54 protein-coding genes and 9 tRNA genes (1 of these 63 running past the window's edge) are annotated in these 57671 nt (G+C 45.1%); 44 read left to right on the forward strand and 19 right to left on the reverse strand.

The window, feature by feature from the left end; all coding sequences use genetic code 11:
• The first annotated feature begins 136 nt into the window (after positions 1–136).
• Positions 137–385: a response regulator gene (locus DFP81_RS18630; RefSeq protein WP_181903117.1), complete on the forward strand. Its 249-nt coding sequence runs from the start codon at positions 137–139 to the stop codon at positions 383–385.
• Here DFP81_RS18630 and DFP81_RS15380 read toward each other — a convergent pair.
• Both DFP81_RS15380 and DFP81_RS15385 read right to left on the reverse strand, forming a co-directional pair.
• Entirely contained in the window at positions 382–3465 is a 3084-nt protein-coding gene (locus DFP81_RS15380) for a response regulator (protein ID WP_115898792.1), read from the reverse strand. The genes DFP81_RS18630 and DFP81_RS15380 overlap by 4 nt on opposite strands.
• 196 nt (positions 3466–3661) lie before the next feature.
• Entirely contained in the window at positions 3662–5017 is a 1356-nt protein-coding gene (locus DFP81_RS15385) for a GGDEF domain-containing protein (RefSeq protein ID WP_115898793.1), read from the reverse strand.
• Positions 5018–5201: 184 nt separating this feature from the next.
• Between DFP81_RS15385 and DFP81_RS15390 the strand changes: the two genes are divergently transcribed.
• The 3 genes from DFP81_RS15390 (at position 5202) to ppnN (ending at position 8672) form a co-directional block, all read left to right on the forward strand.
• Positions 5202–5867: a glutathione S-transferase gene (locus DFP81_RS15390; RefSeq protein WP_115898794.1), complete on the forward strand. Its 666-nt coding sequence runs from the start codon at positions 5202–5204 to the stop codon at positions 5865–5867.
• A 180-nt stretch (positions 5868–6047) separates the two neighbouring features.
• Positions 6048–7196: a cell division protein ZapE gene (gene zapE / locus DFP81_RS15395; protein ID WP_115898795.1), complete on the forward strand. Its 1149-nt coding sequence runs from the start codon at positions 6048–6050 to the stop codon at positions 7194–7196.
• A gap of 102 nt (positions 7197–7298) precedes the next feature.
• A complete protein-coding gene (ppnN, locus tag DFP81_RS15400) occupies positions 7299–8672 on the forward strand; it encodes a nucleotide 5'-monophosphate nucleosidase PpnN (RefSeq protein ID WP_181903118.1) in 1374 nt (457 codons plus the stop codon).
• A 69-nt stretch (positions 8673–8741) separates the two neighbouring features.
• On the opposite strand, the gene glsB is transcribed toward ppnN, so the two are convergent.
• The 4 genes from glsB to DFP81_RS15420 all read right to left on the reverse strand — a co-directional run bounded on the left by glsB (position 8742) and on the right by DFP81_RS15420 (position 12932).
• Positions 8742–9653, reverse strand: coding sequence for a glutaminase B (gene glsB / locus DFP81_RS15405; RefSeq protein WP_115898796.1), 912 nt, complete (start codon positions 9651–9653; stop codon positions 8742–8744).
• A 144-nt stretch (positions 9654–9797) separates the two neighbouring features.
• On the reverse strand, positions 9798–10625 hold the full coding sequence (gene nudC / locus DFP81_RS15410) for an NAD(+) diphosphatase (RefSeq protein ID WP_115898797.1): 828 nt from the start codon (positions 10623–10625) through the stop codon (positions 9798–9800).
• Between the two features lie 73 nt (positions 10626–10698).
• Positions 10699–11724, reverse strand: coding sequence for an L-threonine 3-dehydrogenase (tdh, locus tag DFP81_RS15415; RefSeq protein WP_115898798.1), 1026 nt, complete (start codon positions 11722–11724; stop codon positions 10699–10701).
• An 11-nt stretch (positions 11725–11735) separates the two neighbouring features.
• Complete coding sequence (locus DFP81_RS15420; RefSeq protein ID WP_115898799.1) at positions 11736–12932, reverse strand: glycine C-acetyltransferase; 1197 nt, start codon at positions 12930–12932, stop codon at positions 11736–11738.
• A gap of 175 nt (positions 12933–13107) precedes the next feature.
• Here DFP81_RS15420 and DFP81_RS15425 point away from each other — a divergent pair, with 175 nt between their 5' ends.
• The 9 genes from DFP81_RS15425 (at position 13108) to DFP81_RS15465 (ending at position 15015) form a co-directional block, all read left to right on the forward strand.
• On the forward strand, positions 13108–14169 hold the full coding sequence (locus DFP81_RS15425; RefSeq protein WP_115898856.1) for a polysaccharide deacetylase family protein: 1062 nt from the start codon (positions 13108–13110) through the stop codon (positions 14167–14169).
• 63 nt (positions 14170–14232) lie between these two features.
• Positions 14233–14323: transfer RNA gene (locus DFP81_RS15430), tRNA-Ser, on the forward strand.
• A 46-nt stretch (positions 14324–14369) separates the two neighbouring features.
• Positions 14370–14445 (forward strand) — tRNA-Asn (locus DFP81_RS15435).
• A 3-nt stretch (positions 14446–14448) separates the two neighbouring features.
• A tRNA-Pro gene (locus DFP81_RS15440) sits at positions 14449–14525 on the forward strand.
• A gap of 25 nt (positions 14526–14550) precedes the next feature.
• Positions 14551–14626, forward strand: a tRNA-His gene (locus DFP81_RS15445).
• Between the two features lie 14 nt (positions 14627–14640).
• A tRNA-Lys gene (locus DFP81_RS15450) sits at positions 14641–14716 on the forward strand.
• A gap of 37 nt (positions 14717–14753) precedes the next feature.
• A tRNA-Asn gene (locus tag DFP81_RS15455) sits at positions 14754–14829 on the forward strand.
• A gap of 2 nt (positions 14830–14831) precedes the next feature.
• Positions 14832–14908: transfer RNA gene (locus DFP81_RS15460), tRNA-Pro, on the forward strand.
• A 31-nt stretch (positions 14909–14939) separates the two neighbouring features.
• Positions 14940–15015 (forward strand) — tRNA-Lys (locus DFP81_RS15465).
• A gap of 1374 nt (positions 15016–16389) precedes the next feature.
• Here DFP81_RS15465 and DFP81_RS15475 read toward each other — a convergent pair.
• The 7 genes from DFP81_RS15475 to DFP81_RS15500 form a co-directional block, all read right to left on the reverse strand.
• A tRNA-Tyr gene (locus tag DFP81_RS15475) sits at positions 16390–16473 on the reverse strand.
• 54 nt (positions 16474–16527) lie between these two features.
• Positions 16528–17487 carry a ProQ/FINO family protein gene (locus DFP81_RS15480; protein WP_115898801.1) on the reverse strand — a complete coding sequence of 320 codons (960 nt, stop codon included), beginning with the start codon at positions 17485–17487 and terminating at the stop codon, positions 16528–16530.
• A 15-nt stretch (positions 17488–17502) separates the two neighbouring features.
• A complete protein-coding gene (locus DFP81_RS18260; protein WP_181903119.1) occupies positions 17503–17655 on the reverse strand; it encodes a hypothetical protein in 153 nt (50 codons plus the stop codon).
• Positions 17656–17669: 14 nt separating this feature from the next.
• Complete coding sequence (locus DFP81_RS15485; protein ID WP_115898802.1) at positions 17670–18146, reverse strand: hypothetical protein; 477 nt, start codon at positions 18144–18146, stop codon at positions 17670–17672.
• On the reverse strand, positions 18143–18373 hold the full coding sequence (locus tag DFP81_RS15490; RefSeq protein ID WP_115898803.1) for a cell division protein ZapB: 231 nt from the start codon (positions 18371–18373) through the stop codon (positions 18143–18145). Before DFP81_RS15490 ends, DFP81_RS15485 begins: the two co-directional genes overlap by 4 nt.
• A 56-nt stretch (positions 18374–18429) precedes the next feature.
• Positions 18430–19620 carry a flagellar assembly protein T N-terminal domain-containing protein gene (locus DFP81_RS15495; protein ID WP_115898804.1) on the reverse strand — a complete coding sequence of 397 codons (1191 nt, stop codon included), beginning with the start codon at positions 19618–19620 and terminating at the stop codon, positions 18430–18432.
• Positions 19620–20237 (reverse strand): LPP20 family lipoprotein, encoded by a 618-nt coding sequence (locus DFP81_RS15500; RefSeq protein WP_115898805.1) that lies wholly within the window; start codon positions 20235–20237, stop codon positions 19620–19622. Before DFP81_RS15500 ends, DFP81_RS15495 begins: the two co-directional genes overlap by 1 nt.
• 346 nt (positions 20238–20583) lie before the next feature.
• Between DFP81_RS15500 and dinB the strand changes: the two genes are divergently transcribed.
• From dinB to DFP81_RS15560, 12 genes are all read left to right on the forward strand, one after another.
• Positions 20584–21645 (forward strand): DNA polymerase IV, encoded by a 1062-nt coding sequence (gene dinB / locus DFP81_RS15505; RefSeq protein ID WP_115898806.1) that lies wholly within the window; start codon positions 20584–20586, stop codon positions 21643–21645.
• 193 nt (positions 21646–21838) lie between these two features.
• On the forward strand, positions 21839–22819 hold the full coding sequence (locus DFP81_RS15510; protein WP_115898807.1) for a hypothetical protein: 981 nt from the start codon (positions 21839–21841) through the stop codon (positions 22817–22819).
• 174 nt (positions 22820–22993) lie between these two features.
• Positions 22994–23662 carry an alpha/beta hydrolase gene (locus DFP81_RS15515; protein ID WP_115898808.1) on the forward strand — a complete coding sequence of 223 codons (669 nt, stop codon included), beginning with the start codon at positions 22994–22996 and terminating at the stop codon, positions 23660–23662.
• A 172-nt stretch (positions 23663–23834) separates the two neighbouring features.
• Positions 23835–24632, forward strand: a complete 798-nt coding sequence (locus DFP81_RS15520; RefSeq protein WP_115898809.1) for an inositol monophosphatase family protein — start codon at positions 23835–23837, stop codon at positions 24630–24632.
• 82 nt (positions 24633–24714) lie between these two features.
• Positions 24715–25179: a DUF2489 domain-containing protein gene (locus DFP81_RS15525; protein ID WP_115898810.1), complete on the forward strand. Its 465-nt coding sequence runs from the start codon at positions 24715–24717 to the stop codon at positions 25177–25179.
• Between the two features lie 83 nt (positions 25180–25262).
• Positions 25263–25547, forward strand: a complete 285-nt coding sequence (locus DFP81_RS15530) for a hypothetical protein (RefSeq protein WP_245959189.1) — start codon at positions 25263–25265, stop codon at positions 25545–25547.
• Between the two features lie 41 nt (positions 25548–25588).
• On the forward strand, positions 25589–26419 hold the full coding sequence (locus DFP81_RS15535) for a mechanosensitive ion channel family protein (protein WP_115898812.1): 831 nt from the start codon (positions 25589–25591) through the stop codon (positions 26417–26419).
• A gap of 95 nt (positions 26420–26514) precedes the next feature.
• The gene (gene greB, locus DFP81_RS15540; protein WP_115898813.1) at positions 26515–27024 is read left to right on the forward strand and encodes a transcription elongation factor GreB; all 510 of its coding nucleotides are present in this window, start codon (positions 26515–26517) and stop codon (positions 27022–27024) included.
• Positions 27025–27152: 128 nt separating this feature from the next.
• Positions 27153–28151, forward strand: coding sequence for an ABC transporter substrate-binding protein (locus DFP81_RS15545; RefSeq protein ID WP_115898814.1), 999 nt, complete (start codon positions 27153–27155; stop codon positions 28149–28151).
• A 4-nt stretch (positions 28152–28155) separates the two neighbouring features.
• Positions 28156–29208: a FecCD family ABC transporter permease gene (locus DFP81_RS15550; protein WP_245959190.1), complete on the forward strand. Its 1053-nt coding sequence runs from the start codon at positions 28156–28158 to the stop codon at positions 29206–29208.
• On the forward strand, positions 29205–29960 hold the full coding sequence (locus DFP81_RS15555; protein ID WP_115898815.1) for an ABC transporter ATP-binding protein: 756 nt from the start codon (positions 29205–29207) through the stop codon (positions 29958–29960). Before DFP81_RS15550 ends, DFP81_RS15555 begins: the two co-directional genes overlap by 4 nt.
• A 74-nt stretch (positions 29961–30034) precedes the next feature.
• Positions 30035–30898 (forward strand): DUF72 domain-containing protein, encoded by an 864-nt coding sequence (locus DFP81_RS15560; protein WP_115898816.1) that lies wholly within the window; start codon positions 30035–30037, stop codon positions 30896–30898.
• A 72-nt stretch (positions 30899–30970) separates the two neighbouring features.
• On the opposite strand, the gene cuyA is transcribed toward DFP81_RS15560, so the two are convergent.
• Entirely contained in the window at positions 30971–31981 is a 1011-nt protein-coding gene (gene cuyA, locus DFP81_RS15565) for a D-cysteate sulfo-lyase (protein ID WP_115898817.1), read from the reverse strand.
• Positions 31982–32131: 150 nt separating this feature from the next.
• Between cuyA and DFP81_RS15570 the strand changes: the two genes are divergently transcribed.
• The 5 genes from DFP81_RS15570 to DFP81_RS15590 all read left to right on the forward strand — a co-directional run bounded on the left by DFP81_RS15570 (position 32132) and on the right by DFP81_RS15590 (position 37488).
• A complete protein-coding gene (locus DFP81_RS15570) occupies positions 32132–33037 on the forward strand; it encodes a LysR family transcriptional regulator (protein WP_115898818.1) in 906 nt (301 codons plus the stop codon).
• Positions 33038–33730: 693 nt separating this feature from the next.
• Entirely contained in the window at positions 33731–35044 is a 1314-nt protein-coding gene (hisD, locus tag DFP81_RS15575) for a histidinol dehydrogenase (RefSeq protein ID WP_115898819.1), read from the forward strand.
• Positions 35045–35054: 10 nt separating this feature from the next.
• Positions 35055–36248: a DegT/DnrJ/EryC1/StrS family aminotransferase gene (locus DFP81_RS15580; protein WP_115898820.1), complete on the forward strand. Its 1194-nt coding sequence runs from the start codon at positions 35055–35057 to the stop codon at positions 36246–36248.
• Positions 36245–36976: a cysteate racemase gene (gene cuyB / locus DFP81_RS15585; protein ID WP_115898821.1), complete on the forward strand. Its 732-nt coding sequence runs from the start codon at positions 36245–36247 to the stop codon at positions 36974–36976. The genes DFP81_RS15580 and cuyB overlap by 4 nt, the downstream gene beginning before the upstream one ends.
• Positions 36977–37179: 203 nt before the next feature.
• Positions 37180–37488 carry a YqfO family protein gene (locus DFP81_RS15590; protein WP_115898822.1) on the forward strand — a complete coding sequence of 103 codons (309 nt, stop codon included), beginning with the start codon at positions 37180–37182 and terminating at the stop codon, positions 37486–37488.
• On the opposite strand, the gene DFP81_RS15595 is transcribed toward DFP81_RS15590, so the two are convergent.
• The 3 genes from DFP81_RS15595 to DFP81_RS15605 form a co-directional block, all read right to left on the reverse strand.
• Positions 37469–38014 (reverse strand): NUDIX hydrolase, encoded by a 546-nt coding sequence (locus DFP81_RS15595; RefSeq protein ID WP_115898823.1) that lies wholly within the window; start codon positions 38012–38014, stop codon positions 37469–37471. The two genes, DFP81_RS15590 and DFP81_RS15595, sit on opposite strands and share 20 nt — an antisense overlap.
• A gap of 10 nt (positions 38015–38024) precedes the next feature.
• Positions 38025–39281, reverse strand: coding sequence for an HlyC/CorC family transporter (locus DFP81_RS15600; protein ID WP_115898824.1), 1257 nt, complete (start codon positions 39279–39281; stop codon positions 38025–38027).
• 82 nt (positions 39282–39363) lie between these two features.
• Entirely contained in the window at positions 39364–40131 is a 768-nt protein-coding gene (locus DFP81_RS15605; RefSeq protein ID WP_115898825.1) for a cytochrome C assembly family protein, read from the reverse strand.
• Between the two features lie 130 nt (positions 40132–40261).
• On the opposite strand from DFP81_RS15605, the gene ffh reads away from it, so the two are divergent.
• The 10 genes from ffh to DFP81_RS15655 all read left to right on the forward strand — a co-directional run bounded on the left by ffh (position 40262) and on the right by DFP81_RS15655 (position 49525).
• The gene (ffh, locus tag DFP81_RS15610) at positions 40262–41644 is read left to right on the forward strand and encodes a signal recognition particle protein (RefSeq protein ID WP_115898826.1); all 1383 of its coding nucleotides are present in this window, start codon (positions 40262–40264) and stop codon (positions 41642–41644) included.
• A gap of 177 nt (positions 41645–41821) precedes the next feature.
• Positions 41822–42070: a 30S ribosomal protein S16 gene (gene rpsP / locus DFP81_RS15615; protein ID WP_012071436.1), complete on the forward strand. Its 249-nt coding sequence runs from the start codon at positions 41822–41824 to the stop codon at positions 42068–42070.
• A 15-nt stretch (positions 42071–42085) separates the two neighbouring features.
• Positions 42086–42631, forward strand: coding sequence for a ribosome maturation factor RimM (gene rimM, locus DFP81_RS15620; protein WP_115898827.1), 546 nt, complete (start codon positions 42086–42088; stop codon positions 42629–42631).
• Positions 42632–42652: 21 nt separating this feature from the next.
• Positions 42653–43405, forward strand: a complete 753-nt coding sequence (trmD, locus tag DFP81_RS15625) for a tRNA (guanosine(37)-N1)-methyltransferase TrmD (RefSeq protein WP_115898828.1) — start codon at positions 42653–42655, stop codon at positions 43403–43405.
• Positions 43406–43473: 68 nt separating this feature from the next.
• Positions 43474–43836 (forward strand): 50S ribosomal protein L19, encoded by a 363-nt coding sequence (gene rplS / locus DFP81_RS15630; protein WP_115898829.1) that lies wholly within the window; start codon positions 43474–43476, stop codon positions 43834–43836.
• Between the two features lie 104 nt (positions 43837–43940).
• Entirely contained in the window at positions 43941–44660 is a 720-nt protein-coding gene (locus DFP81_RS15635) for a thioredoxin fold domain-containing protein (RefSeq protein ID WP_115898830.1), read from the forward strand.
• A 146-nt stretch (positions 44661–44806) separates the two neighbouring features.
• Positions 44807–46108, forward strand: a complete 1302-nt coding sequence (locus DFP81_RS15640) for a homoserine dehydrogenase (RefSeq protein ID WP_115898831.1) — start codon at positions 44807–44809, stop codon at positions 46106–46108.
• 12 nt (positions 46109–46120) lie between these two features.
• Positions 46121–47506: a threonine synthase gene (thrC, locus tag DFP81_RS15645; RefSeq protein ID WP_115898832.1), complete on the forward strand. Its 1386-nt coding sequence runs from the start codon at positions 46121–46123 to the stop codon at positions 47504–47506.
• 88 nt (positions 47507–47594) lie between these two features.
• Positions 47595–48320, forward strand: a complete 726-nt coding sequence (locus DFP81_RS15650) for a 16S rRNA (uracil(1498)-N(3))-methyltransferase (protein WP_115898833.1) — start codon at positions 47595–47597, stop codon at positions 48318–48320.
• A gap of 92 nt (positions 48321–48412) precedes the next feature.
• A complete protein-coding gene (locus DFP81_RS15655) occupies positions 48413–49525 on the forward strand; it encodes a GGDEF domain-containing protein (RefSeq protein ID WP_115898834.1) in 1113 nt (370 codons plus the stop codon).
• A gap of 54 nt (positions 49526–49579) precedes the next feature.
• Here DFP81_RS15655 and DFP81_RS15660 read toward each other — a convergent pair whose 3' ends face one another.
• Positions 49580–50812, reverse strand: a complete 1233-nt coding sequence (locus DFP81_RS15660) for a sugar MFS transporter (RefSeq protein WP_115898858.1) — start codon at positions 50810–50812, stop codon at positions 49580–49582.
• A 267-nt stretch (positions 50813–51079) separates the two neighbouring features.
• Positions 51080–53464 carry a methyl-accepting chemotaxis protein gene (locus tag DFP81_RS15665; protein WP_115898835.1) on the reverse strand — a complete coding sequence of 795 codons (2385 nt, stop codon included), beginning with the start codon at positions 53462–53464 and terminating at the stop codon, positions 51080–51082.
• Positions 53465–53648: 184 nt separating this feature from the next.
• Here DFP81_RS15665 and recJ point away from each other — a divergent pair, with 184 nt between their 5' ends.
• The 4 genes from recJ to DFP81_RS15685 form a co-directional block, all read left to right on the forward strand.
• Positions 53649–55373: a single-stranded-DNA-specific exonuclease RecJ gene (gene recJ / locus DFP81_RS15670; RefSeq protein WP_115898836.1), complete on the forward strand. Its 1725-nt coding sequence runs from the start codon at positions 53649–53651 to the stop codon at positions 55371–55373.
• Positions 55374–55489: 116 nt separating this feature from the next.
• Positions 55490–56332, forward strand: a complete 843-nt coding sequence (folD, locus tag DFP81_RS15675; RefSeq protein ID WP_115898837.1) for a bifunctional methylenetetrahydrofolate dehydrogenase/methenyltetrahydrofolate cyclohydrolase FolD — start codon at positions 55490–55492, stop codon at positions 56330–56332.
• Positions 56333–56522: 190 nt separating this feature from the next.
• A complete protein-coding gene (locus DFP81_RS15680; RefSeq protein ID WP_115898838.1) occupies positions 56523–57113 on the forward strand; it encodes a UPF0149 family protein in 591 nt (196 codons plus the stop codon).
• Between the two features lie 84 nt (positions 57114–57197).
• On the forward strand, positions 57198–57671 hold the 5' end (the start) of the coding sequence (locus DFP81_RS15685; RefSeq protein ID WP_115898839.1) for an aminopeptidase P N-terminal domain-containing protein. It continues 840 nt past the right edge of the window; the window shows 474 of its 1314 coding nt (coding positions 1–474); its start codon is at positions 57198–57200; its stop codon lies beyond the right edge, outside the window.

Genomic DNA, 57671 nt, shown 5'->3' on the forward strand with positions numbered 1-57671 from the left:
TACAAATAGGCTTGAATCTGGTATCGTTGTCCTTCGATCAACTGCTTATAGCTCATGGTAATACTCTAATTGTTTGGCGACGTTAGAATACCACCCATGGGCAGTTGATCTCTCGCCACCTACTCAACCATGAGTGGTGCACTTATTATCTGAATTTGCGCCTGATATCTCAGGCTTTGATATTTGCAAACGGATAAAAAATAACGGAAATACAAAAGATATCCCAATTATTTTTATTTCGGGTTATAAAGATTTAATATTTGAAATGCAAGCATATGAAGCAGGAGGCGTTGATTATATTAATAAACCTATTAGTGTCATTCGTCTGTTAATGAGAATAAATGTGAATCTTAATATCAAGCTGCCCATCCCGAAAATCGGCTAAGGCTCATGTTTAATGCGCTTTAAGGTGCTGATGTCTTGAGAGAGCTCCGCTAATAAAGGTTCGATTGAGACATCTTTTTCTCTAAGCTGACTTTCTACTTTTTCACAGCTTGCGAATAAGTGCATTGCGCCAAGATTACCACTGACGCCTTTTAGTTTGTGCACATAGGCTTCTTTCTTTTTTTGGCTAAGCTCATCGCTGTTAATTGTTATCTCTTCGTACTCAGATAAGAAAGAAAGCAGCACCCTATGATAAGCCTCACTGCCTAACCACTTATACACAGTATTGGCTAGATCAAAGCGCTCTAGTGAATGCAGCTCTTCTAATGTTATTGCGTCTTCAACAGGCGTTGAAGGGGCATTAAGAGGCTTGGTTTGGGACGCTGCTAGTTCTGCTCGAGGCGTGACCTGCTTGGTTTCTGTTGGCCAGAACTCCATGACCACTTTCATCAACTTATGCATGTCAATTGGCTTAGGAACGTGTGTATTCATTCCTACTTTACTGGATTTATAAAACTCTTGTTCTGTTACTCCAGCGGATAAGGCAATGATAGGAAGTTGCTCTGGGGAGAAGCTTTCTCTGATAATCTTGGTGGCTTCCAATCCATCCATGATGGGCATTTGTACGTCCATAAAGATCATGTCGAATGCTTGTTGGTGAACCGCCGCCACGGCTTCTTGACCATTGCTGGCTAACACAAGGTGGATGTTAATGCTTTTGAATATTTCGGAGATAACACTCTGATTGGTCAAGTTATCTTCCACCAGCAGTATGCTTGGCGCGCCATCTTGCTCTACTCGAGCAATGATCTCGGCTTCCAAGGACTTAACCAAATTGCTGTCATCGCTTTCGATAAATTGAATGTTTGGAACCAATTTCAAGTTTTGTAGCAGTTCTAAAAAGCTCGAAATGGTAACGGGTTTTTTGATGAAATAGGCGTCTATATTAGCTTCTTTGTACCTTGTTGAGTGCGCTTCGTTAGAAGACATTAAGACTAGTTTTGTGTTGGCAAGCTGCTCCTTGGAAAAGTGCTGAATAACGCTTTGTACATCATCTCGACTGACCGGATTTTCGAGGTCGAATATAATGAAATCCAGTTCGGCAGGTAGCGTCTCTATTAGCTTATTTAGTTCGGCTTGGCTGGATATGGCTGTGGCATTACAACCCCAATGTTGGAACAGCTTGTTAATAAAGTCGGAGCTGTGGTTCATTTTATTGATGATCCATACATTTAACGCTTGGATATCGATTTGTTCATTGTTGAAAACACTGCTTTTATTGACAATATCCAAGGTCAAGGAGAAACGGAATTCAGAGCCTTTGCCAAGCTGGCTCGAAATTTCTAGCTCAGATCCCATGGACCTTAGTAGCTCTTTGGAAATGGACAGCCCGAGCCCTGTGCCGCCATTTTCTTTTGATACCGTGTTATCCGCTTGGGTAAACTTTTCTCCTAGCGTAGCAACCAGAGCATCCGACATGCCGACGCCTTTATCAATGACGGCGCAGCTTAAGGTTAAGGTGTTGTTCGTATTTAGCTTTGACTTTACGATCAAGGATATGGGTTTGTTATTGCTAAACTTAATCGCATTGCTGAGTAGGTTGTTGATCACTTGCTCGATTCGATACTCATCGCCAGTGCAATAGTAAAAGAACAGGCTAGGTTCCATATCAAGTAATAGTGATGTGCCTTGTAAGTTGGCAGAACCATTAAAAGTAGCAATACTGCGCTCTATGGTAATGGCTGGTCTAAATTCCGTTTCAGCAAGTACCGATTTGCCACTTTCAATTTTACTCAGATCCAATATGTCATTAATGATTCTTCGTAATCCATCGGAAGAGTCTTTAATGATGTTAAGGCGTTTGACTACTTTTTCATCAAGGTCTTCTTTTAGAAGCAGTTCTAGCAAGCCTGATATGGCGGTCATTGGAGTTCTGATCTCATGGCTCATATTGGCTAAAAATTGAGATTTAAATTCTCTAGACTGTTCTGATATTTTAAGCTGTTTGCTGAGCTCATTATTTAATCGGATTACTTTTTTATTCGCGATATGGATGATTAACAGCAGTAACATGCCTGATATTAATGCGATGAGGCCGATCAGAAAGGAATCTAAGAGGTTGCTTTTAAATAACTGTTCCAAATGGCTTTTTTGCACCGCAACAAGTAACTCAAGTTGTTCTCCTGATCTGACTTGCGGCGCATAATCAATGGAGCCAATTTCATGATAGGGAAACTCAGCAGGGGTCGATTTTAGCTTTTGAAAGCCTTCTCTTTTTTGATAAAAACCGTCCACGACTGTGCGCTTTTGGTCCAAGGCTTGATCACCTAGGATATCGAGAAAAGTTGAGTGAGGCTGGGTGTTGGAGTAGCGTAAATTACCCTGTGCAGTAAACAAATCCACGCTAAGGCCGGGCAAATTTAAACTGCCTAAAGTATTAAATACCGTCGACAAATTAAAGTTGATAACAATAATGCCGCGAAATTGATTGTTTTCATCTTTTATCGGCGTGGCTAATCTAATGGTGGGTTGGTAGGGGGTTACAATCCGGCCGTTCTCTATATTTAGGTCTAGCTTAGATAAATAAATGTACCCACTTTCTAGTTTCTTAGCTTCGGTGAAATAGTAACGTGCTGATTTATCTTGTAATTTATTTTCCTCGACAACAACTATTTTATCTGGGGCATTGCTGTTCTGTATCCGATTCATTCGGTACCTTTCGAAACCGTGGCGATCAATCCAGCGGACTTGGGTCACGGATTGGTTCATCGCAAATGAATTTCTGAAAATGCTGTCTAGGTCGCTATAGTCTTTTTGGTTTGTGCTTTTTGCTTTGAAGATATTTTGTTGCACGCCTTGAAAAGTGACGTGTATCGTCGTGTCGACACTGTCCCAATAAAATTTGTTTAGAATGCTGTCAGCACGGCTATAAACCCGATTCACTTCTGAAGCCAGATTAGAATTTGAAAAACTCTGTCTACGCTCAAAGTCCAAATACATGAGCCCAGCAGAGACGGCCAGCACGAAGGGCAGAATCAGTATGGCGATAAATTTTGGCTTGAGGTTCTTTTGAGTTTTCATAAACGGGTAGCTAGCCTAATGTTTGAGTCGCATTTGATATTGATAAAAGGCACATAAAGTAGATGTGCCTTAATGGAAGGGTTATGTCGTGTGCTAATTGTCTTAGGCGTTAGCCTTTGTAATATAGTGTAATGAATTGTACAGCAAAAACAAAACAGAGCATAAAACGTGAGCAGTTATTGGTACCTTCCTTAGACTAATTCGCCACGGTTAAACGATTGCGCCCATTTTCCTTAGATTGATAGAGAGCGTCATCGGTACGTGACATAAGCTGATCCTCGGTCTCTCCAAGGCGATATTCTGCCACTCCCATACTCACCGTGAAAGCAGGCAGTTCTGGTTGGCGAAACTGCGCTATTGTCGCCCTGAGTTGTTCGGCCGCTTGAGTGGCTTCTGCTAGGGTTTTATTCGGCAGTAGTAGGGTGAACTCTTCCCCGCCCATACGAAACAACATTTCAGATTTCTGTAAGTTTGCTTGCAGCAGTTGTGATAGGGCGATTAAAACCTGGTCACCGGTTTGATGGCCATAGGTGTCGTTGACCTGTTTAAAGTGATCGACATCCAAAGAAATAAGACTAAATACCTTGTCATTCGATGAGAGGGTCATCAATAAATGTATTTGTTCTGACCACTTATGGCGATTAAAGGCATTGGTCAACTTGTCTTTGGTTGCCAGTTCTAATAGCTGTTGTTCTACCTCTTTACGAGTCGACATTTCATCGGATAAGCGCACGATCATTTTTTTTAAGTCGAGTTCCAGTTCTCCTAATTCATCTTGTGGTGCTTGATTGTGGTCTGAAGGCCTGACAATCGGGGAGCCTTGTTCGAGCGAGGTGTGTAGCTCTTCCACCTGTTGGTGAATGCTGTGGATGCGTTGACGGATGACTTGAATGACATAGAAAGCCAGTAGGGTACTGAGAATAAAAGCACAGACACCGAGTGCGGTTTCAATCATCATAAAGCTTTCTTGGTGTTGCTCAGTGTAACGTGTGGCCGCCGCCATTAATTGATTAATACGGTTCAGAATAGAGATCACATTAGCGTCTAAATTTTCTGCCAATAGCTCTAACTCTTGCCATTCGGCTTGAGGAGGATTATCTGCAACTAATATCTTGTCGAGGCGCTGCTTAAATTGATTGTTAATGTCATCAAAGTGATAAATTTCATCCAAAATGAGTTGGTATTCTTCTGGCTGAAACTTGATTAAATGATTATTTAGATTGGCTTTTATCAGCTGTGAGGCACGCCTTACAAGGTGTGTAAGCTGCTGGTGACGATCAGTGAAATTGTCAATTGAGTCTGCTTCTTGATCTTCTAATTGTAGAGAAATACGGAAGCGTTCAATGGATAGATGTTGTTTAAGTTGCAACATCTCCACTTGTGTCATTATGTCGCTCAAAGGAACATCGACTTGGGACACTTCCCTTAGTTCACCATTAATTACTCGTAATTGGTATATAGAATAACTAATTACTATGAGTAAAAAGCCTAACGAGACAGCTAACACGCTGCCAATTTTTCGGTTTAATGAGGCATTAATCCATGCAAACATACACTCTATCCATAAGGTTGATTTGATCCTTGCCCTACTTTCATGAAGGAAGGCAGGTAATGCAAGAAATGAAATGATGGATTTTTGTAACTCATCCAAAATACGATTACGAACGTACTTCTCCTAACGTTCCCTATTGCTACTTTATGCATAAGGGTTAATAGGCTGCCATTAAGGAGAAGGTATGATTACGCTGCATCATTTGGAAAAATCCCGTTCACAACGTATTTTGTGGCTGCTAGAGGAGTTAGGGCTAGAGTACCGAGTGATCTTATACGAGAGAGACCCAAAGACCATGGCGGCGCCAGAATCGTTAGCGGATCAACACCCTTTGGCTAAGGCGCCTATTTTGACCGATGGGACATTAACCGTGGCGGAGTCCGGAGCGATTATTGAATACTTGATCGACCAATATGATAGTGAGGCACGTTTGCGGCCGACACAGGGACAAGCGCTATTAGATTATCGCTACTGGCTGCATTTTGCTGAGGGTTCTTTGATGCCTTTGTTGGTGATGAAGTTGGTTTTGACAAAAATGGCCAACAGCCCAATGCCTTTTTTTATCAAGCCAGTGGCTAAGTCAATTAGTGCAAAGCTGCAATCTGCTTTTGTTCTGCCAAGACTCCTACCTCAGTTGGCGTTTATTGAGCAAACGCTTGCTCATCAAGTTTGGTTTACAGGGGCATCATTAAGCGGTGCTGATATACAAATGAGCTTTCCATTGATGGCCGCCAGTGCGCGTCTAGATTTATCTCAGTATCCTAATATTGCCCGCTTTATTGAACAGGTAGAGGCGTCCCCCAGTTTTCAGCAAGCGGCAGATAAGGTGGGTGGCTTTGCAACACTGTAGCCCGATAAAATCGAATAAGTAGGTTTCTTTTACAGTGGCACAAAAAACACCTCTGTTGTTGGCAAAGCAAAAAACCAATGAGTTATTAAACAAATGTTTGATAACTGACAAAGAAAGCAGCTTGAGAAAGCTTGGGTCAACAGCGACAATAGCCATTCATTAACCAGTGTCTATGTGTTTATGGCTTCACCGAGTTTGATTTATAAGCAAAAGCTTCAGCAGCAAGAGGTGTGTTTCGATGCTCATCAGCAAGCGGCATTAAGCGCGTTAGAGCGCGTTTATATTGAGCTGATGACGCCGAATGAGGCACCTGAAAAGCTGGATCGCGAACCGCCGATCCAAGGTGTTTATCTATGGGGGGATGTGGGCCGAGGTAAAACATTTTTAATGGATTTGTTTTACGCTTGTTTGCCAGAGGGGGTCGGGTTAAGGCTCCATTTTCATCACTTTATGGCGCGTTTGCATCGTGAACTAAACTTGGCATTTGGTCAAAAGAACCCACTGCAGGGGATAGCCAAACGCCTAGCGTCTGAATGTAAGGTGTTGTGTTTTGATGAGTTCTTTGTGTCCGACATTGGCGATGCCATGTTGCTTGGTGGGCTAGTAGAAGCTTTGTTTGCTGAAGGGGTGTTGCTGGTCGCAACGTCTAATATTCCGATAGATGGATTGTTTCAAAGCCAGCTCCAGAAGCAGAGATTTGAGCCATCTATTGCTTTATTACAACGGCATTTAGAAAGCATTAACTTACAGGGAGAAGAAGATCACAGGTTGCGCCATAAAGGAACAGACCCTGTTTATTTTGTGCGGGACGAAAATGCCCTTGAATTGGCCTTTTTGACCCTGACCCATGGCTCTGCTTCTTACCTTCCTATTAGTGTCTGTCGCCGCCCAATCAAAGTAAGAAAAGTCTCTCAAAACATTGCTTGGTTTGATTTTTTTGATTTGTGTGATGGCCCGAGATCTTCGCTAGATTACATCGAGTTGGCAGAACGTTTTCCTTATCTTTTTATCTCTGGAATTCCGTTATTAAGCAGTGAGCCTTATGAGCATATCAAAGCGCGAGGGACTGAAGATGGCGCGGTTGGTTCAGGAACAACCGGAGAGCGGCAGGTTTCGTTAGGCATTAATGATGATGCGGTTAGGCGCTTTATTAGCCTGGTTGATGAGTGTTATGACCATCAAGTTGTGCTGTATTTAAGCGCCGAGGTGCCTTTGGCAGCACTTTATCAAAATGGGGCGTTATTGTTCGAATTTCGGCGAACCTACAGCCGATTAACAGAAATGCAGTCACTTCATTATCAATCTCTTCGTGGCTATTTGGCGAAATGATCAAACTGGGTCGCTTTTCTTTATTTTTTATGGCTTGATAAATAGGCTATCCGTAACCAGTATAGCTATTAAGACAATAACATATTGAAAAGGAGAGCGGTCATGTTGTACGAAGATCGCGTTGATGCGCTAGTCGCACCGAAAGGGGCATTGGAGATGTTGTCGCAAGATGAAATATCTCGCATGTCTGATGATTCTGGTTCACTTCATTCTTTATTTCGTAGCTGTGCGCTGGCCATTTTGAACTGTGGCAGCGATTCCGATGATGCGAATGCTGTCATGGAAGAGTTTAAAGACTTTGATATCCGCATCGTTCAACAAGAGCGAGGCGTTAAACTGCAACTGAAAAATGCCCCAGCAAGCGCATTTGTTGATGGCAAAATGATTACCAGTGTCCGTGAAATGCTGTTTAGCGTATTGCGCGACATTATTTTTACCTACCATGAATACAATCTCGAACGCGGCTTAGACAGCGCAAGCTCAGACAAAATTACCAATGTGGTGTTTGAATTGCTGCGTAATGCGAACGTGTTTCGCCGTATTCAAAGCCCAGATATGGTGGTTTGTTGGGGTGGTCACTCGATCGCTCGCAATGAGTACGATTATACCAAGCGAGTAGGTCATCAGCTTGGACTGCGAGACCTCAATATTTGTACCGGCTGTGGACCTGGTGCCATGAAAGGCCCGATGAAAGGGGCTGCCATTGCACATGCTAAGCAACGAGTTCATACCGGAGTCTATTTAGGGCTCACCGAGCCTGGCATTATTGCCGCAGAATCTCCTAATCCGATAGTCAATAAACTGGTGATCATGCCAGATATAGAGAAGCGCTTAGAAGCCTTTGTGCGCACCGGCCACGGTATTATTGTCTTTCCTGGTGGTGCGGGAACGGCGGAAGAGATTCTGTACATTTTAGGCATACTGTTACACCCTAAAAATGCCAATGTGCCTTTCCCATTGATTTTTACCGGGCCAAAAGAAAGTGCCGATTATTTTGAGCAAATTCACGCTTTTATTGGCGATGTATTAGGGGCCGAAGCACAAGCAAAATATCAGATTATTATTGATGATGAGGTGGCGGTCGCGCGCGCGATGAAGCAGGGCTTAGAAGAAGTTCGCCATTATCGAAAAGCCCACCAAGACGCTTTTTATTACAATTGGAAACTGTACATTCCAGAGGAGTTTCAGCATCCCTTTGAGCCTACCCATGAAAATGTGCGTGGCTTGAATCTGAACTTTGATCAAGACACCCATTTGCTGGCCGCTGATCTGCGACGGGCGTTCTCGTCTATTGTCGCTGGAAATGTTAAGGCACAAGGCGTGGCTTATATTAAAGAGTATGGCGTGTTTGAAATTCACGGTGACCGATCTCTGTTAGCCAAATTGGACGCTTTGTTACAGGCTTTTGTTCGTCAGCAGCGCATGAAATTGCCTGGTAGTGAGTATATTCCTTGCTATAAAGTCGTGACAGATTAAACGCACGACGACATAGCATGAAGGGCCAAACGGCCCTTTTTTTATGCTCAGTTATAACGGCCTGATATTTTAGCCGAAGACAGACCATCCTATGCTGTCTGAGAGAGCTTCTAATGCTGCAATGCCTGCTAAAGAGTTGCCTGAGGTATTAAGCTCAGGAGACCAAACGCACACCGAGAAGCGATTAGGAACGATGGCAACAATGCCTCCACCAACACCACTTTTTCCTGGTAAACCAACACGATAGGCAAAGTTCCCAGCTTCGTCATAGAGTCCGCTAGTGGCCAGTAAACCATTCACTTGTTTGGCTTCGCGAGCGCTAATGATTTGCTCACCACTGTGCTGGCAATAGCCTTTGTTTGCCAAAAAGCTAAACGCTTTGGCAAGGTCGATACAGTTCATACGCATGGCGCAGTTGTCAAAATAGTTATGCAGTACTTCTTCCACGTCGTTATGAAAGTTGCCAAAGGCTTTCATTAAATAGGCCATGGACGCATTGCGTGCACGAAACTCGTATTCGGAGTTTGCAACGACTTTATCTGACGTTAAGTTCTCATTTCCCGATAAACGGCGAAGGTATTCGCGCATGGCATAGTGGGGCGTAGCAAAACGAGACTGATTCATATCGCTGACGACGAGAGCACCAGCATTAATAAAGGGGTTACGTGGAATGCCTGCTTCATATTCGAGTTGTACTAGTGAGTTAAAAGGGTTGCCAGAAGGCTCACGTCCAACTCGTTGCCACATGTCTTCGCCATAATGTTTCATAGCGAGGGTTAAGCTAAAGACCTTGGAAATACTTTGAATAGAAAATTCGACGTCTGCTTGCCCTGTATGATAAAGCTCCCCGTTATTGCTGTAGATGGCAATACCGAATTGATTGGGGTTTACCTTGGCGAGGGCGGGAATATAGTCGGCTACTTTTCCTGAACCAATTAATGGGCGAACTTTTTGTTCGATGCTTTGTAGCAATTCATCCACAGGCGATTACCTATTTGATACTTATCGAGGGGCGGGTTTATAAAACAAAATGGGGCCGCACGCTAGCTTTGCTTATCTTAAAAGAGAAAATAAGCGCGCTAGGGAAATAGAAGAGTTTCCCTTTCTATTCCCCTAGCATGCGTTTTATTTGTTCGACTCTTGTGTTCTTATCCATTCAGCATGCTGGGTAATGATTTGCCCAGAGATGGTCGCTTTATTGGGAATATTGGGTAGATTGTCGATATCCCACCAGGCGGCTTCTTCTATTTCGCCGGGAGCTGGGGTGAGCTCGCCACTCTCGTAGTCGGCAAAAAAGCCCACCATTAATTGATGTGGGAAAGACCAAGGTTGGCTGCCCGCGTAACGAATGTTTGTGACCTCAATACCGACTTCTTCTCTCACTTCACGTGCTACCGCTTGTTCAAGGGTTTCACCGGCTTCAACAAAGCCTGCAATGTTACTTTGCATATCGGCTGCCATTTGAGGTCCGCGAGCAAGTAGCAGTTGCTTGCCTTTTCTGACCGACACTATGATGCACGGCGAAATACGTGGGTAATGTCGCAAATTACACTTAGGGCAGATTTTGGTGTGTTCAGTGGTGTGCTTACTGAGCATTTCGGATCCACAGCGGCCGCAGAATTTATGGTCGGCGTCCCAAGTAGCGAGCTGATGAGCACGGCTTAGCAGAAGAAAGCTGGCTTCGTCATGAAGGAATAAAAGCTCACGTAGGCTGATTTCGCGAAACCCACGCGGCATAGTGTCAAAGCGGCATACGAAGACGTCTTGAGCAGAGTCCTCTGTGACGCGCCACTGGCCGCAATAAACAGCGCGCATGTTGGCGTCAGGCTGAAATTCGGAGAGTGGAATCAGGAAGCGTTCTTCAGATTCGATTAAAACTTGATTTTTATACAATAAAATATAAAGCGCATCCTGATGAGGAGAAGGGTGCGCATGAGTACCAATTTCTAACATAAGATGACTCTGTTGTGTGCCAAAAAGATTACGCTAACGCGAAGCTCTGTTGGACGCAACAAAGTCACTTGGATTAATCCCAATTAAGGATGACTTTCCCTGATTGGCCTGAAGCCATGGCATCAAACCCTGCTTGAAACTGCGAAATAGGGAAATGATGAGTAATAATTGGACTAATGTCTAGGCCGGATTGCAACATGGCAACCATCTTGTACCAGGTCTCATACATTTCACGGCCATAAATGCCCTTGATGATAAGGCCCTTGAAGATGACTTGGTTCCAGTCCACCTTGGTGTCTTTGCTAGGAATGCCAAGCATGGCGATTTTGCCCCCATGATTCATGCATTCCAGCATGGAAGAAAAAGCCATGCCGTTGCCTGACATCTCTAGACCCACATCAAAGCCTTCTGTCATTCCGAGCTCGCTCATCACCTCTGTTAGTGACTCATTAGAGACGTTTACCGCGCGAGTTGCCCCCATCTTTTTCGCCAAACTCAGGCGGAAGTCATTAACATCGGTAATGACGACGTTTCTTGCCCCCACATGTTTGGCGATTGCAGCGGCCATTGCGCCAATGGGGCCAGCGCCCGTGATCAATACATCCTCGCCGGTGAGGTCGAAAGACAGGGCAGTGTGGGTGGCGTTACCAAAAGGATCAAAGATAGCGGCCATGTCATCACTGATGTCGTCCGGTATCTTAAATGCGTTGCTCGCGGGAATGACTAGGTACTCGCCAAAAGCGCCGGTGCGATTAACACCAACCCCCAATGTTTCGCGACATAAATGGCGTCTCCCCGCACGGCAGTTACGACAATGTCCGCAGGTAATGTGCCCTTCACCGGAAACGCGGTCGCCAATGGTGAAACCATTTACTTCTGCGCCTATTTCAGCAATCTCGCCAACAAATTCATGGCCGACTGTCATCGGAACTGGAATGGTGTTCTGTGCCCATTCATCCCAATGATAGATGTGCATGTCGGTGCCGCAAATAGCGGTTTTGTGAATTTTAACAACCACATCATTATGGCCGCATTTAGGGTAGGGAGCGTCGTTCATCCAAATACCCTTTTTAGGGTGCAGTTTAGCCAGGGTTTTCATTGTCTAACTCCTTAAATAATATTGAGCGAGCGACCGATTTTGGCAAACGCATTAATCGCATAGTCAAGCTGTGCTGTGGTTAATGACGCGGACATTTGAGTGCGGATTCTCGCTTTGCCCATGGGCACCACAGGATAAGAGAAACCAGTGACATAGATGCCTTCTTTATAGAGGGCGCTGGCCATTTCTTTGGCAAGGGTGGCATCGCCGAGCATGACAGGAATAATTGGGTGATCACCAGGCACTAGGTTAAAGCCTAATTGGCTCATCTTTTCTCTAAAATAGGCGCTATTTGCCTTTAGCTGCTCGCGTTCTGCTTTGCCGTTTTTGATCAGCTCTAGAATTTCTAAGGTCGTCGCGGTGATAACGGGGGCTAGTGCGTTAGAAAACAAATAAGGTCGTGAACGCTGACGTAGCCATTCTACAATCGGTTTTGAGGCGCTGGTGTAACCACCAGAGGCGCCGCCCAAGGCTTTCCCTAGGGTGCCGGTAATAATATCGACCCGGCCCATTACATCACAGTATTCGTGACTGCCTCGACCGTTCTCACCAAGGAAACCAACGGCATGGGAATCATCAACCATGACTAGAGCGTCGTATTGATCGGCTAAATCACAAATCGATTTAAGATCGGCGATGATGCCGTCCATAGAAAATACGCCATCAGTGACGATCAGTTTTGTTTTCGCGCCATCTAGCTCAGCTTGCTTGAGCTGTTCTTCTAGCGCTTGCATGTCGTTGTTGGCATAGCGGTAGCGTTTGGCTTTGCAGAGGCGAATGCCGTCAATAATACTGGCGTGATTGAGCGCATCACTGATGATGGCGTCATCACTATTAAGTAGGGTTTCAAACAAACCACCATTAGCGTCAAAGCAGGACGAGTAGAGGATGGTGTCTTCCATTTTTAGAAACTGACTGATCTGTTGCTCTAATGTGGTGTGAATATTTTGAGTACCACAAATAAAGCGCACAGAGGCCATGCCGTAGCCGAAAGTGTCCAATGCTTCGTGGGCGGCTTGGGTGACGACTTTATGATTAGCAAGGCCAAGGTAGTTGTTGGCGCACAGGTTGATTAATGCCTCGTTGTCGCCTGTTGAAACTTGGCTGGACTGTGGAGATACAAGTGCTCGTTCTTCTTTATAAAGGCCTTGCTCTTTTAGTTCTTGTAGCTGGCGTTCTAGGTTCTGAAAAAAGTTGGATCGGTTCATAACGGCTCTCTCTGTATTCTGCGATGCTTATTTAATAAGTGTAGAAGGCTTGGTTGCTCCCGTGTAGATGCAGTGAAGTATTAAAATGACCGTAACAGTTTGTCCTAGGTTGGCTGGCTTTTTGGCAAAGCAGTCGCGTAGAATGAGCGCAAATTTTAAACAGAGAGAAGATCGAATGTTATCTAAAGTACGTAGTGCTGCCTTGGTTGGCACCATGATGGTTAGTATTAGCGCGAGTGCGCAAGACTATTTGCCTATCCTGCAATACCACCATGTTAGCAAGACGACGCCCGCTTCTACCTCGTTGACCCCCGCTCAGTTTACCGAACACATGGATTACCTTAAGAGTGCAGGCTTTCATGTAGTTGATTTGAAAGATGCGCTGGAAAAATTAAAGCAGCATCAGAGTCTGCCTGATAAGGCGGTAGCGATTACCTTTGATGATTCCTATCGAGATATTTATCTGGGCGGCTTTCCTATTCTTAAGGAAAGAGGCTTTCCGTTCACCGTTTTTTTGAATACTAAGCCGATTGGTCGAAACCATCACTTTTTGACCTGGGAAGACATTAAAGAGATGGAAAAGTCAGGTGGTGTGTTTGCCAACCATACGATTAACCACCCGTACATGTTAAGAAAAGAAGAAGGCGAAACCAATGATCAGTGGTTAGCTCGCATGACCAATGAAGTGGATACCGTAGAAACGATATTGAATGAGCAACTAGGGCATTCTCCCAAAATGTTGGCTTACCCTTATGGCGAGTCCAGCGATGTCATACGCGCCATGGTAAAAGAGAGAGGTCTTATGGCGTTCGGTCAACAGTCTGGTGTGGTGAGTGCAGAGTCTAACTTTGAAGATCTACCACGTTTTCCGGCTTCGGGTCGTTTTGCCAAGTTGTCTAGCTTAAAAGTGAAGTTAGCTTCTATGCCTATGCCGCTGTTGGGTGAAAAAACAGATGGGGACTTTGCTGGCGATCAACCTGTATCTATTCGTCTCACCTTTAAGCAAGGTAAGTATCGTTTAAAAGATTTGGCTTGTTATGTTTCGGGTCAGGGTAAGGCGTCATTGGACTGGTTGGATAAAAATGAAGTGGTGGTAACGGCACCAAAGGCGTTTGGCGTTGGTCGCGGAAGAATTAACTGCACTATGCCAGACCAGAGCGCTAAGCATTATTACTGGTATTCTAAGGTTTGGATCCGTCCTGGAGACGATCAAGGGTATGTTATTGGAAAAAGTTAATCTTTTTTGAAAAAAAAGGTTGCACTGAATTTTGAAATCCGTAATATACACCTCGCTCGCAACGGAGGGGTGGCAGAGCGGTTTAATGCACCAGTCTTGAAAACTGGCGTAGGTTAATAGCCTACCGAGAGTTCGAATCTCTCCTCCTCCGCCATCTTCCTTCGGGAAGGTTGTTGGTTGCAAGCAAAGATAAAATTAGTTCCTCGATAGCTCAGTTGGTAGAGCAAATGACTGTTAATCATTGGGTCACTGGTTCGAGTCCAGTTCGAGGAGCCAGATCGGAGTATAGCGCAGTCTGGTAGCGCGCCTGCTTTGGGAGCAGGATGTCGGGAGTTCGAATCTCTCTACTCCGACCATTAATTTTATCGTCACCTAGTAATGGTGGGCGTAGCTCAGTTGGTAGAGCTCCGGATTGTGATTCCGGCGGTCGTGGGTTCAAGCCCCATCGTCCACCCCATTACTCTGATAGTTGGGTCGTTAGCTCAGTTGGTAGAGCAGTTGACTTTTAATCAATTGGTCACTGGTTCGAATCCAGTACGACCCACCAACTATCGTCAGAATGTAATTCTGCAAACCTTATTAATTCCTCGATAGCTCAGTTGGTAGAGCAAATGACTGTTAATCATTGGGTCACTGGTTCGAGTCCAGTTCGAGGAGCCATTCGGAGTATAGCGCAGTCTGGTAGCGCGCCTGCTTTGGGAGCAGGATGTCGGGAGTTCGAATCTCTCTACTCCGACCATTAGGTTTGGCAATATAAAGAAATTATGAGCGGGTCGTTAGCTCAGTTGGTAGAGCAGTTGACTTTTAATCAATTGGTCACTGGTTCGAATCCAGTACGACCCACCATTCTTCTCATAATCTTTTCTCTCTCGTTATTTCTCCTTTCTTTAGTAAATCTCTTGATGTTTTCTTAGATCGATTCAAAATCGTCTATCGTCTATCGTCTATCGTCTATCGTCTATCGTCTATCGTCTATCGTCTATCGTCTATCGTCTATCGTCTATCGTCTATCGTCTATCGTCTATCGTCTATCGTCTATCGTCTATCGTCTAGTTTAAACAAGTTGCCTGTTTTTGTGAGCTTGAGTGCTTGTGAAAAAGAGCGGCTGTAAAAAGAGCGACCAGGTTTTTATCGTGCCTCCGTTTATGCCGGCCTTGTGTCTTTCCTGGAGTTTCTGTTTAGCTGATAGACTAGGTTTTGTAGGTCAGTCTTTAGGCTGATGACCGTCGTGCTAATAAAGCCAATCATGTGAGACACGTGTGATTAAGATGATGTTTTTTGCAATGGAGCATCGACTGACATTTGGGCTTTAACCTATGGTTGAGGTGCTGTATCTCCAGTTACCGGCCGCTCTTTTTTGGGTATGACGACCCACAAGAGATCGCGGTATTCACGATGGATTTGGTGTCGCCAAATATCGTCATTCTCGTCGAATTTGATGCACCAAATATCGTCATTTCCACCGTAGGTCGGATGAGACGAGAAACGAGGCGTAATCCGACGGAACCTGATGATGCAAAATATCCTCGTAGGTGGGTTAGATGGATCTAAAGGGCAAGTTCAATGGCATGATATTTTTAACGAGATAACATCATCGAGCATTGTAATTTTAACCGACGGGCTAGGTCTTGTGGGTCTGCTTGCTTTGAAAAAAGAGCGCCCGGATATCGCTGTGACAATAACCCCAATCATACGAGGCGCGTGTGATTAGAGTGATGTTATTTGTGTTGGAGCGTCACCGAACATTTCGACTTTAATCTATGATTGATACGCCAATTCTCCAGTTACTGGTCGCTCTTTTTTTTAGGTGTTCCAGCTCACAGATGAAAATTTCGTTCTCAATTGCCGGATTCTCATCGTGTCTCCGTTCATTCTGGCCTGCGATTTCTTTACTGCAGGGTTGAGCGTGGCTCACAGGTATTATTTGCTGATTTGGCTTTCTGGGGTGGTCTGAGGGCTTGTGGTGTGGTGTTTGTTGTGTGGTGTGGGTAACTTGTGTGTGTTCTGATTTCGGCTGTGAAAATGGCTTAAAACAGGTGTTTTGTGGATAAGCTTGTGCTTAACCGGTAGGGTTATTCAGTTTCTTTAGGTTGTGCTTGGTTTTTTCTTTCTGTGGATAAGATCTTGAATGTGATGATTTTGGCTTGAATATTTACGATTAATCTTGAGTAAGATTTTATAATTATAGATAAAGGATTGATCTATAAAGAAAAGAATTAATGGTGGAGGGAGGTGGATTCGAACCACCGAAACTTTCGTGGCAGATTTACAATCTGCTCCCTTTGGCCACTCGGGAACCCCTCCACAGCAGCGGGGCGTATATTATACGCCTCGCTTCATCGTGTAAACACTTTTTTCTTATTTATTAAGAAGTTTTTCAAGTTTTGCTTTCATACGCTCTTCAGGAGAGAGATTGTCGTATGCATCATCTTGATTTTTCTGAGTGTTTTGCGTGTTTTTAGGCTTGTGGCTCGGTTTGCTTGGGGCTTTTTTGTTGCTTGCCGTTTTAGCTTTCGAGCGAGGCATTCTGTCGCCTTTAGGGCGGTTGAATGTGGTTTTTTCCTTTTTCGGAATCATTGACTCAGGTAATGCAGGTTCGTTGTTAACCGGCGTTCCTTCAAGGTCTATACGAGGTTGCCCAGACAATAGGCACTTCTTGTATCTATCAGAGCGTGTATAAGCGGCTAGGGCGCGTTTTTGTTTGCTGGCATTAAATTCATCGTCCAGCACCATGTCTTTATCAATACCGACCTTCAGAGGCTTAGGCTGGTTCCAATCAAACGCTTTTGGGTAACGGTCTTCTAGCATCTTGATTAGGCGGCGGTTATTTTTCTGATTTTTCTGGCGCTTTTTTTGTTCAGGCGTCAGTGTCGCTGCTTCTTGCGTGCTTTCACTTGCTGGTTGTACATCAGTGGTTGTTTCCACTTGAGTTTCGTCTTGTACTTCTGGCAAGCCGTTAAGCTCTGTTTGTTGTATTGTCATGTAATCAGTCTGTTCTGTTGTCGTGGTTGTGATGCTGGTTTCAGCAAGAGAGTTCAGCAAGTCAAAGCTTAGTTGAGTATCAACCGTGCTTGTCGGAGCTGAGGTGTTCTTTGTTTCAGCCGGTACGAGAAGATCCAAAGAGTCTTCAATATACAATTGTAATTGATCTTCAGTCGAACGCGATACCATGTTTTGCAAAAGATCCATTGAGGCGCTGCTATTATCAGAAGAATCTGATTGCTGCGTTTTTAATTGCGCTATTTCCTCATGGGCTACTTTTAGCTGTTCGATGAGCTGGTCGACCTCAGCTTCGAGTTTGGCGATTAATTGTTCCATACGCAAGGCTCAATTTTATAACGGTGTTAGTGGAATGCTTGGGGTGTTTTTCACGCCAATCATTTCTTGCCGTTGAATATCATTCGGCTGAACGACCGAGATAGTCGGATTACTTTTATGCCATATAAAAGCGGAGGCCGCTAATAGGCAAATAAATAAGCTAGACATTAGTTTCATATGGCTTAGAAAGTCAGTCCAGCTCCGACCATCACATGTTGATCGTATTTATTGCTATCGCTATTTAGTAGCTTAACAAAGACATCTAATCGGCTTGTGTTAGATGTAGCAATACGAAATCCCGCTTCAGGGTAGTAAACATTTTCGTCAAAGAAATCAATACCTGCGCCAATAAAGGTCCAGACTGGAGAGCCTGGCAATACTTGGAATGCAGGGGTAACACTATAATAGCGTCCACCTAAACCAATGGCACTTTCTGGATCGTCACCTAATGAAAAGGCAAAACCACCATACAAAGAAAAGTTTGATGGTGTAGTAAATTCCATCATGGTGCTCAAAATAGAGGTTGTGCTGCCGGTGTCATCGTCAGTTGAAGGGCGAACGGCGGTTGCCTCAAAGCTTAGCAAACTGGCAACTTGGCCATCCTCCGCAAGGGCATTACCGCAGAACAAGAGTAGCGTAGCGAATAATAAAGGTCTCATTGTTTGTTATCCAATTGATTAAGACGGTTTAGCATTTCTGACAAGGAAGATTCCCAGTTGGATTGCTGCTCAGAGCGTTGCGTTAGGTTTGTTTCTAGTTCGTTCTTCTCTTCGCTTAATTCGTAATTTTGCATTTCTAGCTCAGAGATTCTCTGGCGCAGAGAAGAAATTTCTTCAACCGCTTCGTTGATGCGTTGTTCTAGGTGGTGAAGTAATTCGTTGTTCATTTTGTTTATCCTAAAATATAAAAAATCGCTTTATTAAAGTAGCGTTATGATGAAAATTACCAAGCAATCACAACATCTTGTTGCTGAACGTTTAATATCTGTGCGTCAACCGCGAGTTCACCAATAGAGAAGTTTGGTTGGACTTGCTTGATAGTAACATTGATATTGGCATTATTCAGTTGTGTCTGTGTTGTTTGGTTTTGATTAAATATTTCAAAACGGCGATAAACGCCTAATTTGTCTCCTTGCTTGATACCAGATAAAGAGCCTGCCGAAATATGTATGCGATTGCCTTCGGTGCGAAAGATGCTTGCAATAAAGGGCTGGCAGCGTAGTTTTTCGCTGCTATCAATGGCGCTTTCTCTAAGTATCTCACGGACCACTTTACCATAATGAACAGTCCAAAATTTGGCACTGCCAAAGCCAACGCGAGCATTATCAGCGATATCCCAGTCACCAATTTCACTGTAGCGTTTTTGGAAAAACAGCGCGCCGCTAAAACTGTCATAAATATACAGGTCTAGAACGAAATTTCGATCTTTTGGTGTGGCATCCTCTTGATGGCCATCTGGGTCGTCTGGTGTTCTTAAGTACAAAGGGCTAATGTCGCGGATTACCCCGCTGACAATGTATTGCACACCCAGTTGTTGTCCGAGGCGGGTAACATTCGTTAATGCGCCTTGGTTGTTAATCGCCGATGGCGCATTAATCAAATCTGGGTAGATGGCCACATTAGTCGCATTTAACGCGCGCAGGAAACCTTGCTTGTTAATCGCATTGGCCAGGTCTCTTGGTAGTTCGCGGGAAATATTGTCGAGTCTACCTAAGCTGGCTTGTTCAGGTTTTTGTAATTTGAAGCCTGTGATCGCCACTGACTTTTTGTAAAAATTGGTCGCACCATTGCTGCACTGGGAGTCAGGGGTGACATTGACGCGGGCAATAACCGTAAGAAAGTCACCTTGGCGTTCTTCATGCAGTATTTTGGCTTGTTGTACACGTCCTGCACTGCGAATTTTAAGGTCAGAATCTAGGTCGCCATTTTTCAGACGGTCATTTACGCTCACTCGCGAACTTGATTGAAGTACCGCTTGTTTGATGGCTTGTTGCGTCGCACGATAGCGAGCATCGTCTACGTCATCGTTATAAACAATGGCCTTGCCTGTCGCCGTCACCGTTTGTGCAAAGCTAGGCGCAATGGACAGCAGTGACAGCGTAACAAAGAGAAAATATTTAACGGTGAAAGACATTATTCAATCGTATAAAAGTTAGCAGTGGTGTTCGGGCTTGCAGCATTAACCGTGTTGTGGCTTTGATGTGTTCGACAAAGCGGGTTGCTGCTGATCGCGCTTGGTGTGCTGACACATTCACGGAAGTTTTCCTGGAGTGCCATTTCAACAACGGTTTCAAAGGTTCCATCTTCATGTTCGCGTTGTGAAACGACCTTTGCCCCGACTAGATAAGAGTCGATGTAAGAGCGCAATTCGTCGTGTTGTAGCACCATGTTGTTCAAGGAGCTGGAGCCGTCCAATTTCAGACCGTATACACGCTCGGAAAGGTTACGGTAAGCATCCAATGTGGAGCTGCGTAATGCCATCAAGCGCGCTTGAGATTTTGAAAAGCGTTTGCTAGTACTTACTGCCGCATAGCCAGTCGCATTAATGATAATAGGTGGCTGCTTAACAACGCGTCGCACACTGCTTTGTGGCGATTGATTCAAGATCGAGCTCGCTCCCATGTCGACTGTGTTGCCGTTACAAGGACCGACGGTAGTACACTCTTCGCCTGTTCTTTGGAATAAATTCTGACAACCTGCAAGTGCAATACTCATTATGGCGATGGAAAATAGTTTAAAACCTGATGTCATAATGGGGTCCCCTGATGGAAGTCCTTGTCGTGTTTTATGTAAAAAATCATGATAACTCTGCGTTATAAAAGTGCATTCTAAATGTATAAATAAGCAAAAAGCAGGCCATGGCGTGTTTTGATGCATTTTATTTGCTGCAAAATGTAAACTATTTTGCTTACTAGCGTCCATGTTTAGGGGGGAAATAAGCCAGTTTCTAGCGTTTTTTTTGAGAAATTCATCGATTTTCTTGTTTTTCTCTTTGCTTCTTCAGTTGCTCTTGAGGGGCGAGTAGGAATTGCTATTGATTGTTTTGTTTCATTAACTGTGTAGACTGGTTTTATATACAGTGTTTTTGAGTGTAATTATGTTGGATCAGCGCAAAATTATTCACATCGACGCCGATTGTTTTTATGCTGCTATTGAGATGCGTGATGACCCTAGTCTGGCGCAAGTGCCTTTGGCAATTGGTGGTTCATCCCAGAATAGAGGGGTATTAAGTACCGCAAATTACCTGGCACGCTCTTTTGGTGTTCGGTCGGCGATGCCCACAGCACAAGCGAAACGTTTATGTCCTTCTTTGGTTGTGATACCCGGAAATATGGAAAAATATCGCCTTGCCTCGCGGCAAATGCATGCCATTTTTCGCCAGTATACTGACATAATTGAGCCGCTCTCATTAGATGAAGCGTATCTTGATGTGACAGATTGTGAAGCTTGTCATGGAAGTGCGACCAGAATCGCAGAGCAGATTCGTCAGCAAGTGAGGGAGCAAATAGGCATTACTGTATCGGCGGGTGTGGCAACCAATAAATTCATCGCCAAGGTTGCCAGTGATTGGCAGAAACCCGATGGTCTTACCATTATTACACCAGATCAGCAGTTTGAGTTTGTTTCACAGTTGCCCGTTAAGTGTATTTCAGGAATAGGTAAGGTATCACAAGAGCGTTTAGCGGCGTTGGGGGTATTTATTTGCTCGGACCTCCAGAAAATAGACTTTTCTATTCTACAAAAGAACTTTGGCAGCATGGCTTTTCGGCTCTCACAATATGCGCTGGGCATAGATAAACGGCCAGTACAAACCACGCGGGAGCGGAAAAGTGTGTCAGTTGAGCATACTTTTTCTGAAGACTTATGCTCTTTAGAGTCTTGTTTAGCCAGGCTGCCTGAATTATTGGCGAGTCTAGATAAACGCATGGCAGGTCGTGGTTTAGAAGCTCAAGTTAGCAAATATTACCTCAAGTTAAAATTTAACGATTTTAAGCAAACGACAATAGAACAAGCGATCCAAAGCACTTTCTCAAAACAAGTTTTCTCCGCTTTATTGACGCGGGCTTACCAACGACAGTCACGTCCAGTGCGCTTAATCGGTGTGGGCTATCGGTTATCGACACCAGCGCCACGGCAGTTGGATATGGGTTTTGACTAATGGCTAAAAAATGACCGTATTTTTGTCTTGCTGCTATAGTTAGTGCTGGAAGCAGCGCATAAGTTTTCTCAGCAAGACTCGTGGCGCGCGGTTCGCAATTTTCAGGACGCCTTTGCGTCTTGTTTGTATGCCTTCGCGCTGAGCTAAGAAAGCTTGTTCCTACCTTCCTTAAGTAATGTGGAGGTACTGTCTGATGAATAGAAATCCCAAATTATTAAATGGTTTTAAGCATGAAATGCCTGCATCGTTGGCGGGGCGTTTGCGTTTTGAAGTGGAGCAAACACTAAAAAGCTTGTATGCCGATGAAGCCTTGGTAGATCAACTGGGGGCCTTGTATTTGCCGTTTTCTACCTGGTTGAGCAGTAAGGCGAAGTCAGCTCACGGCCCACTGATAGTCGGCTTAGGTGGTCCACAAGGGGCTGGAAAAACCACATTTAGCCGGGTGGTGAGTCGAGTCTTGTGCAAGGGGTTTGATTTAAAAAGCATTGTGGTGAGCTTGGACGATTTATACAGCACCCGTAAAGATAGGCTTCACTATGCGCAGAATACACACCCTTTATTTGCCACTCGTGGGGCTCCTGGCACTCATGATATTAATATGGCTTTGATGCTGTTTGAACGCTTACGCAACTTAAAAGAGGGTGAAGTAATGATGTTGCCAGTGTTTGATAAGTCTATAGACGACCGTAAGCCCGTGCATTTATGGACGGAAGTGCAAGGGCCGGTGGATGTGATTTTTCTCGAAGGTTGGTGTGTGGGTGCATCTGGATTGGGGGAGGCGCTTGCTCAACCCATAAACCGCTTAGAAGAAGAAAAAGACAAGGATGGTGTATGGCGAAATCTTGTAAATCAGCATTTACAAGAAGGTTATAAAGAGCTGTTCGCCAATATCGATATCATGATGTGGATGGAGGCGCCGGATTATGATGTGGTTTATCAGTGGCGCAATAAGCAAGAACGCCTGCTAGAAGCCCATTTGCATGATATTCATGGCGGCGTCTTGGATACCTTGGATATTAAAGTGATGTCTCCTGAAGCGTTAAAAGGTTTTATGCAATATTACGAACGTTTAACGCGACATTTGATGGCCACCATGTCGGAGCGATCAGATGTGGTCTTTAAGCTCAACCATAAGCAGGAAGTGGTCGGCTTGCGTTTTCCGGTAGAGCATTGATAGGCTGGCGGTTAAATTGGGTTGTGGGTTAAAGAGTTATCTAGAATAAATTTTTGTCGATATAATAGGCTATTACTGAAAAAACATGACCTGAGTGAGATGCTTCTGGTTTATATTTTTTCTTTGGTAGCCTTTTTTTTGCCCGTATTCCGGGCCTGTTTTTTGGAGTGAAAAATGACGGATTTGTTGCCCAGCGTGTTACTAGAGACTGCAGAAAACCCAGATGCAGCCATTATTTGGCTACATGGTTTAGGGTCTGATGGGCATGATTTTGAGTCCATTGTGCCAGCTTTAGGTGTTCAGCCAGATCAAAAATGGCGTTTTGTGTTTCCTCATGCGCCGCAGCGTCCAGTTACAGTGAATGGCGGAATGATGATGCGCGCTTGGTATGATATTTATGAGATGACCTTGGAGCGCAAGGTGGATATGGCGAATATCGAAGAGTCATGCCAACAAATTGAAGCACTAGTGCAGGCTCAGATTGCCTCAGGTATTGATGCGTCGCGTATTGTGTTAGCTGGGTTTTCACAAGGCGGTGTGATTGCCTATCAATTGGCGTTAACTTCACAGCACTCGTTCGCTGGTGTTATGGCGCTTTCTACTTATCTTGCTAATAAATCTGACCTTCCTGCGGCAGAAGATTGCAATAACGGCGCGACTCCGTTCTTGATTCATCATGGGTCTCAAGATCCTGTGGTTTCTCCTAGCCTAGCGATAGATGCCAAAAACGCTCTTAATGAGCGGGGCTTTGAGGTTGAATATGCCACTTATGATATGCCTCATTCGGTGTGTCCAGAGCAGGTTTCGGATATTTCAGCATGGTTGCATGCTCGTTTATCTTAAGCTCATCGGGTAAAGATAAGCGAATACCTGTGTTGGTTTGAGCCAAGTAATAAAAAGACCGCTGTTTAGGTCATGTTTTTGTGCCTGTCAGCGGTGGCAACTTGTTTACGGCTATTTTGTCAGCTGAGTCTAACAAGGCGTATTGCTAGCTTCCTTAAAGGGGGAGAATGAAATGACATTAAAATGCGAAGAGTTACTGGCGTTTGCATTGCGTATTGCAGAGCAAGCCGCAACCATGATGCAGCAAGCGAGAGAGACAAAGGCTTTTTCGGCGGATTATAAGGCTGATCATGAGTTGGTGACGTCAACAGACCTTGCGATTGACCGTTATTTATGCGGAGAAATATCGGCGGCTTACCCTAGTCATTGCATTCTGTCCGAAGAGTCTTCTCCCAATTTATTGTTAGGAGAAGCCCCCACCTGGGTCATCGACCCCATTGATGGGACGGTGAACTATGCGCATCAGCACCGACATGTGGCTGTGTCCATTGCTTTGTATGTGGATGGGCAGCGCTTTTTAGGTGTGGTTCATGCTCCGTTTTTAGAGGAGTGTTATTGGGCGGTGAAAGGGCAAGGCGCCTATCTAAATGGAGCGCGTTTGAAGCTAACGGACACAGTGAGCTTACGCAATGCTTTGGTTGCAACAGGGTTTCCTTATCAAAAGAACGCACTCGAGCCCTTGATAAAGCGCGTTTCCAATGTGTTGCATCAATGTCAGGATATACGCCGCAATGGATCCGCAGCACTGGATCTTTGTTGGTTGGCAGCAGGGCGTTTACAAGCCTATTACGAGTCGGTAAAACCATGGGATATGGCTGCTGGAGCATTGATTGCCTGCGAAGCTGGGGCTGTATTGGGACGCTATGATGACGTGACGTCTGACTGGCCTCTGGAAATTAATGGCGATGCTCTATTGGTTTGTGTTCCTTCCTTATACGAGCCGATGCAACAAGTGTTGGCACTGGATTAGCACCTGTTCGTGTTCCTTAAATTACTTACATCATGAGTCAGTCAAATTGAACGCTTTCTCATTATAAATATTGGATTTTGTTATGTCTTTTACTGCATTTATATTACTTCTTGTCGCCAGTGTTGCTGTTATTGCGGCATCACTTTGGTTTATTTTTCGTCAGCTCAAGCTCAACCGTCTTCGTGAATCGAGAATACGTGAAGGGGAGTCCTTTGTGGCAGAAGAGCGTCAAAAACGTATCGAAAGTATTCAGATATTATTAAAAGCAGTGACAGTCGATGAAAAGCTGACTTGGATAGAAACCAGTATCCGAGTGAAAAACTTGTTGGATCAGTTAAGTATTGATCTATCACAACACGATGATATTTCGGCCTTTTATATCATTACTGAGAAAACAGAGCATATTCCGACCCATGAACAATGGAAAAGCTTACCAAAAGAAGCGCGTAATAAATTTAGTAAAGAGATGATGGGTTATGAAACTGAACACCTTGAGCATTTGAAACGTGCTAAAGCCGCTTTGTTAGACTATTCTTTTGATTCATGATTTTACAGTTCGTACTTTCTGTTTTTTTGTGTTTTTGTTTACTGGTATCGTTGCTGGTGTTTTATTTAAAACATAAATCTAAAATGCCTTATTATCGGTTAAGCCAGAATGACTGTACTGTTTTATTAGAGAAGGCAGTCAATGGTCTCTTGCTGGAATATGATTGGAATGTTTTTATTGGCATGACAATCCGAGATGATGAGCAATTTGAACAGTTGCGCGAAGTGTGTCTTATGATTGACGAAGAGCATAAAAGAGGAGCCCAACTGATTGATGGGAAACTCTATGTGCGTTTCAGTAAAGCTGGATTAAAGCAATTGTCTGACTTGTTAGACGAATGGCGACATAAAGTACATTATGCCGCTTAGCGGCTTATATCTTATTAACGTTAGATTAAGGATTAAAGCACATGGGCGATATGGAACAATTAGTAGACAAAGGCATTGATTTATTGCCTTGGATCTCAGAAATGGCAATTAACTTATTGATCGGCATTGTTATTTTCATTGTTGGTCGGTTTGTAGCGCATAAGGTAGCTCACTGGTGTGAGCGTAGAATGCTAAAGTCGTCCGTTGATAAGGCAGTGGCGGGTTTTTGTTCTAGTATTCTTTATGCCTTAATGTTTGCAGGTGTTATCTTAATGGCGTTAGGGCAGATCGGTGTGCAAACCACCTCCTTTATCGCCATCTTGGGTGCGGCAGGTTTGGCGGTTGGCCTTGCGTTACAAGGCTCACTCTCTAACTTTGCCTCAGGCGTGTTGATCATCATTTTGCGTCCATTTAAGTCGGGCGACTTTATTGATGCTGCTGGTCAAATGGGAACGGTTGATCGTATTGAGCTGTTTCATACTTACCTGAGAACGCCTGATAATCGGATTATTATTGCCCCGAACTCAGCGGTTATGGGGGGTTCAATTGTCAATTACTCACGAGAGAAAACACGCCGCTTAGATCTGGTGATTGGTATCAGTTATGACGCTGATATTCGTCTTGCGAAAAGCATCATGGAAGAAATTGTCTCGGCCGATGAGCGTGTTTTAAAAGATCCCGCTTGGGTGATTGCGGTGTCAGAGCTTGCGGATAGTTCCGTTAACTTCAATTTGCGCCCTTGGGTCGCCGCTGCGGATTATTGGGATGTCAGAGCGGATCTTCTAGAAAAGATCAAATACACCTTTGATGAGCGCGGTATTGGTATCCCATACCCACAAATGGATGTCCATGTGCATAAACAAGCGTCTTAATCACTCCTAGACTTGTTTTCAAAATGCCGCCAAGTGATTAACATTGCTTGGCGGCATTTTTTATTTTAATCATTGTTTTAAATAGGTTGTTACTAATGACTCGGTATCGTCCACCTGCCCCGCCAAAATCTGCTTACATTACACAAGAGGGGGCGCAAACCTTATTGGCGGAGCTCAAATATCTGTGGAAAGAAAAGCGCCCAGCGGTAACTGAAACGGTTCGTGAAGCGGCCGCCCAAGGTGATCGCTCAGAGAATGCTGAATATATTTATGGCAAAAAACAGTTGCGTGAAATAGATCGCCGCGTGCGTTACTTAGAAAAACGTTTGGATATTTGTACTGTGGTTGATCGGTTTCCAGCGGATCAATCAAAAGTCTTTTTTGGTGCCTGGGTGACGCTGGAAGATGATGATGGCCAGCAAGAGTGCTTTCGTATTGTTGGTCCGGATGAGCTCGATCATCATGCGGATTATATTAGTGTGGATTCGCCCGTCGCTAAGGCTTTGTTAAAAAAAGAAGAGGGCGATGAAGTGCTTATTCGGCGAGCAGAAGGGGAAAAGCTCTATTTAATTGAGCAAGTCGAATATCGTGCAGCGACGACCTAAATTCAGGGCGTGAGCTGTGTTGCGAGCAAAAATGAATTTAAGTCATGATCCAGAGTAGGCTTTTTCAGTATTAAACGCACAAAAAGTCATTCACAATCCCACATCGATTTTCCCAGTTAGGATATGCAATGAAGATAACGTTAATGAGCATGGTTTTGGGTGCTTCACTTGCCTCTGGCCAACTGGTTGCCGCTACAGATTACCCCCTTACCATAACAAATTGTGGCTACAGTCACAGTTATCAACAGGCGCCTAATGCCACGGTAACGATTGGCCAAGCCGCCACAGAAATACTTTATAAGCTTGGCCTTGCGGAAAAAGTGAAGGGCACATCTGTCTGGTTTAATGATGTACTCCCTGAATACCAAGCCATTGATCGTGCTATTCCTCGCTTAGCTGAGAATGACCCAAGCTTCGAATCTGTTGTGTCGAAACGCCCTGATTTAGTCATAGCCCAGTATGAGTGGCATGTTGGGGCACAAGGTATTGTCGCGAGTCGGGAGCAGTTTCATGATGTTGGTGTCGCCACTTATATTTTACCAACAGATTGCGACAATAAAGATAACTCAGTCGGTCTTGATGGTACTCGATTGGGGCAATTCTCAACCACTTCTTTGTATAAATCGATTCATCAATTGGCCGCTATCTTTGATGTGCCTGAACGAGGGGATGCGTTAATTAACGCATTAACTCAACGAGAAAACCTGGCACAGCAAAGGGCGTTAAGAGCGGGTTCAAAAAATGCCACTGCGGTATTTTGGTATTCCAGTGCCGCGTTGGGAATGGATCCCTATGTGGCAGGGCAAAAAGGACCGGCCGCTTATATTATGAAAACGCTAGGAATTAAAAATGTGGTGCAATCGGATGAAGAATGGCCAACCGTTGGTTGGGAGAGCATTGCCAAAGCGAATCCCGATATTATTGTGATCGCCAAAATGCAGCGGCGTCGTTTCCCTGCTGATGATTACCATAAAAAACTGGAGTTTTTAAGAAATGATCCAGTGACTAAAGAAATGAAAGCAGTGAAAAATGGTAACATAGTGGTTATGGACGCTCTCGAGATGGACGCGACAATTCGTTTGATTGATGGCTTAGAAAAAGTGACCAAAGCGGTGGAACAACGTTAATCTAATGCTAGTTAAAGGTTTACAAGGGGTGATGAAAAGTCACCCTTTATTATTTGTATTGGTCAGTACTCTGACTTTGTCTGTTTTCATTGTGTTAGGTGTGGCCATTGGCGAGACTCAAATTGACTTTCAGACCGTGGTTTACGCGGTGGCAAATGGGGCGTTAGGCACCCAATACCCGATTAATGCGATTGATCAAGGTGTCGTATGGAACTATCGACTTACTCGGACTTTGGTGGCGGCGTGCTGTGGTTCGGCGTTGGCGATTACTGGTTTGGTATTGCAATCTCTATTACGTAATGCGTTGGCTGACCCCTATTTGCTAGGCATTTCGGCTGGAGCTTCAACCGGTGCCGTGTTAGTGACTATTGCGGGTATTGGTGCTGGTGCATTAAGCATGTCATTTGGCGCTTTAATTGGCGCAATTTTGGCTTTTATGTTTGTTGTTGCCTTGGCGGCATTGGCATCAGGACGGCGCATGGGGAATATCTCGACGCAGGTGATATTGGCTGGTATTGCGGGTTCTCAACTGTTCAATGCGCTGACCGCATTTGTGATAGCCAAGTCAGCAAATGCCGAACAGGCTCGTGGAATTATGTTTTGGTTGTTGGGAAATTTATCCGGAGCAAGGTGGCAAGAGGTCGCCATGGCGGTGCCAGTACTGCTGTTTGGCTTGATGATTGTGTTATGGCATTCGCGTGCTCTTGATGCCTTTTTGTTCGGTTCTGATGCGGCTGCGTCGATTGGTATAGCGGTGAAACGAGTGCAAGTGGTGCTGATTTTTTCAACGGCGATGATGACTGCCGTGATGGTGTCTATGGTTGGGGCCATTGGCTTTGTTGGTTTGGTAATCCCCCATGCTGCGCGGTTTTTGTTTGGTAGTTCGCATTTGGTGCTCGTGCCGGCGTGTGCGGTTATTGGGGCGGTGTTTCTCATCGTTTGTGATATTGGCTCACGCACCGTGATCCCAGGTCAGGTGTTGCCTATTGGGGTGGTTACGGCGCTGATCGGAGCGCCTTGTTTTGCGCTTGTATTGATCCGGGGGCAACGAAAATGAACCTTAAAGTTGAGAATGTCAGTTATCGTCTTGGCAAAAAAGTCCTCTTGGATAACGTCTCTTTGTCTTTACAAGAGCGTGAGCGTGTCGCAATTATTGGGCCAAATGGCTCAGGTAAATCGACTTTATTAAGGTTGATCTGTGGCCTGAATAAGCCGACTCAGGGTGAAGTATTGTTAGCTGGGCGATGTGTTCATCGTTACCCACGTCGCCGTTTAGCGCAAAGCTTGGCGTTTGTGCAGCAAAAGGCAAATACAGAAGACATAGTGCGCGCTGAAGAGGCGGTGTCGCTAGGCCGGACGCCTTGGATTAAGCCATTTGAAGCTTGGAGTGAGTACCACCAAGGGTTTGTTGAGAAGGCTTTGTTGCAGGTAGATATGCAGGATAAGCGTCATCAGTATTGGCACACTTTATCCGGAGGGGAGCAGCAACGGCTGCACATTGCGCGGGCGTTAGCGCAAAATACGCCTTTTATTGTCATGGATGAGCCCACTAATCATTTGGATATTAAGCAGCAGTTGGGCGTTTTATCTTTGATACACCATATTGAAAGAACCATGCTGGTGGCGGTGCATGATCTAAATCACGCGATGCGTTTTGATCGAGTTATTGTGTTAAAGGATGGCGGTGTGGTTGCTCAGGGGGCGCCAGAAACATTGATCACTGAAGCATTAATTAAAGAGGTTTTTGAAGTGGAGTCTAGGGTGATTAAAAGCATGGGGTTTGCTTCAAATGTTCAGCTGATCGCGTAGCTTTGCTTTAGTCTATAAGCCCTTGCGATAACATTAATCTGCTTTTACTAGACGGTGCAATAGACGAAGTAAATATGAGAATTTATTACGGTATGGCCCAATGGCAACATCCTGCTTGGGTAAATTGGTTGTATCCCTCATCACTGCCTTCAGCAGAACGCATTGCGCGTTATTCTCAGGTGTTTTCTACGGTTGAAGTGGGGAGTACCTTTTATACTCAGGTAGAAGCGCAACAGCTACAGCGTTGGTATGATGCGGTTGCAGAGTCATTTCGTTTTGCCTTTAAGGCGCCGCAAACCGTTACCCATCGTCTGCTTGAGCGCCCATGGGATGATATTGTCACGGATTGGCGTGTGTTTATGGCTGCGTTAGAGCCCTTGCAAGCAAAGCTGGGGCCGACCATGTTGCAGTTTCCTGCCAGCTGCGATGAGCGTTTATTAGAGCACATCATGGCCCTTTGTGAGCTGTGGACATTAACCACGCCTTTGTCGGTGGAAACACGTCACTTAGCGTATTTTGATCGAACTTGTCATGAATCGACATTGTTAAAGGGGTTGGCTGCAAGAGGTGTTAATCGCGTAGTGATGGATTCTCGGCCCGTTTTCTCAACACAGGCGTACTGTGACAGTTTGGTGGACGCACAAAAGAAGAAGCCAAGAGTGCCTTGTCATCCGGTTGTCACAGGATCTCACCCTGTGGTGCGTTATATTGGCCATCCAGATTTACCCTTGAATGATAAATGGCTGGATCAATGGGCTGCTAAGTTGGCGCAATGGTTGGCGCAAGAGCTAACCCCCACTGTGTTTGTGCATTCTTCAGACAATATTGCCGCCCCGACACTGGCCGCCGCATTGGACCAGCGGGTCCAAGATTTGTGTAGTGAGTATCAACCGCTGCTTCAGCTGCCACAAAGTCAGCAACAGGCGAGTTTATGGTAACGCCCGAAAAATAAAAGCGCCTCTTTAAAAAAGAAGGCGCTTTTTTGTTTGCTTAATACGAAGGGGGCGTAGTTAGCAATAATCTTTAAAATCAAAAGCTTCTCGGTAACCAAATAGCGCTTGGCTACCGCCTGTGTGTAAGAAGACGATGTTTTCGTCCTTGCCGAATTCGCCTTTACGAATAAGGTCAATCAGGCCCGCCGCTCCTTTTGCAGAATACACAGGGTCTAATAAAATAGACTCGTATTGCGCGAATAGCTCAATCGCTTCTAGACCGCTTTGGGTTGGAATACCATAGCCGTCACCAACATAATTGCAGTTTGCCATGACGTCTTCGCGTTTTACCGCACCTGGAATATTTAAATACTCAGCGGTTTTTTCAGCCAAACGAAACACATTGGCTTCTTGAGTTTCTTGAGGTACTCGAACGCCAATGCCAAGTACTGGGATCTGACTGTTGGTTGCCACTAGACCTGTGACTAGCCCTGCTTGTGTTCCGGCACTGCCTGTTGCGTGAACAACGCGATCGATTTTCAGGCCCATATCATTGGCTTGTGCCAAGAGTTCCAATGCCGCGTTAACATAACCAAGTGCGCCGATTGGGTTCGAGCCGCCGCCTGGAATAATGTACGGCTTTTTGCCTTCCTTACGCAGTCTCTCTGCCACTTCTTCCATGGCTTGGTTCATGTCAGTACCCGCTGGGTACTTACTTAAAGAGGCGCCGAACAGTTGATCCAGCAGTACGTTACCGTTGTAGTTGTAGTCAACATCCTTACTGCCGGTACGATCCTCTAGGAGAATTTCACAGGCCATGCCCATTTTTGTTGCAATGGCCGCGGTTTGGCGAGCGTGGTTGGATTGTGTTGCGCCTTGGGTGATGATGGTGTCTGCGCCTTTTTCAATGGCGTCGCCCATTAAAAACTCCAGTTTACGAGTCTTGTTGCCGCCGCCAGCTAAACCGGTGCAGTCGTCACGCTTGATCCAAATAGTAGGACCGCCTAAATGCTCACTCAGTCTTGTCATTGGCTCAAGTGGTGTCGCAAGGTGAGCAAAATGTAATCTAGGGTAACGGGAAAGATGCATAGGTAAATCTCCATAAAGGGATGACGTTGAATTGCTTTAGAGACTAACGCCTCCATTTTCTGCTGCCCAATGCTGTTTTATCTTGTCTCGGTTACTTTTCTGCATAGCAGTGCTAACATCGAAAAAAACCATTATTAGAAAGGAGTTCCAGTGGAATTGAAGTGGTTAGAAGATTATCTGGCATTGGCCAAGAATGGCAGTTTTTCGAAGGCCGCAGAAGCGCGTTTTGTGACTCAGCCGGCATTTAGTCGGCGTATTCGATCACTGGAAAGCTGGCTAGGTGTCAGCCTAGTAGATCGCTCTCAATATCCGACCACTTTTACGAAAGCAGGTATGGCGTTCTTGGAGCAAGCAGAGAGCTTAGTCAAACAAATGTATGGCGTGCGCAATCACCTCACCTCCCTAGTTAATGACACTGCAGAAATGGTGGTGATGTCTCAGCATTCTCTGGCGGTTTCTTTTATGCCGGATTGGTTGCAGCAAATTGAACCTTTTATTGGCGATTCTCTGATTCGAGTGAATACCGATAATTTGCATGATTCTATAGATTCATTTCTATCTGGGGCGGGGGATTTCTTGGTGTGCTTTTCTACCCCTGAAGTGGCTAAACAGTTAAGTAGGAGCGACATAGAGACGATTCAAATCACCACCGACCGCATTGTTCCTGTGACGGCCGTTAAGGCTGATGGGCAGCCTGTATACCGTGTTTCACAAGAAAGCTTAAGATGGCTGACTTACCCCAAAGAATCTTTTTTAGGCAGCTTGCTGAGCAGTGAATCCTTGTCTGATTTGAGCACTGAGCTTAAATTGAATAAGGTCTGCGAAAACGCCTTGGCAGAAGGGTTAAAAGCCTTGGTGGAGAAAGGTTATGGTGTTGCCTGGATACCTGAGTCTTTGGTCAAAAAAGAGCTGGATGCTGGTCAGGTGATGGTGCTTGGGGCCCCCCTTAAATCAATAGAATTAGATATTAATATTTATCGATTTAAGGGGAAACATTCGGATTTCTCTACGCGTTTTTGGCAGTACCTTTCAGCGTTATATCAAGAGGCTGGTTAGCTATCACCGTCTGGTGTTCATGTCATAAAGCATCGCGAAGCGAAAAAATGCCATTTCATGGAATTTTTTTGGCTATTTTAAAGCGTGAACTAAGAGCAAAAGCTCGGATTTTGTAAGCCATCTTCAGAGGTCAGAAAGGCATCGCGTTTTTGGGCGGGCTGATAGACGATCAATAACTCATGGCTTGTATCTGTATCTAATTGTTTTTATTTGATAAAAAATATTTCTGTAGCAACTAAAAAGTGCGATTTAAGATGTCTTATAGGGCACGCTATCTTATGCGTAAAAGTAACCGCTATCGCTCAAAAAAGGCATTGGTTTCCCGCTAATTATGTCACTAAGGTGATAGCTTGCTTAGGAAATAGCAGCACTCAAATACAAAAATAAAGAAAAAACAGGAGTAACCTAATGCCGCTTACCTGCTTCTTTTCATGCCATTTAGTTCGTTTAATCAGGTTTTTTGAGCCCACCACAAGGCCAAAATAGTCACGGCATAAGTTGCGATCAAGAGATTGCTCTGATTGACATAGGTGATAACCGAGTTCTATTGGGTTACAAATTTACATAAATACTAGCCAAGCTCTAGTAGCTTGCAAAGTGATGTTGGGCTTTGAGTATTCTCCTTTTAGTGTTGGCCGGCTGGGTCGCCATTTTAGAGTTAATACGAATACTCAGGACAGTGAGAGGTGCTTTATGGAATATTTAAAAAATGCTGTATCTAGTTCGACCGTGGCGGATGAAGATGAAAAAATTCAAGCCGCAGTAAAGGTTATGCTGCAACGAATTCAAGAAGAAGGTGAAGCGGCGGTTAGAGCGTATGCGCTGCAGTTTGACAACTGGCAAGGGGATTTTATTTTAACCGATGAAAAGCGCCAAGCCCTGATTGCCAGTGTGCCACAAAGCGTGAAAGACGATATAGATTTCGCGCACCGACAAATTAAGCGCTTTGCGCAAGCGCAACGAGATAGCTTGGTATCGTTTGAGATTGAAACTGAGCCAGGTGTGCGTTTAGGGCAGCGGGTTTTACCTGTCCAATGTGCAGGTTGTTATGTGCCTGGAGGGCGTTATGCTCACGCGGCTTCTGCTCTGATGAGTGTGGCGACCGCAAAAGCAGCGGGTGTGCCATTTGTGGTCGCTTGTTCACCACCACGTGGTGACAGTATTAATCCAGCGGTGGTTTATGCGATGGATGTTGCTGGTGCGGATATGATTTTAGAAATGGGTGGGGTGCATGCGATAGCCAGCATGGCCGGAGGCCTATTTACTGGTAAGCCCGCGGACATACTAGTTGGCCCTGGTAATGCTTATGTCGCAGAAGCGAAGCGTATGCTGTTTGGCTCGGTGGGCATTGATGTGTTTGCCGGTCCGACTGAGTCTGCGATCATCGCGGACAAAACTGCCGACCCTATGACGATTGCCGTCGATCTTGTTTCCCAAGCCGAACACGGTACCAATTCTCCAGTTTGGTTGTTTACAGACAGTCGTGAAATAGCGGAAAAAGTCCTAGAGATTATGCCTCAGGTGATTGCGGATATGCCAAATGCAGATGTGTGTGAAGCTGCATGGCGGGACCATGGAGTAGTGATTTTAGCGGATGATCGTGATGAATTGGTGCGTATTAGCGATGACTATGCCTGTGAGCATTTGCAAATTTTGGCGCAGGATCTCGATTGGTGGAAAGACAACCTGAATAATTATGGCTCACTCTTCTTAGGTGAAGGTAGCACGGTTTCTCAGGGGGATAAGTGTTCAGGTACTAACCATATTTTGCCAACTAAAAAAGCCGCGCGTTACAGTGGTGGCCTAAACGTACAGAAATTTATGAAAGTGCTGACCTATCAAGAGTTGGATGAAGAGGCCAATCTTGCGTTTAGCACGGCAGGATCACGTATTTCTCGAACCGAAGGCATGGAAGGGCACGCACGTGCTTGTGATTGGCGATTGCGTAAGTTTTTCCCAGAAAAAGAGTGGGACTTCACGGTCTACGATCAAAAACGCTACGACTGAGGAGAGGCCTGTGAAAGTATTTAATAAAGCGTTTACTCAGCAAGAAGCAATTCCTGAAGAGGGTATTTTGGCTGCGATTGAGGTGATGCGATCAGGGCGTTTGCATCGCTATAACACGCTTCCTGATGAAAAAAGTGAAACCGATTTATTAGAAATCGAATTCGCAGAGTATCAAGGGGTGCCTTATTGTTTGGCGTGTTCTTCTGGTGGTTATGCATTGCATGTAGCAATGCGTGCTGCTGGCGTGCAAGCTGGGGATAAAGTGTTGTGCAATGCTTTTACATTAGCGCCAGTGCCTGGCTCGATTCATAACAGTGGCGCAGTGCCGGTATTGGTAGATGTTGCTGACGATTATTGCATCGATTTGGATGATCTTGAGGCGAAGGCTGCCAGCTCAGGTGCTCAGTATTTTATGCTTTCTCATATGCGTGGTCACTTAGCAGATATGGATCGTATTATGGCGATCTGTGATCAATATGGTTTATTTTTGATTGAAGACTGCGCCCATACCATGGGTGCCAGTTGGAAGGGTAAGAAAAGCGGTACATTTGGCGATGTGGCTTGTTTTAGTGCGCAGACATACAAGCATGTCAATTCTGGTGAGGGGGGCTTTCTAACGACTCGTCATGGGGAGGTTATGGCCCGAGCCATTATGTATTCAGGTTCTTATATGTTGTATGAGCGGCACTTCGCGGCACCAGCGAAGGAAACCTTTCAACAAATTCGATTCGATACGCCGAACTACAGTGGTCGAATGGATAATTTGCGAGCCGCTATTTTGCGACCGCAAATTGCACGCTTAGACGCTCAATGCGAGCGTTGGAATCGTCGTTATTCTGTGATTGAGGCGGTATTGAGACAGAGTGCCACGATTGTTGTGCCTAAACGGCCTGAAGCGGAAACCTTCGTTGGTAGTTCTATTCAGTTTTCTTTGCCTAGCTTTAGCGCCTCTCAAATGCTTGATGTCGTCAAGCGTTGTGGTGAGCGCGGGGTGGTGCTTAAGTGGTTCGGCGATGCTGAGCCTAAAGATTACACCAGCCGTTATGATAGCTGGCGCTACATTGAAGACATGCCTAAGCTGCCAAACACTGAGCAGGTTCTGGCTACGTTATTAGATATGCGAATCCCGTTGACCTTTAGTGAAGAGGATTGTGTATTAATTTCTGAGATTATTGTGGCAGTAGTAAGCGAGTGTGAGTCATGACGGCAGTGAGTTCGAATAAAGAAAAAGTGGTGGGTGTCATTGGCGGTATGGGGCCAGAAGCCACGGTCAATTTGATGCAGCGCATTATTGACCTGACACCTGCGGATGATGATGTGGATCACATTCATGTGCTGGTGGACAATAACCCGAAAATACCCTCGCGCATTAAAGCCTTAATCGAAGGCGGTGGAGAAGATCCCGCGCCTAGTATGATTAGTATGGCGCAGGGCTTGGTAAAACAGGGCGCAGATTTTTTGGTGATTCCTTGTAATACGGCGCATCATTATTATCCTCAAGTTGCGGCTGCGGTTGATGTGCCTGTGGTGAACTTGATAGAGCTCACCGTAAAGCATGCCAAAGCGATGAACCCTCAGCTTAGCAAGGTAGGCTTATTAGCTTCCTCCGCATTGCAAATCATTCATCTATATGAGCCTTGGTGTGCCGACTATGGTGCCCAAGTTCTTTACCCAGAGTCACAACGACAGCAGCAGGTGATGGCATTGATTCGTGCGGTAAAGGCGAAACGGCATACGGCAGAACAGCTGCAAAACTACCAAGCAGCCGCTGACGATCTGGCGGCGCAAGGGGCGGAGTGTCTGGTGTTGGCTTGTACAGAGTTATCTGTGATCGGCGACCAGTTGAAGACCTCCTTACCTATTTATGATGCGTCTGAATTATTAGCGCGTGAGGTGGTTCGTCAAGCGTTAGGTAATGACCTGACGGTGTAAATTTTTTCTTTCTTGGTGTTACGGTCAGTACTTAAGGAAGGTGTGAGAGAGTCTTCGTCAACAATAGAAGGCTGGCTCGTGCTTTCTTTATGTTCTGGCCGTTTTTTTTTGATTTTATTTTACCGATGGCGGACGCTTGTTGCGGGCATGCTGTACTCAGTGTCAGCTTGATCGAGCTTGATGTTAGTTGTAGGAGAGAGGATATGTACTCATTGGTCTTTTATGTGCCAGAAACCCATTTGGACGAGGTGAAAAATGCCGTGTTCTCGGCTGGGGCGGGTTCGATCGGCGATTACGAGCAGTGTTGTTGGCAAGTGAAAGGCGAAGGGCAGTTTCGCCCAAATCTAAATGCAGCGCCTTTTATAGGGAATGCAGGTGAAATAGAAAAAGTCGCAGAATATCGAGTCGAGATGGTGCTTCATACAGCGCTTAAAACCAGCGTCAGGGATGCGTTATTGGCAGCGCATCCCTACGAAGAGGTGGCTTATCACTTTATTCAGACAGAGTGTTAATAATGAGCGTGTCTTCATGAAAGCTATAGTGGCCGGTTTTGTGGTCTTCAATAAAGAGCTCGAGTGTTCTGGTAACACTCGAGAAGGCGAGTTCATCCCAGGGGATATCAGATAGCTCAAATAGCGCAACTTCAGAGCTTTCTGAGGTGGCGTGAAAATCATCCTTTAGTAAGTCAGCTAAATAAAACAAATGAATTTGATTGATGTGAGGAATGCTGATCATGCTGAAAGCTTGTCGGCAAATCGCCTGTGAGCCACTTTCTTCAAGGGTTTCTCTAAGGGCGCCTTCGCTGGTGGTCTCTTGGTTTTCCATAAACCCTGCTGGCAGTGTCCAATAACCCAGTCTTGGCTCTATGTTACGACGGCAGAGTAATAGCTTGCCTTGGTACATAGGAATGGTGCCAGTAATCAGGCGCGGGTTATCATAATCGATATGCTCACAGTGGGGGCACACAGCGCGAACGCGATTGTCGTCCGCAGGAATGATCATGTTGACTGCGTGGCCGCATTGTGGGCAATATCTCATGATGATGTCCTTAGTGTTTTAACTTCAATTTTGCGTATTTCACAACCTTGTCTTCGATCTCTTGAATCTCGATAAGATAGTGGTCCACTTGCAAACTAATGGGGTGCTCTGGAATAAATTCTAGCGTTTCAATAATTAACCCGTTGAGGGTCTTCGGCCCATCGGTTGGAAGGTGCCATTCAAGGGTTTTATTGATGTCGCGGATGTGAGCGGAACCATCAACTTTAAAGGAACCATCGTCCAGGGGCTGTATTTCGTCTTCTTCTTCCTGGGTGGGTGGGGTGAATTCACCAACGATTTCTTCTAACACATCTTCTAGTGCCGCAATGCCTTGCACATCACCGTATTCGTCTACCACTATGCCCATTTGCTGGTGGTCTTTTTGGAAGTTTAACAACACTGTGTTTAGAGAGGTGCTTTCAGGGATAAAGTAAGGCTCTACAGTGGCTTTTAACAGAGCGGCTTTAGATGGTGCTTGCTCGCGCAAGAAAACCGCTGCATGGCGTGCGTGTAAGATGCCAATGACTTTGTTTATTTCGCCATTGTAGACTGGCATGCGGGTATGACGGCTTTGACAAATTTGTTCAATAATTTCTTCAATAGAGTCTTCAATATCAATGCCGACTACCTCGTTACGAGGGATCATGATGTCTTCTACTGAGACTTTCTCTAAATCTAAAATAGAAATCAGCATTTCTTGGTGAGCGGCTGGAATTAAGCCGCTGGCCTCATTGACCACGGTTCTAAGCTCTTCAGAGTCCAGTGTGTCGTGATTTCGCTGTGCTGCGTTGACACCAACTAGGCGTAACAGACCATTGGACAACATATTGATAAAAAATACCGCGGGGTAAAAGATTTTCAGCAGCACCGCAAGGATCCAAGCCGCAGGAAAGGCGATCTTTTCAGGGTGGATCGCGGCCAGTGTCTTTGGCGTTACTTCAGCAAAGATCAGCACTATTACAGTAAGCGCAGCCGTGGCAATAGCGACCCCAGCATCACCCCAAATGCGAACCGCGATGATAGTGGCAATAGCGGATGCCAAAATATTGACGAAGTTATTTCCGATTAGGATTAAACCAATTAAGCGATCAGGTCTTTCTAATAACGTGCTGACTTTAATGGCGGAGCGGTTTTTGCTCTTAACCAAATGTTTAAGTCGATATTTGTTCAGCGATAACATGCCAGTTTCAGAACTGGAAAAGAACGCAGAAAGAAAGATAAGAGAAATTAGTATTCCAGTAAGAATACCTAAGGGAACATCGTTCAAAAAGGGATTGCCTCAATTGTTAAGATAAACGGATTATTAGTGCTTAAAAAGTCGCTGTCAAACGACTTTCGTACATCATGGGCTAATGAAGTAAAATTTGTAACACAATCTTGCTACCAAAATACGCCAGCATCAATAAAAAGAAGCCGCTAAGTGTTAATTTAACAGCTAATTGGCCACGCCAACCTGCAAAGTGCCGTCCGAGTAATAAGCCCGCAAACACGATCCAAGAGGCAATGGTAAAGAATGTTTTATGCACCAAGTGTTGTGCAAACATATCTTCAATAAAGTAAAAGCCCGTTGCAATGGTTACTGTCAGCAAGATGAAGGCCGCCCAAATAAACTCGAACATCAGGCTTTCTAATACTTGTAATGGCGGCACTCTTAGTAGTTGTCGTAGGCGATGGTGCTTGAGCTGATACTCTTGAATTGCGAGCAAAATACCAACCCCACAAGCGGCAGTAAACAAGCTGTAAGCCACGGAAGCAATTAGGATGTGTGCGCTGGTTCCCCAGGACTCGCTGTGCAACTGTTTTAGTTGCCAAGGCTCAATGGCATTAAGTGCAATAATAATCGCGGTGAGTGGGAATGCGATGGCCAGCAGCAGTGAAATGTCTTTGTCTCGGTTACTCAGCCAGAGGAATGCGTTGCCAATGGCTGCAATTAATAGCCCAATGGTTAAAAAGTTAAAGCCATCTTGGTGGAATAGAGATTGGCTTAAAGAAAAGGTGTGTATGACTATCGCTACCGCCCCAAACAGTTGAGTGGTGCGGGCTTGAGGGCGAAAATAATAAGCCAAACTAGCAATCAAGCAGGCAGTACAAGCAAGCCAAAGCGATAATTGAGTCATGAAACTAAAGGATCCATAGAGTAAAGGTATAGGGTGATAATCATTTATCCGTTATAATAGGGGGAATTTCACCTTGGATAAACCGTGAAACTCGGTTTTTTCCATATAGGACAAAAAATTTGAGGGCAATATGTTCGACAATTTATCGAATCGCTTAACCTCCTCGCTTGATCGTATTCGAGGTCGCGCTAAATTAACAGAAGACAATATCAAAGATGTGCTTCGCGATGTGCGAATGGCACTGCTAGAAGCCGATGTTGCGCTGCCTGTTGTTAAGGATTTCATCGCTGCGGTTAAAGAACGCGCGGTGGGAACCGAAGTTACCAAAAGCTTAAGTCCTGGCCAAGTTTTCTTAAAAATCGTTAAGCAAGAACTTGAAAAAGTCATGGGTGAGGCGAACGATGGCTTAAACCTCCGTGTTGCGCGTCCTGCGGTTATTTTGTTGGCTGGTCTACAAGGTGCAGGTAAAACCACATCGGCTGCCAAATTAGCCAAATACTTGACTGAGCGGGAGAAAAAATCTGTCTCAGTAGTGAGTGCGGATGTTTATCGTCCAGCGGCGATTAAACAGTTGGAAACCTTGGCTGGTGAAGTTGGTGTCGACTTTATCCCAAGTGACATCTCTCAACAGCCGATTGATATTGCGAACAATGCGATCGATTATGCGCGTAAAGCCCATAAAGACGTACTGATTGTTGATACCGCGGGTCGTTTAGCAATAGACGACGCTATGATGGCGGAAATCAAAGCACTGCATGCTGCGATTAATCCGATCGAAACCTTGTTCGTTGTGGATGCAATGACAGGTCAAGATGCGGCGAATACAGCAAAGGCGTTTGGTGATGTGCTGCCGTTAACTGGCGTGGTGTTGACCAAAACAGACGGTGACGCCCGTGGCGGTGCCGCCTTATCAGTACGTCATATTACTGGTAAGCCGATTAAATTCTTAGGTGTGGGTGAAAAAACCGATGCGTTGGAGCCTTTCCATCCAGACCGTTTAGCTTCTCGTATTCTAGGAATGGGCGACATGCTTTCCTTGATTGAGGAAGCTGAGCAAAAGATCGATAAAGAAAAAGCCGAAAAGCTGGCGGGGAAACTCAAAAAGGGCAAAGGCTTCGATCTAGAAGATTTCAAAGAACAACTGCAGCAAATGAAAAACATGGGCGGTATGAGTTCCATGTTGGATAAGCTTCCAGGAATGGGGCAGTTGGGCAATATTCAGGATAAAGTAAACGATAAGATGTTTGTCCAAATGGAGTCTTTGATTAACTCAATGACACCAGCGGAACGTCGCAATCCTGATGTAATCAATGGTTCACGAAAAAAACGTATCAGCGCCGGCGCCGGTTTGCAGATACAAGATCTTAATCGTCTTTTGAAGCAGCATAAGCAAATGCAGAAGATGATGAAAAAGATGACCGCAAAAGGCGGAATGAAAAAAATGATGCGCGGTTTAGGTGGAATGATGCCAGGTGGTGGTATGCCAGGTGGCGGTGGATTCCCTAAGCTATAGCCGTATCTTGTTGTTTTTATTAACGGCAGTTAAAAAACTGTCGTTTTTAATGTCTGGGCGAGCAATTCGCCCTTTTGTTTTTCTAGTTAATCGACTAGAATATGCCGCCCTCTTGTAGTATGAGTCAAAAATCGACTCGGCAAGAGGCGTTTCGTTAAGCAATAAGGAACCAATAATATGGTAACTATTCGTCTTTCTCGTGGTGGCTCTAAGAAGCGCCCATTCTATCACTTGAACGTGGCTGATAGCCGTCGTGCACGTGATGGTCGTTACATCGAGCGTTTGGGTTTCTTTAACCCTGTAGCTCGTGGTCAAGAAGAACGTCTACGCATCGATCTAGATCGCGTAAACCACTGGGTTAGCCAAGGCGCTCAACTTTCTGACCGTGCTGCGCAGCTTGTAAAAGATGCTAGCAAAAACGCTTAATACTGAGGTAATGCTATGTCTGAATTAAAACAAGCGGCCGCTCCTGAGCAAGCCCTTGTGGTTGGACGCATTACATCGGTTTACGGTGTTAAAGGGTGGGTGAAGTTATATTCACACACCGACCCAATGCAAGGGATCTTTGATTACAAGCATTGGTGGTTGAAAACCCCTAGTGGGTGGAAAACCGTTGAATTAAGCCAAGGACGATTGCAAGGTCGTGGTTTGGTTGCATCAGTGAAAGGCTATAACGACAGAGATCTTGTAAAAGAAATTTGCGGTATGGATATCTACATTGATGCTAAAGAGCTACCAGCGTTAGAGGAAGGTGATTATTACTGGAGTCAGCTGGAAGGTCTTAGGGTTACAACCAAAGAGGGTGTCCTCTTGGGGAAGGTTTCTCAACTTATGGAAACCGGTGCGAATGATGTCATTGTTGTCCGTGCATGTGAAGGCAGTTTTGATCGCGAAGAACGCTTGATCCCCTATGCGCCAGGGTCTTTTGTTTTGGATATTAATCTAGAGCAACAGCAAATGGTCGTTGATTGGGATCCAGAATTTTAAGCGCAAAGCTGGAGTCATAATGTGAAGGTCAGTGTTATATCGCTTTTTCCGGAGATGTTTCAAGCCATTACCCAATACGGTGTAACGGGCAGAGCCATTAAGTCTGGGTTGGTATCGATGGATTTTATTAATCCGCGAGATTTTACTCATGACAGACATAAAACAGTAGATGACCGACCTTATGGTGGTGGTCCTGGGATGCTGATGAAAGTTCAGCCTCTCAAAGATGCGATTACAAGCGCCAAGTTATTGGTGCCTAACGCAAAAGTTATTTATCTATCCCCTCAAGGGCGTACGCTGACGCAAGAAGGCGTGCAACAACTTGCTAAACAAGCAGAATTTATTCTGGTAGCAGGTCGTTATGAAGGCGTTGATGAACGTTTGATTCAATCTGAGATTGATGAGGAATGGTCAATTGGCGACTTTGTTCTAAGTGGTGGTGAGTTGCCGGCTATGGTGCTAATGGATGCTGTACTTCGTATGGTTCCAGGGGTGCTAGGAAAGCAGGCTTCGGCAGATGAGGATTCATTTGCTGATGGTTTGTTGGATTGCCCGCACTACACAAGACCAGAAGTGTTAGATGGTGAATCTGTCCCTTCGGTTTTACTTAGTGGCAACCATGAGGAGATTAGACGCTGGCGATTAAAGCAAAAGCTCGGAAGAACTTTTCAGCGCCGGCCAGACCTTCTGCAAGACCTTGAGTTGGACAAGGAACAGCAGTTGTTGTTAGAAGAGTTTATTCGCGAAACTGAAGATTCAACCTCGGCAGAGTAGGAATTGCGAGCTTGCTAAAGAGAAGAACCTTCGCTTGGCAAGAAACCATATCATTAGGAGTCACATCCATGAGTAATAAAACTAAACTGATTCAGCAGCTTGAAGCTGAACAGATGACAAAAGAAGTCCCAGCCTTCGGTCCTGGTGACACTGTTGTCGTTCAAGTTAAAGTTAAAGAAGGTTCACGCGAGCGTCTACAGGCCTATGAAGGTGTTGTAATTGCTAAGCGTAACCGCGGTCTTAACTCAGCATTTACCGTTCGTAAAATCTCTAGCGGTATCGGTGTTGAGCGTGCTTTCCAAACATACAGCCCAATTGTTGATAGCATCGAAGTTAAACGTCGCGGTGACGTGCGTCAGGCTAAGATCTACTACCTACGCGAGCGTTCTGGTAAATCTGCACGTATTAAAGAGAAATTGGCTAAACGTTAATTTTTCTGTGTTTAAAAAAGGCGACGTAAGTCGCCTTTTTTTATGGAACTTCCCCCTGTGGTTGTGGCCTAATATTGTTTACTCCTATTTGCTTGAGGTATTCAATGAAGCGCTTCCTTCCGCTGTTTTCACGCTACGCAATAATTAGCACCCTTCCTGTATTATTTTCTTCTCTCGCCTTCGCTGGTAAAGCCGAAGTAGAAACGGCGATTCAACAAGCTCTTCCCCAGTACAGTATTGAAAATGTGCAATTGCATTCAGGTTCTGGCCTATACACTGTTACGTTAAAAGATGGCCCTGCATTGCATGTTACCGCGGACGGAAAATATTTCACCACGGGTGATATTTATCACATAAAAGGGGCCGCAGTAGAAAATGAAACCCAAAAAGCCAAGCTGGCCGCAATCGAAGCTTTGCCTGCTTCTGATATGATTGTCTTTAAAGCCCCCAATGAAAAAACGCACATTACCGTGTTTACCGATGTGGACTGTGCTTACTGCCGCATGCTGCACAAAGAAGTGCCTAAGCTAAATGAAATGGGTATTACGGTGCGCTATTTGGCCTATCCTCGTGCTGGCCTAGGTTCTGATGGTTACAAAAAAATGGTGAGTATCTGGTGTTCTGATGACCCTAAAGCTTGGCTAACCAAGGCGAAAGGTGGTGAAAACGTGCCAGAAAACACCTGTGTGAATCCTGTTGCAGATGACTATAACTTAGGAAATTCGATTGGCGTGCGTGGGACTCCTAGTATTGTTTTGCAAGATGGTCAGCTGATTCCTGGTTACTTACCTGCTGATTCCTTGGCAAAAGAGCTAGGGTTATAGGTCTATAGCAAAATATTCCACTAAACATGAGCCTTGTTCAGCGTATTCTACGTTGGGTTTAATTCACTCTAACGCTATAATGGCAAGGCTTAGATGTTGGAAACGAACATCGTATAAAAATTAAATTATCTCTGTGGGGTATTGTTTTGAAACCGGTAAAAGTCGGAATTTGTGGGCTGGGAACGGTAGGTTCTGGCAGTTTTAATATTCTGCGCAAGAACGCAGAAGAAATTACACGACGTGTCGGTCGTTCAATCGTCATTGAACAGGTGGGTGCACGTCGTGATAACGATGCATGCGACACCACCGGAGTGAACATGACCCGCGACATTTTTGATGTCGTGAATAATCCAGAGATTGATATTGTTCTTGAGCTTATTGGTGGCACATCCGTTGCTAAAGAGCTTGTGCTAACCGCCATCAAAAATGGCAAACATGTGGTTACTGCTAACAAAGCACTGATTGCCGAACACGGCAATGAGATATTCGCAAGAGCACAAGAAAAAGGCGTTATTGTTGCCTTTGAGGCCGCTGTTGCTGGCGGCATTCCTATTATCAAATCTCTTCGTGAAGGTTTGTCTGCTAACCGCATCGATTGGTTGGCGGGTATCATTAATGGTACCGGTAATTTTATCTTGACCGAGATGAGCGAAAAGGGCCGTGACTTCGATGATGTTTTAAAAGAAGCTCAGGCATTAGGGTACGCTGAAGCGGATCCTACTTTTGATGTGGAAGGTATTGATGCTGCTCATAAGCTTACTATTTTAGCCTCGATTGCGTTTGGTATTCCGCTGCAATTCGAAAAAACCTACACCGAGGGCATCAGTCGCATTACTTCTGAAGACGTCGCTTTTGCCAGTGATTTAGGTTACGCCATTAAGCACCTTGGCATCGCCAATCGAACTAAGAACGGTATTGAGCTACGCGTGCACCCAACCTTGATCTCCAACAAGCAACTATTAGCGAATGTTAATGGTGTGATGAACGCGGTTATGGTGAAAGGGGACGCTGTGGGTCCTACCTTGACCTACGGTGCCGGTGCAGGTGCGATGCCAACGGGTTCATCTGTGGTGGCTGATGTGATTGATGTTGCTCGTACTTTGACTTCAGATCCGAACAATAGAGTGCCACATTTGGCATTCCAAGAAGACGCATTGTCAGATGTTAATGTTTTGCCGATTGAAGAAATTGAGTGCGGTTTCTTTCTGAATATGACGATTCAAGATCGTGCCGGCGTATTGGCGAATATTACTCAAATTTTATCTAAAAATGGCATTAGTATTGAGTCCTTGATTCAGCGTGAGCGTGAAGGCAGCGATCTTGTGCCGCTGGTTGTCATGACCCATGACGTGAAAGAACGTGCTATGAATGCGGCCATTGCCGAGATTGAAGCCTTGCCAGATGTTGCGGGTACTGTTCAGCGTATTCGTGTTGAAACATTGGCTTAAGGAGGAATGACAATGAAATATATTTCTACTCGTGGCAAAGCGCCAGCCTTGTCTTTTGGTGATGTGCTATTGGCTGGCTTGGCAAGTGATGGTGGCTTATATGTGCCAGAAACCTTGCCTCATTATAGCGAACAAGAAATTGCTTCTTGGGCGAGTCTAAGTTACCAAGAGCTTGCCTTTAAAGTAATGTGGCCTTTTGTGGAAGGTGATATTCCTGCGGATGCGTTTAAGAAGATGATTGATGAGGCTTATTCAAGCTTTAATCATGCGTCTGTTGCGCCTATGGTACAAGTAGGTAATAACGAATGGATTCTTGAGCTGTTTCGCGGACCAACGTTGGCTTTCAAAGATTTTGCCTTACAGTTATTAGGCCGTTTGATGGACTATGTGTTGGCTGAGCGTAAAGAGAAACTGGTTATCTTGGGGGCGACTTCTGGTGATACTGGCTCTGCTGCGATCGAAGGTTGCCGTCACTCTGAGCACTTAGACATCTTTATTTTACATCCTTTTGAGCGTGTTTCTGAAGTGCAGCGCCGTCAGATGACAACGGTCATCGATGACAATGTATTCAATATTGCCGTGAAAGGTAATTTTGATGATTGCCAAGGTATGGTGAAATCCAGCTTTGCTGATCAATCTTTCTTGAAAGGCGCTAAACTTGGTGCGGTAAACTCGATTAACTGGGCGCGCATCATGGCTCAAGTCGTTTACTACTTTTCTTCTGCTTTGTCTGTTGGTGCGCCGCATCGTAAGGTGTCTTTCTCTGTACCAACGGGGAACTTCGGGGATATTTTCGCAGGCTACCTTGCTAAGAAAATGGGCTTGCCGGTTGATCAACTGGTGGTGGCTACCAACCAGAATGACATCTTGCACCGAGTCATCGCGGAAAATGACATGAGCCGCCAGTCTTTGAATGTGACCTTGTCGCCGAGTATGGACATCATGGTGTCCAGTAACTTTGAGCGTTTATTGTTTGATGCTCATGGTCGTGATGGGGTGGCGATTGATGACTTAATGGCACGCTTTAATCAAGGCGATGTGTCTTTAAATGATTCAGCTTGGTCGTTTGTTAAAGACAACTTTGATAGCTACAAAGTGGATGACAAGAAAACCTGTGAAGTGATTGCCGATGTATTTGCATCCACTCAGTACCTTCTTGACCCTCATACGGCGATTGGTCTGGAAGCTGCGCGTCAGTGCTGGAACGACAAGTCTGTGCCAATGATTACCTTGGCGACAGCGCATCCGGTGAAATTCCCTGAAGCAGTCGAGAAAGCTGGCTGTCAGTCACCTAGCTTGCCAGAGCATATGAAAGACCTTTTCGAGCGTGAAGAGTCTTATAGTGTGCTGGACAATAGTTTGGATGATGTTCAATCTTTTGTGGCTGAGCGCATCTAAACCGACCAGCCCTGATTGAAAATATCTAAAGCCGGCGCTCTGTGAGTGCCGGCTTTTCTTCTTTTACCTTTCCTGCCAGTTATTATCTATGAACTTATTGTTACTCGATCCTAAAAATAGTGTGAATGATGGCGGCTACGCGTTGACCGAGCGTCAGCAGCAACACGTCTCAAAAGTAATTAAAGCCGTGACAGGGGATGTGTTGCGTGTAGGCTTGCTGAATGGCGGTATTGGTGAAGGGGTTTATCAAGCGGCAGATGACAAGCAGCCGGCGTATATTCATTCATTAGCCTTATCTGCAAAACCACCTGCACCATTACCAATGGTATTGGTAATGGCTTTACCTCGGCCTAATATGCTCAAACGTACTTTGCAGAATATCAGTGCTATGGGAGTGAAAGAGATTTATCTCATTCACTCGGCAAAAGTGGAAAAAAGCTACTGGCAGAGTCCTGTACTGCAGCAGGATTCCATCCAACAATCTTTGCTGGAAGGTTTAGAGCAAGCTAAGGATACTGTGATGCCAGTGTGTCATATGATTCCGCGTTTTCGCCCTTTTGTGGAAGATCAGTTGCCGGCTATCCTTGCTGGTAAAAGGGGCTTGCTTGCTCATCCATATAAAGCCCAGGTGTGCCCGGTTGCGATTGAAGAGCCTTGTGTCTTAGCTTTAGGGCCAGAAGGTGGATGGAATGAATTTGAAGTGACTAAGTGGTTAGCAGCAGGGATGGAGTCTGTGCATCTAGGAGAGCGTATTTTAAGAGTAGAAACTGTGGTGCCTGTCTTGTTGTCGAGGCTTTATCCTGCTGGTTGTTAATCGCCCTCAATCTCTGTTAATTTGTCTTGATAGGCTGCCATAGGGAAACTCTAAGCGCCTTAGGATATCGCTAGCAAATCAAGGAGAAAGGAATGGGCGAATTAGCTCGTGGTTGCCTGCCTGAGAGCCAACACGTTAATAAAAATTGGATACAAAGGTGTGTCTACCATATTTTTTATTTGGGGTTGTCCGGCGAGGTATTTTCTGAGCAGATTCGCCGTATCTTGATCGTTAATCTCTTTTCTATTGTTGGTATTGTATTTACCTTGCCTCTCGGTATAGCTGCATTATACCGTTCCAATATCGGGCTTGCGCTGGCCCTTCTGTGCTTTGCATTTATTTTTTGTGCCAACCAGCTCTACCTAAGGCGAACTAGGAATTATAGGGTGTGTGGCAACATTGTTATCTACCCTCTGTACTGTCTTATGTTGTATCTGGTCTTTACCGGCGGCGTGAGCGGCACAGGTTATGTGTGGATATTTTGTGTTCCTGCGGTGTCGTTATTTATTCAGGGGATTAAGCGCGGAATAATCGAGATGATCATTTTCACCTTACTGCTGATCGTCATTTTGTACTTTTTCTCGAACATCTATGGCATGGCGTTTCATTACGATGCAGATTTAAGGTTTCGCGTACTGGCGTCTTTTATCGTGGTATTTTTCTTATCGACTATTTATGAGTATTCCATGAGACGCTTTAATGAAGCGTTACGTCACTCCTCAAGATTGTTGCAAGAGCAAGCTGAAACAGACCCGCTAACACAGTTGTTAAATAGACGAGGGATGCAACAGAGGCTAGAGGATGCTGAAGCGGGGGCATTGCATCTGGTGTTAATTGATGTCGATTATTTTAAAAATATAAATGACCAATATGGTCATGATTGTGGTGATTTTATTCTTCGGACATTGGCTGATTTGATAGCAAAAGAGCTTCCCGAAGGGGGCTGGTTATCTCGCTGGGGAGGGGAAGAGTTTTTGTTAGCGCTGAGAGAAACGGACTCCAGTCAAGCGATAGAGATAGCAGAGAAGATACGTCAAGCCATAGAAAACTATGATTTTCATTATGACCAACAAGACATTCATATTACCGCTAGTTTTGGCATAGTGCCCTTAGGCACTGAAAACCCTTTGAATATTGCCTTGAAAGTGGCGGATAGGTTGTTGTATCAAGCGAAAGACGCGGGTAGGAATAATATTTGTGTGTGAGTGGTTACCTTGAAGCGCCCTCCTTGAAAAGGTTCAAGGAGGGCGTTTGGGTATTTAGCGAGTGCGGATTTTTGAACCTATTGCACCATAGTAAGCTATATATAGGTAGCAGATAACTGGCATGATAAAAGAAATCTGAAGGCCAATTGAGTCCGCTAAGGCGCCTTGGATGACAGGCAAAATGGCGCCACCAACAATGGCCAAACAGAGTAATCCTGACCCACGGCTGGTTTGTGTGCCTAAGCCTTTAAGCGCTAAGCTAAAAATAGTTGGGAACATGACGGAATTAAAGAAACCAACCAGCAGAATGGACCACATGGCAATTTGCCCATCATTAACAATCGTACTGGCAATCAACACTATCGCTAATAAGGCGTTTGCTGTCAGCAACTTTCTGGCGGACATGCGCTGCATTAAGGCGGCACCAATAAAGCGTCCGACCATAGCGCCGCCCCAATAATAAGCCACATAATGAGCAGCATCGGCTTCTACGAGACCCGCAATATTGTGTAGTCCTAAAAAGTTAACCAACAAACTACCAATGGATACTTCAGCACCCACGTACATAAAGATCGCAACGCTGCCTAACATCAAGTGGCGATATTGAAAAATACTCTTATCAGAAGTTTGAGGGCTTTCTGTTTCAATATTGGCAGGGGTAGGTAAACGAATTCGAGTAAAGGTGATGGCCAAAATAACCAGCGCAGTTGCTAAACCAATATAAGGAAGAATAACGCTTTCCGCTTCTTGTGCTTTGGTTAAATATTGCCCCGCGGCGGTAAACACTAAAGCGCCTCCAATAAGAGGGGCAAGCGTTGTGCCTAAAGAGTTAAATGCCTGTGACAAAGTTAACCGGCTCGACGCTGTTTGAGATGGCCCCATAATGGTGACGAGTGGGTTGGCGGCGACTTGTAATATGGTGATGCCGCTAGCTAAAACAAACAGTGCGGCTAAGAAAATACTATAGAGTTGGGCTTTTGCGGCCGCGATAAATAATAGACAGCCAGCCGCAGCAATCATCAGGCCGATGCCAATGCCGCGCTGAAAGCCAACTCTTTTTACTAGATTTCCCGCAGGAACTGAGACAATGAAATAGGCGCCAAAAAAGCAAAACTGAATCATCATGGCTTGGGTATAGGAAAGATCAAAAACACCCTTAAGGTGAGGAATCAGTATGTCATTAAGAGAGGTAATGAAGCCCCACATAAAAAATAAAGATGTGAGGGAAATGAATGCAAAGCGTTGATTTAGTTGAGGCTTTTCAGCCATCGTTGCTGCGTTGTCCATAATTTTTCCGATCAGTTTAGGTGAAGATGGTTCGTTTTTTTTATGTTTAGAAGAATGATCCAAATCAAAAAAGCACGGCATCATATCACCATCAGATCGGTTAGGTATGTGCAGAAGGGTAACGGACAGCTAGTGTCCTAATATATTCCTAAATAGGCTTTGTTCTGTAAGAAAATATTACCTACTCATGGGTTATGTAACATACTCTACTACCCGTTAAGGTAGTGGAGTAGTTTGTTGGGCGGGTTGTTTCTTGGTTTCGTGCTGCTATGTTGCTTGGTCATCAGCGTGGCGATTCAGGTCACGGCGTTCAGTAGACCTATGTTCATCACTCACTTTAAATTGTTCGATCTTAACAATAATGCCGTCTGCTAGTTTGATCACGTCATGACCTACTAAGGTGGAGTGTTCTGTTTGTTGGTTAATGGCAACAAAGCTTTGCTTCATTTCATCGTAATGGGCAGTCACGTCAAGGAAGTTGTTTTGTTGGCTTTCAATAGCATGTGAGATCTGTTCCACCTTGCCTGAGATAATCTCCATAGCTGCTTTTACCTGGGTTAATGAATTGGTCGCTGCGCCGGTGTTTTTGGAAGATTGCTCGGCATTGGATTTGCTTATTTCCATCTGTTTAACCACCGCTAGGGTGCCAGTTTGAATCGCCTCAACCATGTTGGCTACTTCATCGGTCGATTGTCTGGTTTTAGAAGCGAGCGAGCGAACTTCGTCAGCGACTACCGCAAAGCCGCGTCCCATTTCACCTGCTCGAGCGGCTTCAATGGCGGCATTTAATGCCAGTAAGTTAGTTTGCTCTGAGATGCCATTGATGACATCAATAATACCCGCAATTCTGTCGGTATCGTCTTTGAGTTTAGAGATGGCATCAACCGCAAGACTAATATCGTTCGACAACTCGTCCATAGTGTGGGCAACATGGTTGACCACCTGACTGCTGGAGTGAACGGTTTGGTTACCTTCTGTTGTTGCCTTGCTGATTTGTTCCAGCTCGGCCTTGACTCGTAGGGTAGATTCATTGGTATCCGACAAACAGGCATTTACTTGTTCCGCTTGGCTTTTCTGTTGCTCAGTGGCGAGAGATAGCTGTCCATTTACGTCAGCCATATCCTCTGAAATAGGTTTAAGGCGGATAACAGAAGCCAGTACCGAAGAGAAGGTTTTGTCGATATGGGCGATGAATGTATTAATGCCTTGGGCTAAGTCTGCCAGTTCATCTTTATCTTTGGTTGGCAGGCGTTGGGTTAAATCGCCTTCACCCATAGCAATGTTATGCATCATATGACCCATGGCTTTGATAGGGCGCACAATGATATTTGCGACTAACAGGCCTAGCAATGCACCGACAATAAGCGCTATCAGCGAGACACTACTCAGCATTTTGTAAATCGTCGATTGTAATTGAGTTACCGAGCTTAGCGCTTCTGCTTTACTAATTTCGCTAATGATTACCCACTGCATGCCGTGAATGTTTAAAGGCTTGTATGCGATGAGTGATGGCACGCCAAGGTAATTATTGGCATGCACAAAGCCTGTTTTACCTGCTATCGCTTCTTGTATGCCTTCCCCGTCGACGGTTAATAGGTTCATTGTGGTATTACGCTGAGCGATTGCGTTCAATGTGTCATTAGGAAGGTTTAACTGGCCGGCTTTCTCAAGGAAGGCGGCTTTGTTTTCCACTAATAGGCGATCATTGCTGCGCATCAAATTATCACTGCCAACAAGGTAGGTTTGTCCGGTTTCCCCTAAGCCACTGTTTTGCCAATTTTGCTGGTGTGACATGACGGAATTAATTCTGTCGATCGGCATTTGAAAAATTAACACGGCAATGGTTTTTCCATTATCCACTACAGGCGTAGAAATAAAGGAGGCAGCGGCGTTGTAAGAGGGGATGTAAGGCGCGAAATCAGTAAGATACGTTGTGTCTTTAGGGGCATGAGCCGCTGCTTTGAAAGCCTGTCCTAAACCACTGTCTTTATAAGGGCCTGAAATTAATGACGTTGCAAAGTCCAACTCTTTAAACACGCTATAGATAACATGGCCGTTGTTGGCGTCTACTAGAAACACATCATAGAAGCCAAAGCGTTGTTGAAATTCATGGAACATCGGATGAAATTCTTGATGAACTGTATCGTATGCGGTCTTGTTGTTAGCGCTTGTTAAGTGATCTTTTTCACCTAATGGGGCTGGGTTGTTGCTGATGTAATCCTCTTGCATGGCTTTGGCAATTGGGCTTAAGGAGGTTAATAGGTTTTCTGGTTGACTGGATTGGCCCCCATTAAGGGTGCGGAAGTTGTTATCAAATTGCTGTTCATAGTAATGCTTGAGCTTTTTATCATCCGCTGGATTGGTGTCGGTTGGGAAGCTGGCAAACGCTTTTGAGAACGCATGAGCTGCGGCTAATGTGCTGTTGTTATGGGCTAGGCTGGATATTTGGCGATCAATAAACGAAAAGTACGTTTCGATGGATTCGGCGGTGAGGTCACGGGATAACACGAGCTGTTTTTCAGCATTGTGTTGCAGCGCTTCTGTGCCTTTATTAAGCGCGTTATGACTAACTATTAGCCCAACAATGATAGTAGGAACAACTGCTAGTAAAGTCCCCATGAGAACCAAACGCATCTTTATTGATAGAGCCATTTTTCATCCTAAAAATTGATTCAATCTAAACACTTAAAAAATATATACAGTGATTGAGTGTTTAGTAAAGGAAATGCCAAAAAAATCGTAATTATTAGATCATTGGAAATGAAAAACAGGTAAAGGATTTATGTTAGTCTTCTGTGATTATTTGTTAATGAATCTTGTCCTTTAGAGAATTTTTATGCGTATAGAACGTCGTTCGACCTCAACCACTGATGAGCATTTTGCTGCGGACATGCCACTGAGTTTGCGACGTATATTTTTAGCCCGAGGTGTGTCTTCTAACCAAGCGTTGGATTATCGTTTGCCGCTACTATTAAGGCCAGAACCCTTATTCGGATTGACGGATGCCGCGCGTATTCTGGCTGATGCTATTGTGGCTCAGCAAAAAATTCTCATCGTCGGCGATTTTGATGCTGATGGCGCGACCAGTACCAGTTTGGGGATATTAGCGTTAGAGGCGATGGGAGCGATTGCACCTGATTACTTAGTTCCTAACCGTTTTGAGTTTGGTTATGGCCTTACGCCTGAAATAGTGGAAGTCGCACAACAGAAATCGCCAGCGGTCTTGGTTACTGTCGACAATGGCATTGCCAGTATCGACGGCGTCTTAGCGGCAAAGTCTTATGGTATGAAAGTGGTAGTAACAGACCATCACTTGCCAGGCGATGAATTACCGGAAGCGGATGCCATTGTGAATCCGAATCACCCTAAGTGTGGGTTTGAGAGCAAAAACCTCGCAGGGGTTGGTGTTATTTTTTATGTGATGAGTGCGCTAAGAGCAGAACTAAAGCGCCGCAATTGGTTTGAAGAGCAGCATATACCAGAGCCAAAAATGGCGGACTATTTGGACTTGGTAGCGCTCGGTACCGTGGCAGATGTGGTGTCGCTAGACACCAATAACAGGATTCTTGTACAGCAGGGAATTAAACGCATACAAGCAGGATTAGCGCGACCAGGTATTTTAGCCTTGTTGGAAATTGGCCGCCGTGATTACTCACGCTTAAAAGCGTCAGATCTAGGTTTCGTTGTGGGGCCAAGGTTGAACGCGGCAGGGCGATTGGATGACATGTCGATTGGTATTGAGTGCTTACTCACCGTTCATCCGCATCAAGCGAAACAATATGCACAGCAGCTAGATCAGTTTAACCGTGAACGTAAAGCGATTGAGTCTGATATGAAAGATCAGGCCGAAGAAGCCCTGTTGGATATATTAGATGAAGACCAAGAGATGCCTTATGGTATGTGTTTTTATGACCCTGATTGGCATCAAGGGGTTATTGGTATTTTAGCTTCACGCATGAAAGAAAAATGCCACCGCCCGGTGATCGCGTTTGCACGAGTGGGTGAAGATGAGCTTAAAGGCTCGGCGCGTTCCATTCCTGGGGTGCATATTCGTGACGCTTTAGATTTATTGGCCAAACGCTACCCACAATTATTAAGCAAATTTGGTGGCCATGCTATGGCGGCTGGCATGAGCATAAAGGAATCCCATTATGAGGCGTTTCGCTTAGCGTTTGATGCCATCATTAGTGAGTGGGTCACAGCCGAGCAGTTAGAGGCAACCATATGGACCGATGGTCCGTTAGCGGCAGAAGACTTTAGCTTAAGTTTTGCTGAGCAAGTGCGCTTATCTGGACCATGGGGCCAGTCTTTTCCAGAGCCCTGCTTTGATGGTGTATTTGACGTTTTACAGCAAAGGTTAGTGGGGGAGAAGCACCTAAAGTTGATGGTGCGTGAGCCTGAAAGTGGACTCTTGCTGGATGCTATTTGTTTTTTTGTTGATCTAGATGCCTGGCCTAATGAAGCCTGTACGAAAATTCGTTTGGTGTATAAGTTGGATGTGAACGAATTTAGAGGACAAAAAAACTTACAGTTGCTGGTGGATTATTTGACACCGGCCTAGTGTTAATCGGCGCTTTATCGTGAATAAAAATGTTCCGAAGGCGCCTATCTTTTCTTAACTTAGGTTACAATAACCTTCCCTCAATCCACTACATTATTTAATGCAGGAGTCCATCCATGACTGCACAGGTTCTTGACGGCAAGCTTTGCGCCAAAGAAACCGAAACCCGCCTTCAAGCTCAAGTCGCTGAGTTAAAACAGCGCACTGGCGGAACTCCCATTCTAGCAACTATTCTAGTGGGCGCTGATCCAGCGTCTGCCACTTATGTGAAAATGAAAGGCAATGCCTGTCGTCGCGTTGGTATGGACTCTATGGCCATTGAACTGCCAGATACCACGACCACAGAGGAATTGTTAAACACCATTAATGGGTTGAACGAAAACCCTGACGTACACGGTATCTTGCTGCAGCACCCGGTTCCAGCGCAGATCGATGAGCGCCTGTGTTTTGATGCTATTGAAGCACGCAAAGACGTTGATGGTGTTACTTGTCTTGGTTTTGGTCGTATGGCTATGCAAGAGCCTGCGTACGGCGCAGCAACGCCAGCCGGTATCATGCGTCTTCTAGAGGCATACGATGTTAATTTAGAAGGTAAGCATGTTGTCGTTGTTGGTCGCAGCCCTATTTTGGGCAAACCAATGGCTATGATGATGCTAAATGCGAATGCGACCGTGACCATTTGCCACTCTCGTACGCAAAACCTACCAGATTTGATCAAGCAGGCTGATGTTATCGTTGGCGCTGTTGGTAAGCCTGAGTTTATTAAAGCTGAATGGATCAAAGACGGCGCTGTGGTCGTGGATGCTGGTTACCATCCAGGTGGTGTGGGTGATATTGAATTAGCACCATTGGTTGATCGTGTCGCGGCTTACACTCCTGTGCCTGGCGGCGTAGGACCAATGACAATCAACACGTTAATTTTGCAAACGCTTGAATCAGGTTTAAAACAACTAGGTTAGTCGCGCCAGCATTGAAAGTGTCATGACACTGCCCCATATACTGGTAGTAGATAATCAATTTGTGTCATTAAGCTGACAACCATGATGATAGAAGCCGTGCCGACAGGTGCGGCTTTTTGCTTTACACCCTATTGTGGCTGTATTGCTTCCCAAATATTTAGATAACACAACAGAAATAGGTAGATGGCCCATGTCCACAGAAATGTTAAAAGATGCGCTTGATTTTGATTTGATCGCGGATGTTTTTGTCTCCGAATCCATCAGTGCGTCGCCTGCTGAATTACATGGCCAGCTATGCGGCTATTTGGCTTCAGGGGTGACCTTACCTCTGGAAGATTGGCTGGCTATGGTGGTGGAGTTTTGTGATATTGAAGGTTGGAAAGAAGACGCCAGTCGAGCGGCTATTGTTGAGCTATACACTTCCACTTTAACCTTATTGCAAAACGGTGAATACGCCTTAGTGCCCTGTATTTCCGATGATGATGCTGAGTTGTGCGAACGAGGCGTGACCTTATCTCAATGGGCACATGGCTTCTTGGCAGGTTATGGTTTGTCTGGGCAGAAAAAAGATTTATCCGATGAAACAAAACAAGTGTTGCGTGACTTCGCTAACATTTCTGGTATGCAAGCTGAAATGAGAGCGCTTGAAGACAACAATGACAATGAAACCGATTTAACCGAATTGGTGGAATATGTACGTTTGTCCGCCATGATGTTGTATTCAGAACACTATGAAGTAAACCCTAACGCAGACCACAGCAAGCAATCATCTTTGCATTAACTGTCGCAATAACAAGGCGTTTTTGTCCCCTTTTCGTCACGCCTGCTGTGTGATGGTGACCCCTTAATATAAGAGAGAGTGAGCATGAAAATCGAAAGTCAAACTTACCAAGCTCGACGCGAGCGTTTGATCAAATCTTTGCCTGCTAACACGGTGGCCGTGATTCGTACCGGCGACCTTTGCACGCGCAATAATGATTGTGAGTATGAGTTCCGACCGAATAGCCACTTCTTTTATTTAACCGGCTTCCCGGAGCCAAGTGCGTACGCCTTGATCAATAGTCAGGGAGAGACGCTGTTAGTGACCTTACCAAAAGACCCTGAAAAAGAGCAGTGGGAAGGTTTTCGCTATGGTGTAGATGGTGCGATTAACGTTTTCGGAGTAGCCGACGCGGCGCCTTTAGAGGAGCTGGATAAGCAGGCATTAGCATTGCTTGATGGTGCCCAGCATGTGGCGTTTTCTTTTGCTGATGAGACATTGCGCACGCAAGTCTTAGCATGGCGAGATGCGCTTGCCGCACGGGCGCGAGCGGGTGCTGTAGCCCCAACACAGCTGGTT

The sequence above is a fragment of the Marinomonas pollencensis genome, from assembly GCF_003387375.1.
Classification (GTDB): domain Bacteria; phylum Pseudomonadota; class Gammaproteobacteria; order Pseudomonadales; family Marinomonadaceae; genus Marinomonas; species Marinomonas pollencensis.

What these genes read in the sequence shown, in the direction of transcription:
- DFP81_RS15515 (WP_115898808.1), top strand. Translation starts at nt 22,994, where the DNA reads ATGACGGATTTGTTGCCCAGCGTGTTACTAGAGACTGCAGAAAACCCA.
- rplS (WP_115898829.1), top strand. Translation starts at nt 43,474, where the DNA reads ATGAGTAATAAAACTAAACTGATTCAGCAGCTTGAAGCTGAACAGATG.
- DFP81_RS15665 (WP_115898835.1), bottom strand. Translation starts at nt 53,464, where the DNA reads ATGGCTCTATCAATAAAGATGCGTTTGGTTCTCATGGGGACTTTACTA.
- ppnN (WP_181903118.1), top strand. Translation starts at nt 7,299, where the DNA reads ATGTTGTACGAAGATCGCGTTGATGCGCTAGTCGCACCGAAAGGGGCA.
- DFP81_RS15655 (WP_115898834.1), top strand. Translation starts at nt 48,413, where the DNA reads ATGGGCGAATTAGCTCGTGGTTGCCTGCCTGAGAGCCAACACGTTAAT.
- folD (WP_115898837.1), top strand. Translation starts at nt 55,490, where the DNA reads ATGACTGCACAGGTTCTTGACGGCAAGCTTTGCGCCAAAGAAACCGAA.
- recJ (WP_115898836.1), top strand. Translation starts at nt 53,649, where the DNA reads ATGCGTATAGAACGTCGTTCGACCTCAACCACTGATGAGCATTTTGCT.
- DFP81_RS15520 (WP_115898809.1), top strand. Translation starts at nt 23,835, where the DNA reads ATGACATTAAAATGCGAAGAGTTACTGGCGTTTGCATTGCGTATTGCA.
- DFP81_RS15490 (WP_115898803.1), bottom strand. Translation starts at nt 18,373, where the DNA reads ATGAACAACGAATTACTTCACCACCTAGAACAACGCATCAACGAAGCG.
- cuyB (WP_115898821.1), top strand. Translation starts at nt 36,245, where the DNA reads ATGACGGCAGTGAGTTCGAATAAAGAAAAAGTGGTGGGTGTCATTGGC.
- cuyA (WP_115898817.1), bottom strand. Translation starts at nt 31,981, where the DNA reads ATGCATCTTTCCCGTTACCCTAGATTACATTTTGCTCACCTTGCGACA.
- DFP81_RS15510 (WP_115898807.1), top strand. Translation starts at nt 21,839, where the DNA reads ATGAATAGAAATCCCAAATTATTAAATGGTTTTAAGCATGAAATGCCT.
- DFP81_RS15550 (WP_245959190.1), top strand. Translation starts at nt 28,156, where the DNA reads ATGCTAGTTAAAGGTTTACAAGGGGTGATGAAAAGTCACCCTTTATTA.
- ffh (WP_115898826.1), top strand. Translation starts at nt 40,262, where the DNA reads ATGTTCGACAATTTATCGAATCGCTTAACCTCCTCGCTTGATCGTATT.
- DFP81_RS15495 (WP_115898804.1), bottom strand. Translation starts at nt 19,620, where the DNA reads ATGTCTTTCACCGTTAAATATTTTCTCTTTGTTACGCTGTCACTGCTG.
- DFP81_RS15530 (WP_245959189.1), top strand. Translation starts at nt 25,263, where the DNA reads ATGCCTTATTATCGGTTAAGCCAGAATGACTGTACTGTTTTATTAGAG.
- DFP81_RS15545 (WP_115898814.1), top strand. Translation starts at nt 27,153, where the DNA reads ATGAAGATAACGTTAATGAGCATGGTTTTGGGTGCTTCACTTGCCTCT.
- rpsP (WP_012071436.1), top strand. Translation starts at nt 41,822, where the DNA reads ATGGTAACTATTCGTCTTTCTCGTGGTGGCTCTAAGAAGCGCCCATTC.
- tdh (WP_115898798.1), bottom strand. Translation starts at nt 11,724, where the DNA reads ATGAAAACCCTGGCTAAACTGCACCCTAAAAAGGGTATTTGGATGAAC.
- DFP81_RS18260 (WP_181903119.1), bottom strand. Translation starts at nt 17,655, where the DNA reads ATGTCTAGCTTATTTATTTGCCTATTAGCGGCCTCCGCTTTTATATGG.
- zapE (WP_115898795.1), top strand. Translation starts at nt 6,048, where the DNA reads ATGGCTTCACCGAGTTTGATTTATAAGCAAAAGCTTCAGCAGCAAGAG.
- DFP81_RS15420 (WP_115898799.1), bottom strand. Translation starts at nt 12,932, where the DNA reads ATGAACCGATCCAACTTTTTTCAGAACCTAGAACGCCAGCTACAAGAA.
- thrC (WP_115898832.1), top strand. Translation starts at nt 46,121, where the DNA reads ATGAAATATATTTCTACTCGTGGCAAAGCGCCAGCCTTGTCTTTTGGT.
- DFP81_RS15380 (WP_115898792.1), bottom strand. Translation starts at nt 3,465, where the DNA reads ATGAAAACTCAAAAGAACCTCAAGCCAAAATTTATCGCCATACTGATT.
- DFP81_RS15635 (WP_115898830.1), top strand. Translation starts at nt 43,941, where the DNA reads ATGAAGCGCTTCCTTCCGCTGTTTTCACGCTACGCAATAATTAGCACC.
- DFP81_RS15390 (WP_115898794.1), top strand. Translation starts at nt 5,202, where the DNA reads ATGATTACGCTGCATCATTTGGAAAAATCCCGTTCACAACGTATTTTG.
- DFP81_RS15680 (WP_115898838.1), top strand. Translation starts at nt 56,523, where the DNA reads ATGTCCACAGAAATGTTAAAAGATGCGCTTGATTTTGATTTGATCGCG.
- DFP81_RS15560 (WP_115898816.1), top strand. Translation starts at nt 30,035, where the DNA reads ATGAGAATTTATTACGGTATGGCCCAATGGCAACATCCTGCTTGGGTA.
- DFP81_RS15425 (WP_115898856.1), top strand. Translation starts at nt 13,108, where the DNA reads ATGTTATCTAAAGTACGTAGTGCTGCCTTGGTTGGCACCATGATGGTT.
- DFP81_RS15535 (WP_115898812.1), top strand. Translation starts at nt 25,589, where the DNA reads ATGGGCGATATGGAACAATTAGTAGACAAAGGCATTGATTTATTGCCT.
- DFP81_RS15590 (WP_115898822.1), top strand. Translation starts at nt 37,180, where the DNA reads ATGTACTCATTGGTCTTTTATGTGCCAGAAACCCATTTGGACGAGGTG.
- DFP81_RS15605 (WP_115898825.1), bottom strand. Translation starts at nt 40,131, where the DNA reads ATGACTCAATTATCGCTTTGGCTTGCTTGTACTGCCTGCTTGATTGCT.
- DFP81_RS15525 (WP_115898810.1), top strand. Translation starts at nt 24,715, where the DNA reads ATGTCTTTTACTGCATTTATATTACTTCTTGTCGCCAGTGTTGCTGTT.
- DFP81_RS15660 (WP_115898858.1), bottom strand. Translation starts at nt 50,812, where the DNA reads ATGGACAACGCAGCAACGATGGCTGAAAAGCCTCAACTAAATCAACGC.
- nudC (WP_115898797.1), bottom strand. Translation starts at nt 10,625, where the DNA reads ATGTTAGAAATTGGTACTCATGCGCACCCTTCTCCTCATCAGGATGCG.
- DFP81_RS15595 (WP_115898823.1), bottom strand. Translation starts at nt 38,014, where the DNA reads ATGAGATATTGCCCACAATGCGGCCACGCAGTCAACATGATCATTCCT.
- DFP81_RS15555 (WP_115898815.1), top strand. Translation starts at nt 29,205, where the DNA reads ATGAACCTTAAAGTTGAGAATGTCAGTTATCGTCTTGGCAAAAAAGTC.
- DFP81_RS15500 (WP_115898805.1), bottom strand. Translation starts at nt 20,237, where the DNA reads ATGACATCAGGTTTTAAACTATTTTCCATCGCCATAATGAGTATTGCA.
- DFP81_RS15480 (WP_115898801.1), bottom strand. Translation starts at nt 17,487, where the DNA reads ATGGAACAATTAATCGCCAAACTCGAAGCTGAGGTCGACCAGCTCATC.
- hisD (WP_115898819.1), top strand. Translation starts at nt 33,731, where the DNA reads ATGGAATATTTAAAAAATGCTGTATCTAGTTCGACCGTGGCGGATGAA.
- DFP81_RS15650 (WP_115898833.1), top strand. Translation starts at nt 47,595, where the DNA reads ATGAACTTATTGTTACTCGATCCTAAAAATAGTGTGAATGATGGCGGC.
- rimM (WP_115898827.1), top strand. Translation starts at nt 42,086, where the DNA reads ATGTCTGAATTAAAACAAGCGGCCGCTCCTGAGCAAGCCCTTGTGGTT.
- dinB (WP_115898806.1), top strand. Translation starts at nt 20,584, where the DNA reads ATGTTGGATCAGCGCAAAATTATTCACATCGACGCCGATTGTTTTTAT.
- greB (WP_115898813.1), top strand. Translation starts at nt 26,515, where the DNA reads ATGACTCGGTATCGTCCACCTGCCCCGCCAAAATCTGCTTACATTACA.
- DFP81_RS15485 (WP_115898802.1), bottom strand. Translation starts at nt 18,146, where the DNA reads ATGAGACCTTTATTATTCGCTACGCTACTCTTGTTCTGCGGTAATGCC.
- DFP81_RS15385 (WP_115898793.1), bottom strand. Translation starts at nt 5,017, where the DNA reads ATGTTTGCATGGATTAATGCCTCATTAAACCGAAAAATTGGCAGCGTG.